This is a genomic window from Bradyrhizobium sp. 153 (genome assembly GCF_023073835.1).
Classification (GTDB): domain Bacteria; phylum Pseudomonadota; class Alphaproteobacteria; order Rhizobiales; family Xanthobacteraceae; genus Bradyrhizobium.
On record NZ_JADPKH010000033.1, the window covers coordinates 1 to 57,671 of the forward strand.

Below are 57,671 nucleotides of genomic sequence, written 5' to 3' on the forward strand. Positions count from 1 at the left end.
CCAGGGTCCACAGCCCCAACAACAGCAGGCCTGAACGAAACGAGAATTGTGTTACCCATGTCGTCGGTTTGAACTGTTACCCATGTCGCCGGTTGCTCAGCGCGAAGCGCCGGATGAGGGGTTGCTTCCGCGATCCTTGCTGCTTGAGGGTCGTGCGCGGAGAGATACCCCTCGCCCGTCTCGCCGCTACGCGGCGAGCCACCCTCTCCCACAAGGGGAGAGGGAAAGAGTGCAACCCTCGACTGAACAGTCAAGCCAACCGATACGCAGCCTTCGCATTCACACCGAACGCCTTCTCGCGCACGTGTGCGCCCAGCCTCACCAGGCACGCCTCCAGCGCATCCTTGATCTCGCCGTAGCTCCCCGCAAGCAGACACACCGGCCAGTCCGAGCCGAAGATCAGCCGATCCTCGCCAAAGCATGTCGCGGCATGCTGAACGAACGGAAACAGACGCTCCGCATTCCAATCGCTCCAGACTGCTTCCGTCGCCAAGCCCGAAATCTTGCACCAGACATTGCCGCAAGCAGCGAGCGCCGCGATGCCATCGGCCCATTCGTCGCTTGCGCCATCGGCGATCGGCGGCTTGGCGGCGTGGTCGAGCACGAAGCGCGCTTGCGGGAAGGCCTGCGCGGTCGCGATCGCAACCGGCAACTCGCGGGTGCGGACGAGGAAGTCGTAGGTGAGATCGCGGGCAAACACCGCGGTGAGGCCGCGCTGGACGTCTTCGCGGAGTAACCAATCCGGATCGGCTTCATCGTGGACCTGGTGACGAATGCCCACCAGCTTGTCCCCACCGGGCGCAGCGCGCAATCGATCGAGCGTTTCGTCAAGCGCCCCGTCCGTCAGATCAGCCCAGCCAACGACACCGATGACAGAGGGCGTCGCATGCGCGATGCGCAGGAACTCCTCGGTCTCCTCCAGCGCGGAGCGGCACTGCACCAGAATGCTCGCATCGATGCCGTTTGCCTTCAGCAATGGCGCAAGATCGCCAGGGCCGAAGGCGCGGCGGATCGGTGTGAGCTCGTCCGCGTCCATCCAGGGATAGTCGGCACGCGCCGGATCCCAGAAATGCTGGTGACCGTCGATGATCATGGCTCACGCTCCGCCCGGCAGCGGCGCCCGCGCATCGACGAGGTTTTGCGCGCGCAGCTCCTGCCAGAAGGCCTGCGGCACCGCCGCCTCCGACATCGCGATGTTCTCGGCCGCCTCCGCAGCATTGCGCGCGCCCATCACCGTGACCGTCACGGCCGGGTGGGCCATGCAGAACTGCAGCGCTGCGGCCTTTAGCTCGGTGCCGTGCTCGTGACAGAGCGCGTCGAGTTCCAGCGCACGCGCGACAAGCGCCGCGTCAGCATCCTGATAATTGAACTTCGCGCTCGTGTGCGGATTGGCCAAGATGCCGCTGTTGTAGACGCCGCCGAGCAGGATGCCGATGTTCCTGGCCTGGCAGGCCGGAAATAGCGCATCCAGCGCGCCCTGGTCGAGCAGCGTGTAGCGGCCGGCGAGCAGGAAGCAGTCAACCGGCACGGCGTCGGCAAAGCGGACCAGCATTTCCGACTGGTTCATGCCGGCGCCGATCGCCTTGACCGTGCCGTCCTCGCGCAGGCGCTGCAGCGCGCGGAAGGCACCGGTGACGGCATCGTCATAGTGGTCGTCGGCATCATGCACGAGCAGGACGTCGATGCGATCGAGCCCGAGCCTGGCGAGGCTTTCCTCCACCGAGCGCATCACGCCGTCATGGCTGAAATCGAACACCGGCCGCTCACGCGGCGTGCCCTTGTAGTGCTCGTCCTCGGCGGCGGCGCCCTCGGGCGCGCGCAAAAGACGCCCGACCTTGGTCGAGATCGCATAGGATTCACGCGGCTGCTGCCGCAGGAACGCGCCGAGCCGCCGCTCGGCCAGGCCAAAGCCGTAAAGCGGCGCGGTGTCGAAGAAGCGGATTCCGAGCGACCAGGCACGCGCGACCGTCGCTTGCGCATCGGCGTCGCTGACGGGTGCGAACAATCCGCCGAGCGGGGCGGAGCCGAGGCCGATCGAGGTGACGTCGAGAGAGCCGAGGCGCGACCGTTTCATTTCCATTGCCTTCCAGGAGTCGTCCTTCCAGCGGCGCAAATCATCTCCCCCGCTCGCGGAAACCGCAAGCGGGGGAGGCACGCAGGAGCGCGGGGCTGGCGGCGCTCCTACTTCAACATCTGTGCAACGTTGTCCTTGGTCACGAGATCGAGACCGGTGTAGACGATCTCCGGCACCTTCTCGCCCTTCTTGATGGCGAGCAGCGTGTCCATCGCCTTCTCGCCCATCTCGAACGGACGCTGGCCGACCAGCGCATTGGCATAGCCGTCGCGCAGGAGCTCAAGCTGCATCTTGAGCGTATCGGCGACCACCAGGGTGAACTTGCCGGAGTCGATGTCCTTCTTGTTCCTGGAGGCGAAGGCCTTGAAGCCTTCAGGAGCGAACATCGGCCAGCCGCCGATGGGAACGATGGCGGCGAGATCGGGCGTTGCGGTGCGCATGTCGGTCATCTGCTGGACCGCGAGCGCGGGATCGTCGTTGCAGAAGGTGGGCGAGCCCGCAACTTCGGTCCATTTCGAGCCCTTCAGCGCCTCGCGCACGCCGTCGACGCGCTCGGCGAGGTTCTTGGCGCCGGGACCGCCCGAAACCATCGCATATTTGCCGCCGTCGGGCCGCATTTTCAGCAATTGCTTGCCGAGCGCGACACCGAACTCCTTGTTGTTGGTGCCGATATAGGCAATGCGCTTGGAGCCCGGTGCATCGGCATCGAAGGTGATGACGGGGATGCCGGCCGCGGTCGCCGCCTCGATCGACTTGGTCATGGCCGCGACGTCGGCGACCGAGATGGCGAGACCGTCGACCTTCTGCGTGATGAAGTCCTGGATGATCTGGGCTTGCGTCGCCGGCTCGTGCTCGACCGGCCCCTTGTAAATGCATTCGATGTTGCCGAGCTCCTTGGCGCGCTTCAGGCAACCGTCGCGCGCGAAGTCGAAGAACGGATTGTTCATCGCCTTGGGCACGATGACGAAGCGGTAGTTCGCAGCGAACGCCGGCGTTGCCATCATGGCAACAGTGATGCCGGCAAGAAGAAGTTTCCTCATTGTCTCCTCCACCCTTCTCTTGCGCCCATCCTTTCCAGATTCGTCCGGGAAGCGGACAGGCGGCATTTTCGTTGCCTCCCCGGAACGACGTCACGTCAGATCATCCGCGATCGGATGCGATCGACCAGCACGGCCAGGATGATGATCACGCCCACCAGCGTCTGCTGCCAGTAGGAGCTGACTTGCGCCAGCACGAGGCCGTTGCGGATCACCTCCAGCAGCACGCAGCCGACGATGGCCCCCAACGGACCGCCGATGCCGCCGGCGAGATTGGCGCCACCGATCACGGCCGCCGCAATCACGTTGAGCTCGTAGGACGTCGCCATGTTGGCCGGCGCCGATCCAAGCCAGCCGGAGATGATGATGCCCTGGAGCCCCGCGGCGAGCGCGCAGATCACGTAGACCTCGATCTTCACCCGCACCACCGGAATGCCGGTGAGCTCGGCCGCCTTCTCGTTGCCACCGAGCGCGAAGACGTGGCGTCCGAACGAGGTATGGTGCAGCACCACGGCCATCGCCAGCGCGAGGATCACCAGATAGATGAAAGGCACGGGCACGCCGAGCACGTCGCCGGAGGTGAGCGCATAGAAATAATCTGCATCCGGTCCGCCCGGAAAACTGCCACGGCCGTTGGAGACGACGTAGCCGAGCCCGCGTACGATCGAGAGCATGCCGAGCGTGGTCACGAACGGCGACAGACCGAGCACGGCGATGCAGAAGCCGTTGACGAGCCCGGCGACCAGCGCGACGCCGAGGCCGGCGAGGATCGAGACCAGCAGGATCAGCCCTGGCACCTTGGCGAGCACGGTCTTGCCGTCGGCCGCCATGTGCACGAACAGCGCGCCTGCCGGCGAGCCGGGTGCCGACAATTCGGTCATCACCATCGAGGTGATCATGGCGGAGAAACACATCATCGAGCCGACCGAGAGGTCGATGCCGCCGGTGATGATCACGAAGGTCACGCCCAGCGTGGCAATGGCGATGAAGGAAAAGTTCTTCGCCACGTTCTGCATGTTGCCTTCGGTGAAGAAGTACGGGCTGGCGAAATGCATGATCACCAGCAACACCGCCAGCGCGAGCAGGACATAGCCGGTCTGTGACGCGAAGATGCCGCGCTGCCACCATCTGATCCGGCCGACATTGGTGAAGCTGATCGGAGATTCCAGGGGCATGGCCATCACGCCGCCTCCTTCGCGCCGGTGATCAGGGCGGTGACCTCCTCGGGCGAAGTCTGGTGGATCGGCTTGTCGGCGCGCTTCTCGCCGCGGCGCATGACGACCACGCGGTCGCACACCGCGAACACGTCGGGCATGCGGTGCGAGATCAGCATCACGGCGACACCCTGCTCCTTCAGCCGGTGGATCAGGCCGAGCACCTGCTCGACCTGGCGGACCGAAATCGCGGCCGTCGGCTCATCCATCATCACCAGCCGCGCATTGGAGAGCCGCGTCCGCGCGATCGCGACCGCCTGGCGCTGGCCGCCCGACATTTGCTTGACGAGATCATCGGGGCGGGTCTCCGAGCGCAATTCGCCGAACAGCTCCAGCGCCCGCGCCGCCATCGCCTTGTGGTCGAGCAACGCAATGGGTCCGAATGTGCGCTTCAGCTCGCGGCCGAGGAAGACGTTGGCAGCGGCGGTCAGATTGTCGGCGAGTGCGAGATCCTGGTAGACGACCTCGATGCCGACGGTGCGGGCATCGAGCGGTCGGCTGAAATGGACCGCATTGCCGGCAAAGCGGATCTCGCCATGGCTGGGGCGGAAATTGCCGGCGATGATCTTGACCAGCGTCGACTTACCGGCGCCGTTGTCGCCCATCAGGCCGACGACCTCGCCCGGGAACACCTGCATGTCGACCTCATGCAGCGCCCGGATCGCGCCGAACTCCTTGCCGATGCCAGTCAGCTCGAGCACCGGCGTTGCTTCAGCGCTTGTCATCAGCGGCCTTCCTCAGACATGTCGGTTGACCAGGGATTCCAGATATTCCTGCCGACCCGAGCGCGGCTGCGGGTCGAAGCCGGGGCCGAGCGCACGGTCGGCGAGATCGGCGAGCGAACGCTGGCCGCCGAGAATGGCCTGGCCCTCGGGCCCGGCCCATCCTTCGTAGCGCTTGGCAAGCGGTGTGGTGAGCACGCCGGCGTCGAGCATGTCGGCAGCGGCGAGGAAGGCGCGCGCGCAGGCATCCATCGAGCCGACATGGGCGTGGATCAGATCGTCGGGATCGATCGACTGACGTCTGATTTTGGCATCAAAATTGAGCCCGCCCGCGGTGAAGCCACCGTGGCTCAGGATCTCGTGGAACACCAAGGCGAGCTCCGGCACGTTCATCGCGAACTGGTCGGTGTCCCAGCCGAGCAGATCGTCGCCGCGGTTGACGTCGAGCGAGCCGAACACGCCGAGCGCCTCGGCGAGCGCAACCTCGTGATGGAAGGAGTGACCGGCGAGGATGGCGTGGTTCTGCTCGATGTTGAGCTTGACGTCGTTCAGGAGATCGTAGCGCTCGAGGAAGCCGTAACAGGTGGCGACGTCGAAATCGTATTGATGCTTGGTCGGCTCCTTCGGCTTGGGCTCGATCAGGATCGGTCCCTTGAAGCCTATTCTGTGCTTGTGCTCGACCACCAGCGAGACGAAGCGGCCGAGCTGGTCAAGCTCGCGCTTGAGATCGGTGTTGAGCAGCGTCTCGTAGCCCTCGCGCCCGCCCCATAGCACGTAATTCTGGCCGCCGAGCCGGTGCGTCACCTCCAGCGCGGCGCGGACCTGGCCGGCGGCATAGGTGAAGATATCGGGGTCCGGATTGGTCGCGGCGCCCGCCATGTAGCGACGATGCGTGAACAGATTGGCTGTGCCCCAGAGCAGGCGGACCTTCGCGGAAGCCATCTTCGCCTCGAACAGATCGGCAATCGCGTTGAGATTGGCGACGGACTCGCTAAGCGAGGCGCCTTCCGGCGCTGCATCGACGTCGTGGAAGGTGAAGAACGGCACGTCCAGCAGGCGGAACAGCTCGAAGGCAACATCGGCCTTGGCCCGCGCCAGCGCCATCGCATCGGTACCGTCGTGCCAGGGCCGCAGGAAGGTCTCGCCGCCGAAGGGGTCTGCGCCCGGCCAGCAGAACGAATGCCAATAGCAGACCGCAAATCGTAAGTGGTCCTCCAGCCGGCGGCCATGCACGAGGCGGTCCTTGTCGTACCAGCGGAAGGCGAGCGTGTTGTCCGCATCTTTGCCGGCAAAGGCGACAGGCGTGCTGGCCTCGAAGAATTTGGCTGACGCGTTCACTCAGGCAGTCTCCTTCAATGCAGGATAAAGCGCCCGCCAGCGCAGATAGGCCTCGTCATAGGCCGCAGTGACGGATGGGCGGGGTGTGAAGCTCGCGAGCCGCCGCGGGGGTTTGCAGACCTCTGCGGGGTCCTCGCCGGTCGCGGCGATACGGCCGAGCCGCGCAACGCCGAGCGCGGCGCCCACTTCGCCTTCCTCAACGCGATGAACGGGAATGCCGAGCACGTCGGCGCAGATCTGCGCCCACAGCGGCGAGCGCGAGCCACCGCCGACCAGATCGAGCTCAGCAAGCGGCCCACTCGCTGAGCTCAGCGCGGCCAGATTGTCGCGCGCGGCAAAGGCGACGCCTTCGAGCACGGCCTGGACGATCTGCGCCCGCCCGGTCGCACCGCGCAAGCCCACAAAGGCCCCGCTCGCGGTAGCATCGTTGTGCGGCGTACGCTCGCCATCGAGATACGGCAGGAAGGAGACGGGGCTGGGCCCGTCGACGCGCTCGCCGAGCGGTGCCAAGAGCGCTGCGGCCGGAGTCTCCATCACGCCAGACAGCCAGGCGAGCGAGGCCGCGGCCGACAGCATCACCCCCATCTGATGCCAGAGGCCGGGCAGCGCATGGCAGAAGGCATGCACGGCCGAAGCCGGCGCCGGCGCGAAGCGGTCGGTGACGCGGAAGACCACGCCCGAGGTGCCCAGCGACAGGAAAGCATTGCCCGGCGCGATCGCGCCAAGCCCGATCGCGCTCGCCGCATTGTCGCCGGCGCCGCCGGCGACCACGACATCCGCAGTCATGCCCCAGCGCTGCGCGTATTCCGACGCGAGCACCGCGCTCACCTCGCTGCCCTCGACGAGGCGCGGCATGTGATGCAGATCGAGCCCGGTGGCATGCAGCAACAGTGCCGACCAGCGGCGCAGACCAACATCCAGCCACAGCGTGCCGGCGGCGTCCGACATGTCCTCGACCATTTCGCCGGTGAGGCGATAGCGGACATAGGCCTTGGGCAGCAGCACCTTTGCGACGCGATCGAAGATCTTTGGCTCATGCCGCGCCACCCAGAGCAGCTTCGGCGCGGTGAAGCCAGGCATGGCGAGATTGCCGGCGATCGCGTGCAACGACGGACAGCGCCGCTCCAGCATGGCGCATTCGGCGTGCGAGCGGCCGTCGTTCCAGAGAATCGCGGAACGCAGCGGCCGCCCATCCTCGCCAAGCAGCGTCGCGCCATGCATCTGGCCCGACAGCCCGATGCCGGCGACCCGCGCGACCTCGCGCGGATGGCGGGCGGCGAGATCGTCCACCGCGCCGATCGCCGCATCGACCCAGGCGTCCGGATCCTGCTCGGACCACAGCGGCGCCGGGTGCGACAGCGCAAGCTCGCGCGCGGCCGTTGCGACAATCGCGCCGGCTTCGCTCACGAGCACCGCTTTCACACCGGATGTGCCGATGTCTAGTCCGAGATACACGCCATCCTCCCTTTTGCCTGTCGCGGTGCGCGAGCTTGACGTCGCATTCACCGCTGCAGACCATTTTGAAATCCAGCTGCCACTAGGGCAGATTGTCCCGCATCACGATGTCGATCCTGATCTTCTCCTGTTCGCGCAAGATCGGCTCGCCGCGGGCGAGCGCGAGCAGAACGCGCACGGCGGCACGCGCCTCATGGCCAGGGTTCTGCGAGATCGCCGCATGCATCACGCCCTGCAACAGCAGCCGCCGTGTCAACGCGGTGACGTCGTGCCCGACGAACACCACCTGCTTTTCGCGGCCGGCATCGGTCAAAGCCTTGGCTACGCCTTGCGTGCCGGCGCCGACGTTATAAAGCCCGACAATGTCAGCATGCCTGCCGAACAGCCGCGCCAATACTTGCTCCGAACGCTCGTCCTCGTCGCGCCCTTCCAGCACCGGCAGCACGCTGAGACCGGGGAATTCCGTCGCCATCACCTGGTTGAAGCCGAAGATGCGCTCGGCGTGGTCGCGCAGGCCCTGCGAGCCCGCGACGATCGCGACCTTGCCGGACCTCTGGCCGACCAGCCGCCCGACCAGCGCGCCGGCGGTGCGACCCGCAGCGATGTTGTCGATGCCGACATAATGATGGCGGCGCGAGGACGGCACGTCCGAGACCAGCGTCACCACCTTGGCGCCGGCATCGACGAGATCATTGATGGCGGCGCGAACACTCGGATGATCCAGCGCCACCACGGCGATGCCATCGTAATCGCCCGATAGCGCCTCCAGCGTGCCTGCGAGCGCGGAGGGGTCGAACACGTCGGTCGGCACCATCTCGACGCTGAGGCGGCGGGCCGACAGCCAGGCCGACATTTCGCCGAGATAGGCTTCGATCTGCTGCATGAACGGGTTCGAGCCCGACGGCATCACGAAGGCGAAGCGCCGGGCGCGGCTGCGGGCGAGCTCGGCGGCCGCAACGTGCGGCTGGAACGAATTGCGCTCGATCGCCGCCTTGACGCGCCGGACCGTGTCCGGGCGGACGCCCGGGCGGTTGTGGAGGACGCGGTCGACCGTGGCGAGGCTGACGCCGGCCTCGCGGGCGATATCCTTCAGCGTCAGCGCAGTTGGGGTGAGCGTCTCGGCCATGGCTGAAGGCTAGCAGAGGTGTTTTGAGGTGCGCAACTCATTTTGAGGAATGATGGGGTTTGGCTCCGCCCTCCCAGGAACAGGTCCTCCACTCGGCCGTTGCCGCCGCGTGCGTAACGACATCACCCATGATCCCGGCGAGGGCCTGAGCCCGACGCTCGAGCGCAACATCCAGGCGCTCGTCGCGCGTCGCCGTGGGGAGCAGCGGGCTGCCACGAACCAGGAAAAACTCGCCGACGCGATCACGGCCTTCACCGGCAGCATGCCGTTCGTTTATCTCCACCTGGCCATATTTGGTTTCTGGATCATCGCCAATCTGAATTGGCTGCCGGGGATCCCGGTCTGGGACGAAAGTTTTGTGGTGCTCGCGATGATCGCCTCGGTGGAAGCGATTTTCCTCTCCACCTTCGTGCTGATTTCGCAGAACCGCATGACCGCGGCCGCGGACAAGCGCGCCGATCTCGACCTCCAGATCAGCCTGCTCGCCGAGCATGAACTGACCAAGGTTGCCCGCCTGCTCACGCAGGTCGCCGAGCGGCTCGACGTCAAACCTGACTCGAAGCGCGATCTGGAGGAAGCGGCCCGGGACATCGCCCCCGAACGCGTGCTCGACAAGATCGAGGAGACGCGAAGAAGTTGAGGCTGCATGCACCTTGCGCCAGTCGGCTGCATGCACCTTGCGCCAGTCGGCAGGCTCAGCTGGTGGTCAGATCCAGCGTCAGGAACAGGCTGTTGGGATCCTCGACATAGCCTTCGAATGGACCGCAGGCGACGAAGCCGTGGGCCTGATAGAGGGCGTGCGCGGGTTTGAAATAACCCCAGGAGCCGGTTTCCAGGCTGAGCCGCGTCATGCCGCGCATGCGGGCTTCACTGATGATGTGGCGGAGCATCTGGCCGCCGAAGCCGCGCCGGCGTGTGGTCTGCAGCGTGTGCATCGACTTCACCTCGCCGTGGTCGGCCGAAAGCGTCTTCAGCGCGCCGGTGGCGACCAGTGTCTCGCCGTCCCAGCCGGTCCAGAATCCGATGTCGGGTGCACGAAGACCCGAGAGATCAAGTGCATGGGCGCTACCGGGCGCGGTCTGCGCCCGCGCCGCCGTGACGTGATGATCGAGCAGCGCGATGACACGGGGATCAAAGGTGTCGCCGGGGCGGATGTGCATCGTCAGGGCCTCACTCCAGGGTCTCGGATCGCATCGGTGCCCTCACATCTTGCCGTAGGAAGCGCCGCGCCGCGTGATGATGACGTAGCGCGCATCCTGCCGGGTCTCGTTCTCGAAAATCACCGCGCGCATCACGTCGAAATCCAGACAATCGCCCTCGTGCAACCGCACCGCCTTGGCGTCGATATGCACGGCGATGGCTCCCTCCAGCATCAATAATTGTTGGGTGAAGGCGTTGCGGCCCCAGGGACTGTACGGCACCCGCGCGCCGGCCGGCAGGTCGACGACGATGATCTCGATCCCGCTCGCCGCATCGGTTGGCGAGGCGTGGCGCCTTCGATAGCCGCTCTCGGGATCGCGCCAATGCGGCTGATCGGCAAGTCGCACCAGCCGCTCGGGCGGCTTCTCGGCCAGTGCGACCACATCGCTGAGCGACACGTCGAGCGCTGCGCAGAGTTTTCCGAGCAGCGCAGCCGTCGCACTGCTCTGCGCCCGCTCCACCCGCCCGATCATGGCCCGGCTGACGCCGGACCGAGTTGCCAGTTCGTTCAACGTCATGCCGGCCTGGGTCCGCAGCGTCTTCAGGCGGCGGCCGACCGCACGATCGAGTTTCTGCTGGTCCATTTTTTTAGCCCCGGCCTTCATCCAAGCGTTGCCCGGCGCAAGGACCGCATGCCGCCTCGACCAACCTAAGCCGGGCGAGAGGCGAATGCCGGGAGCGCCAGTCCAATATATTAGAATCTTTGCGCAGCCGGGACACCCGATTAGGATGCTTCCCATAAGCAGGACCGGGAGGCGACATGGGCGAGCCGACGCAGCGGACGATCAAGGCCAACGGTATCAGCCTCAACATCGCCGAGCAGGGCGAGGGGCCAATGGTGCTGCTCTGCCACGGCTTTCCGGAAGGCTGGTACTCCTGGCGCCACCAGCTCGAGGCGCTGGCAGCGGCCGGCTACCGCGCTGTTGCGCCCGACATGCGCGGCTATGGCAAGAGCGACCGGCCCGAAGCCATCGACCAGTATACGATCTTGCACATGGTCGGCGATCTCGTCGGCGTGCTCGACGCGTTCGAGGCGAAGGACGCCGTGATCGTCGGGCATGATTGGGGTGCGACAATTGCCTGGCACACGGCGCGCCTGCGTCCCGATCGCTTCCGCGCCGCTGCCATTCTCAGCGTACCCTATCGCCCGCGCAGTCCCGTGCGGCCGACCAGCGTCATGCCGCGGACAGCGGATGCGCAGTTCTATCAGTTGTACTTTCAGGAGCCCGGTGTCGCCGAAGCGGAGTTCGAACGGGATCCGCGCGCTACGCTCGGCGCCATGCTCTTCGGCGGTTCCGGCGAAGGGGCGGCGGCGATCCGCGCCAATGCCGAGCGCGCCGGCAGGACCGTCGGCATCGGGATGGTCTCGCGCAAGGATGGCATGTTGCCGAAGGTGCAGGTGCCGCTGCCCTCATGGCTGAGCGTCGCCGACCTCGATCATTACGGCGCCGAATTTGCCCGCAGCGGGTTTCGCGGGCCGCTCAACTATTACCGTAACATCGATCGCAACTGGGAGCTGATGGCGGCCTTCGAGGGGGTGAAGGTGACCGTGCCCTCACTCTTCATCGCCGGCGACCGTGACATGGTCATTGCCTTCCCCGGTGCCGCCGAGCATCTCGCCAACATGAGACAATGGGTGCCGCAGCTACGCGAGATCAAGATGCTGCCGGGCTGCGGACATTGGACGCAGCAGGAGCGGCCGGCGGAGGTGAACGCGGCGATCGTCGAATTCCTGCGAAGCCTGCCGAACTGAAGCTTGGAGCGGGCGAAGGGAATCGAACCCTCGTATGCAGCTTGGGAAGCTGCCGTTCTACCATTGAACTACGCCCGCAAGTAACTGAGATCGCTAGCCTTATCCCGAAAGCACCAAAATCCATGGCACGCTTTTGGCACGCTCGATGTCAGACCTTAGCGCACCGGCACGTGACATTCCATATCCAACGAGTCACGTTCATGCGCTCCTGACGGCGATGCTCTGAGGCTCTGCGCGCGTATGGAAGTCCAGCACCAAGTACTTCAGTCGCGACGCAACATCGAAACTGGAAATGTAGCACCGCGTGTTCAAACGAGCATTCGCAAATGAAGGTGGTACTGGTAAATTCAACCATAATTTGCCCCGCACCTCCCCTCACCCGAGCCGCCATCGCGTCCGCCGATCGCCGCGACGGATACGAGAACACTTCGAGAACATCAAGACCGAAGTCAATTTTGCAAATTGCAACGTACCGCGCGCTCTGCAAACTGCCCGATGCCGACTTCTACGGGCGCTTTAAAGGCCAATGCGCACGAAGACAGCAGCATGTACAGCAAGGAGGAGCCGCCGCAGCATATCGGTACGCGCTCGCTCCGGGGTGACGGCGGCTTGACTTCATCTCGCGTACCTCGGAAGCCGGAGCGGTCGGGATCGAATGCAAAAACGTGCAGCATTGGATGTACCCGCACGTCGATGAGATCAAAGAAACGCTCCGCAAGTGTACCGCGCTGAATGCGGCCCCGGTATTGATCGCAAGGCGCATCCCATTCGTCACGTTCAATGTACTCGGGAAGTGCGGCCTTGTGATTCACCAGACGTACGATCAGCTCTTGCCAATTGCGGACACGGCGCTCGCGGAGAAAGTACGCGACAAGATGCTTTTGGGCTATCACGACGTACGGCTCGGAATGAGCCGGATGCCCGCCTCCTCAAGTTCACTACAAAAAACCTGCCTCAAGTGGTCGCCGAGGCACGTTCAAAATTCGAGGACAATATCGGCTTCTCGATCGCTACGCCTTTGGCGACACCGGATACGAGGAGTTAGGGGGTCGAGTGCTGCGCCGTTACTGCGGAGAGGATGAGCGCGGGCCGCCACCCTCGGAGTAAAAGGAGAGGTTCAAGTTTTCCGGGGGCAACCCATTGCCCCGGTATGGACAGCGCGCCTCCCGCATCGTGGGGGTTAAGGTCCGCACGGTCCTGCTCAAGGTCGCTGGCGCTCGTTATTGGGGAGAAAAAATTCGCCGCGCGCTCCCGCACGCGGCGATCACCGGAGAAGCGAGCGATTAGAGCTTGTGAGGAGCGAGGGTCTCCAGCAGGCGTTTGTGCACGACATCTGACGTGCGCTTGGCGGAATTCACGACTTGGTCCATGCAATGCGTGAGCAAGTGCGTTCCATACGTAATGCTGCCCACGAGGCTGTAGATGGAGCCGATCGGCTTGCCTGAGGGGAACAACAACTGGCCACTCTCGAAGTCGACCAGCCCGCCGCCATCGGGGTGGGGCGTGAGCCAGCCCTTTGTGAGCAAGTACCCAAACAGCGGGTAACGCGCCTTGGTGAGGTCGGTGCCCACGCCTGAACAGTTGATCACGCAATCGAACTGGCCGTGGACCCGCGCATCTTCCTGGAGCCAAGAAAGGTGGAACTTGCCGTCGGAGTACCGTACCTCTCTCTCGAAATTACCATGGATGGAGAGGGAGCCATCGTGAAGCGCCTCCAGAATTTTCTTCGCTGGTTTTGAAGCAGAGCCATAGCTCACGTTCACATGATCTTGACGGTACTTCCGCATGTACAATGCGCGCTCCTCCGGCGGAAGGTGGTGCCAGATGAGGGGAGTCACGGTGTCGAGGGCCTTTAACACGGAGAACCAATTGCTATTCTCACCGCAGGTGGCAAGGCCGTGCGCGATCGCCTGCTCGGCGGACAACCGAGACTTCTCAAATGCTGTCTTTAGTTCCGCGCAGTCAACGCGGGCCGCCTTGTATTCCAGATGGATAAGGCTGACGACGTCGCGGACTGTCAGGTGACCATGCTCGGTCGCCAAGCTCTTGATGCGCTCGGCGGTGAGCGCCTCAGGTTCATAACGGCTGTAGTGCGGGCGAGGATACTGCACGCGTCCGCTGCGGGAGAGTGCGTGGATATTTTTAACGCCCTGTTCTCTGAGAATGTTGATGGTATCGACAGCGGTAGGACCGAGGCCGAGGATCGCGACGATCGCCGATGCGGGAGTCGACTTGATGGCGTCGAGATCCCACGGGTTGCCCAAGTAGCCTGGCAAGCCCGTAAGCTCTTTGTACGAATCCGGCGGCAGGTGCCCAAGAGCCAGCACCACCGTGTGAGCAAAGAGTCGGTCACCCGAGTTCAGTGTGATCGAGTGGCCGTTGCCCAGCGGGTCGATTGCGGCCGCTTCGCCCTGGATGCGATCGACGCGGATGCCACGTTTTTCAGCGAGTCTGATGTGCGTGTTGAGATCTCGCGAAAAGGCTTCGCCTACCTCGGCACGGCTCATGAACTCGCCATCCAGCGAGAAAATTTTTCCCTGGACGCCGAGAAGTTCGACCAACTTGTTCGGATCAGCAGGATCGTAACCGACCGAGCCGATTCGCATGTTCGTGAGCGCGAACGGCCGCTGGTTCGAAGCCCAGGCAATGCCGCGTCCCTGTTCAGAGACCGGCCGCGCATCCAGCAGGATGAAGCCGACTGAACAGGCGATATCGTCTTCAATCGCTTTCTTCACCGCTTGACGGAGGTAAGCGGCGCCGCCAGCGCCGACACCGCAGATGATCGTCCAATGCCGTGGCTCGTGGCTGTTGAGCTGATCGGCATCGTCGAGGTACGTGGAACGTGAAGTGGAAGTAACCAGCATGTGTCGTCTCCTCTGGCACAAGGCCAGTGTTGTGATTGAGACGGCACGTAAGGGGGCCGAGGTTGTTTCCCCGGTCCCCGCCTTCTTGATTGATCACTGGAAGAGGTCCTTACGGAGGCCTTTCAATCTGCGTGAACGGATTTCGACGAGTGGAAGTCGCCGGCAGTCACCTGCGGCTACACCATTCCATGACTTCGTTGGGTGTTCAAGGCGCCCTTTGCGCAATGCTCAGGGGGCATACTGCCGAATTGGCTATTCTCGAAAAAAGAAAACCGCCGGGGTCTTCCACACCCCGGCGGCCTTTGCTTTGCACCGTTCACGCAAATGAGACGACGCAAGCTAACTAGGAAAACACCAAAACTCTGACTAAGCCTTCAACAAATATGTCAGCATAGCTGACATAAGTCAACTGGGCGAATTCGTAGATTCTGAGCGGGCGCAAGCTTGAGCGAGCGGGGAAATTCCACGCTGACGCGCTCGAGGTCGCAGAGGTTACGTGCAGAACGAAGCATCAGACAGCCCGTCTGTTTTCGGCTAGGCATCAAGCGCGCGGGGCGATCGATGTCGGAAGGGCGCCGAACGATACGGACGCTCACTGGGAACGCCTTACATGTGGTTAGCAAACTGCCGTGAGAATCGGATGTCAAGGGCCCGTCCCTATTTTGTCTCGCCCCCGCAGAACGAGAATCAATGAGAGGTTGAACACTCGGGATTCCCCGCATCCACCCAAAGCACAATATGTTTATGTGCCTACCACACGATATTGATTCGTGAAAGGCCGGGCGCGAGAGGCTGGCGGCACCCCACTATTCAACTGGTCCTCGGCCTGGGCTAGCCCGACAGTCCGTCCGACGTCGGTGGAGCGCAGGATGACAATGCAGCGCGCAGGTAAAGTCGTCGGACGTACTTTGCAAACTGACGGATGATGGCATAAAAGATTCCGGACATAGCAAGCCGAAAGGTCGCCGAAGCTTCACGGATTTTGTAATCGTGCACGAACTGTTGCACTGTTCAGTACCCAATCATGGCAAACTGCGGAAGAGCCGCATGTTGGCGCACCTGGGTGACCACGAACGGCTGGCGGAACGGCTGCGGCACGTGGCCAGCCGACGCTGAGTAGGTTGGGACGCGCTCTCTCCTCACACGCTCCGGACGCATAAAAGACGCGCGAGTTGAACACTCACCGGCCGGCGATCAAACACGGCCCAAATCGCTGTTCAAATGCTGTGCGTCTCGTTAGACAATCTTGCTTTGTCTTATCCTTTTGTTGGACCGGAGATCATGCTTCCGCCGCGACCTGCATGCGCTTGCCGTCAGCGCAGCGGCAGTCACGATAGCCGCCCTTGCGGCCAGCGCGAGAGCAGCGCAAACCGTTCTTGACGGCCGCGAGCAGGCCGGCATGCTTGACCGTTCGGGGCTTCGTTTTCTGCTTTGATATTCCTGTTACGCGCCGGAGGACCACCTTCCCGTGTTGTCGCACCGCGTGAGCATTGCGCTTCGTGGGCGGCCACTATCAATATCATTAGTCTTGTACTTCGTGTCGGAGATGCCGCGACGGCGGAAGCGTAATCGCGCTAAAGGGCGTGGATGAGGATCCATCGATCATGAGCTTCAGATAGATGTGGTAGTTGGGCAGCTGCAACAGATCAATCTCTTCAAACTTCTCATGGAATTCGCGGACTAGGTACTGTGCGTCTTCCGCGCCAACACGGAAGGAAATGATCGAACCGGCATTTCCAAAGATCGCGTGACGGACCTCCGGTATCAATTGATGCAAATATTGGTGCGCGACTGTAAAGCCAACCCGATACTTACGGAGCTCCGAGAACATGTTTGCCATCGCGAGCGTCGTAAAGTTCTGGAATTCGTCAACGTAGACGTAGAAATCTCTCCGTTCATGCTCTGGCAATTCCGCTCGGCTGAAGGCAGCCAGTCCAAGCGTTGTGACAAGCAAGCCGCCCAGAAGCGAAGAGCTATCTTCGCCGATTTGTCCCTTAGCTAGGTTCACGAGCAATACTCCGCCCTCGTCCATGATCTGCCGGATGTGGAGGTCGCGCTCAGGCGCGGTGAGTAACCGGTTGAGGAGTGGGTCCGAAAGAAAGGCCCCAACTTTGTTTTGAATAGGGGCTGTACCGTCTGCCCGGTAGCCGAATGAAAAACGATCGAACTCTTTCAATAAGAACGTGCGGACGGTCTCATTCTTTAACTTTCGCGCAATCTCCATACGGAACTTCTGGTCAGACAAAATGCGCAGGACGTCGTGCATGGTCGCGTGCGGCTGCTCCAGGAGGGCCATAAGCACGTTCCGCAAGATGTGCTCCATGCGCACGCCCCATGCGTCCGGCCACATCTTCTTGAAGACCTCGATGAAGCCGGAAGCGGCAAGAGCGATCCGATCTTCTCGAACATGGCGTAGGGGATTGTACCCGTACGGCTGCGTTGGATCACAGGCATTCAAATAGATAACGTCCGACTTGCGTGTCTCCGACACTTGAGCCGCGACACGCTCTACCAGATCGCCATGGGGGTCGATAAGCGCAAGCCCGCGTCCGTCTTCAATGTCCTGGAGCGCCATCGTCTCGATCAAGGTCGACTTGCCGGTACCTGTCTTACCGATGATGTAGATGTGCGAAAACCGATCCTCATCCTTGATCCCAAAGGTGTAGTCAACGTTGCGATGGTCGGCGCGAGCAAAGCGCGTAAGTCCTAGCGGCATACGCTCCATACTCGCGCCTCAGACATATCCTCCGAGAGGGTGTGTCAGGTATTTCGATGTCACGTTCGCTCAGTGACGAAGTGGCACGATCTCTCGCCTCCACTCGTTTCGACTTAGCCGCGACAATCACCTCAGAGTTTTGATCTTTATACGTTCCGCCCCGCGATCCGGGACCTGCATGCATGTCCGGGTCTCGGTGGCGAGGCGGAGGCATCGCGACGAGCGTCCATACGGTCGATTGGGTATTTATTCTAATCCGGCTCAGTGACGGACGCTCGGCCTCCTCCTCGCGATCGAGTCCCCGAATGGGTCGGGTGCTCGTAGCGAGGAGGACACGATGTCCAACATTGCTCTTTCCCAAAAAGCTCAGAAACTGATGAGGCTTTGCGATCTTAGCGGCTTCGATAGAGTCGACGATCTTCTGTTAGCGATGGTCCTTAAGGATACTTCGTGTCCGGCCATCTGTACGACGGAGGGATGTGACCACACAGCAGATATGGAGCCAGACCAGGATCAAGGCTTCTGCGAGGTGTGTGGCGGCAACACCCTCTTATCGGTCCTCGTGCTCGCCGACCTGATCTAGGAGGCCGACGATGCTGGTTCGAACGTACTACCACTGCGCAGAATGCGGTCGCGAGTGGACGGATATCTGGTCCGCACAGTGTGACGATGATTGTCCGCACTGCGGGGCCCGGCATGTGTCCCCGTACAAAAAGCGAACACCCGGAGGAGCGCGATCATGAATAAGATCGCACTTCTCAACGACGCGTTCCGGAACACGTTTCGCGGCGGCAAGGTCATGATGACAATCGGCGTTGCGGAACTAGCGGACTGCGTGAAGGCCGAGGCACTTCGTCAGGTAGCGGATTTCTCGGAATTTACGCCGGAGAACGACCCGCACGGCGAGCACGACTTCGGAAGCTTCGATCTGGTCGGTCGCAAGTTCTTTTGGAAGATCGACTACTACGACAAGGATATGCGCCACGGCTCCGAAGATCCCGGCAATCCCGAGCGGACACTACGCGTGCTCACGCTCATGCTCGCGACCGAGTACTGAATAAAGCAAGAAGTGACCGCCCCCCATCTAGACGCAGCGGATGGACGCTCCAGCAGGAGGAGTACCGTTGTGGGGACCTTCGGAAGGCCTGACGGACAGCGTGATGCTGTCATGCGCCCGAACAGAGCGGATGTACCTTGGATGTTCTTTTTGTCCACACCCTCGCTTCAATGCGGGGGTGCTTTTTACGGCTCCAAGTTCAATATCGCCCTTGCGGCGCACTCCCTCCGCGAGGACGGGTTTGCGCTCATCCAGCCGCATGAGGTTCGGGCAGCGCGAGTTGACTCGCGTAATGAGAGCGAATCGCGCACATTGCAACAACATGAAGGAATGATTGGTAGGACGATTTGATGACAGGAAGTGGCGAGATAAGAGAGCGATGCTTCGTCGCCAGCCCCTCCCGTTCGGGAGAGTTGCTGGCGTGCCTTTCTGACGCGATAGCCGCGGCCCACGCGAAAGACTCTCCGTTCGAGTATCAACTCTGGACGGAAAATGACATTGCTGGCCGTGAACTGGTTGCGCCTATTCTGCAGAACATCACCAGTTCGCCTTTGCTCGTGGCTGACATAACGTTTTTGAACCTGAATGTGACCTACGAGGTCGGATATGCCATCGGGCAATCAAAGCGCGCACTGCTGATTCGAAATACAGGCCTAAAGGGAGACATTGATCTTTCTAACGAAATCGGAATTTTTGACACGCTCGGTCGCCACGAATATCGGACTGCTGAAGATCTTGCGAACTACTTAGCTCTGCCTCTCGACACGCGTGCCACGAGTGTTGACTATCGGCTCGATACGGTAAAGCGGCTCTTCTTTCTAGATATTCCAGGCTCTTCAGAAGCTATTCGACAGATGGTGTCGGCCATAAAGCGTGAGTTCCGGCTTTATCGGAGCTTTTCGGATGAAGAATCGATTCGGCTGTCGGCAGCTTTCGCTATCGAAAGTGTTGCTGCGTCAAGCGGCGTGATTGTACCATTCTTGTCTGACCAGTATGTTGGTTCAGAGATTCACAATTATCGCGCGATGTTCGTGGCCGGGTTGGCGCACGGATTGGAGCGTCCCGTGCTCATTCTCAAACAGTCCAAAGTTTTCGCGCCGTTGGATATCAGGGATGAGACCTCGGACTATGAGAACCCGAATGACATTGACAGACTGATTGGCAAATTTCGCATCGAGGTAGAAAGTTCGTTCGAGAGACTAAATTCGCGGGCGCCAGTCGAGCCGGGAGTCTTGCAAAAACTCTCCATCGGAGATCCGGCCGCGGAGAACGAATTCACAACGCTCAAGTCCTATTTCATTCCGACCGATGCGTTCGGAAGAACCCTGCAGGGGCAAGTGGATTTGGTTACCGGCCGAAAGGGGTCCGGGAAGACTGCACTGTTCTTCCAAGTGCGTGACAGACTTCGCTCCAATAAAGACAACATCGTTGTCGATCTTAAGCCGGAGGGTTATCAGCTTACGCAGCTCAAAGATCTCGTTCTCCGGTTCTTAAAGGCCGGATCTCAGGCTTACTTGATCACTTCATTCTGGCACTACGTAATTCTATTAGAGATCGTGCATCGGATAGTTGAGACCGATAAAACACGTCACAAGTTTGATCACCGGATCACGTCAAAATATCAGGAGCTAGTCGCGATCTATCGAGCATCCGACCTTGATGTAGGCGGAGACTTCTCTCAGCGGCTGCTTGTACTGACCCGCAGCATTGCAGAGCGCTTCACGGATGCCCAGATCGAGTTGGATGAAACTCTCACAAGTGGACATATCACGCAGATCGTTTACACGCATGATATACGCAAGCTTGAAGGCGTCCTGTCTGAATATCTAAAGCACAAGGATGAAGTGTGGGTACTGTTTGACAATCTAGACAAAGGTTGGTCAACAGGTGGCGTGGCCTCGGAGGATATTACAATCCTTCGCTGTCTTGTTGATGCCGCCAAGAAGTTAAAGCGAGAACTGGTACAGAAAGGAGCGAACTTCCGGGCAGTGGTATTCATTCGGAATGACGTCTACGAATTGCTCATTGCTGGCACAGCCGACTATGGCAAAGATATGCAAGTCAATTTGGACTGGACAGATCGGAGGCAGCTTGTCGAGCTGCTGCGTCGCCGGTTGGAGTTCGGAGACAACAATTTCAAGGGTAAACCGATCACGGAGATCTGGGCGCGAATTTTTGAACAGTCGGGCAGCGCTCAGATAGAATCCTTCCTAGACTGTTGCCTTCTGCGTCCAAGGAATTTGATTCAACTCTTTCAGCACTGCAAAGGCTTTGCGGTAAACGTCGGCCATGAGCAAATCAGCGCAGAAGACGTGGTGAACGCGCTTGACGCCTACTCGCGAGACCTTGTTACTGAGATCAACAGAGAGATAAGTGACGTGTTTCCCAAGGCAAACAAGTTGCTCTACGAATTTGCTGGCGAGCCGTCAGAGGTCTCTCACGAAGATCTGATGGTTCTTGCAGAAATACGACAGCTCGATTCCTCGGCAGGCGACCAACTGGTTGACTTGCTCTTGTACTATGGATTCCTCGGCCTGCCGAATGCCGATGGCAACGGGGGCGGAAGGGTGACCTACATCTACGATACTCATTACGACATGGAGATCTTGAAGGCGTTGGCGAGGAAGCGAGGTCGGACACCAGTTTACCGCATCCACCCTGCATTTTGGCCTGCACTGCGCATCCAGGGAAAAGATGCAACTAAACAGCCTCAGCTAATCTGAAGATCGAGTTGCTGCGCCCGGCTCCGTTGCCGCTTTTCGACGCTTTTCTCCCGGCAGTTCTTTTGGACGGAAGCGCCAAGACTACAATTTCTCTACAGGGCAGTCCTCCAAAACGTGGGTCGATGCATGCCGCTCCATAATCGTAGATCCGCTTATGACTCTAGAATCTTTTTAACCTCCAACTTCGGAGGTTTTTCTTTTTAGTAATCTGGTGCTCGTGCAAACCGTTGCCAACCGATTTATGATCGGAGGTCTATCCGCACCTTCAGAAATCTTGCCAATCGTATGGAGGAGGCAGTCGGCGACCTGCACTGCAGAACTGCCGTCTTGCCGATTATTCCGTCGACGAGGTCGAGTCTTGCGAGACGCCTGCGACTGGTTGGCTCTTCTCTAGTTCCTGCAAAACGTTGGTGAGTACTTGCTGCTTCTGCTCGTCAAGGTCTGGCTCAGCTTTCTCAAGGCCTGCGCGCTTTTCATCCTCGCGTTTTTGCGCTTCCTTCTCCCAATACGTCCGCAGTCCGTCGAATCGTTCTTGGTGGTGCTCAGGGACTCTGTTGAACGCGGGATCAGGGTTCCCCACGATGTAAGGTGTAAAGCAGTATGTTGCGTTTTTCTTTTATGAACTCTTGGCAGAATGCGAGCACGTCGTCGGTGTTGAGTGGATCTCTCTTATTGAGTGCGTCTTTGTTCGTCTGGTCGAGAATTTCTATAACATGTCGCCGTGAACGACCTTGGCACGATATGGAGTGTCCGAAAACCGGCATTCATCCAAAGATGTCTCGCCCCGTACGATCTGCGTAATTACTGGAAAGAATTTGCTGAACCAAAGTATGTCTAAGTCCACGTGTATCGTTCGGGTAGCTCCGCTTTCGCGCTCAATCCTAGAAGTCCTTGTGTGGTTCTGCATCGCATTTACAAACATTTTTGCTTGCTCAAGCACACCTTTGCTTTCGAGCCAGAAATGACGCGCACGTCCTATAGTCAACCAACCTCTCGAAGCCTCAATAAGCCACTCGGGGACCTGATCCACTTCTTGGAAGAAATTACGCTGTATGCAGGCAAGCGAAGGAGCATTGTCTTCGGCAACGCTTGCTAAAAGACAAATCCCGCCCAAGTACGGCTCGTAGTTGACGACCTGAAGATATCTCCTGACCAATTCCGGCTCATTGCAAAGGTTTCCCTGTCCACCATCAGTCGCTGGCGTTCAGGCGATGCAGAACCTCATCTGATGATGCGTGGATACATTGGCGAGTCCCTGGCGAAATATATTCGCGAAGAAGGGGCATGATGTGCCTGAGAGAAACAAATCCCCAGTGAACAACTGTTCACTGGGGATCAATTCTTTTATCGCATGTTGCAGAGCGTGTCTTGGCGAGCACTGATAACGCAATTCGGCTTTACCCATGTTGATGAGTTCGACGCAGTGATTCTTCAGGGGGTTGAACAAGGCCGGTTCGACGCCGTCGCGCTCAAGGCAGCTGCTGAAGAACGAGAGCGGGAGTTCAAGCTATCTGATAAGGGTAGATCATTTAACCGTGCGTGAGATGCCTATCACGACTCATTAGACAATAATGTTGATGCTGTTCTTGATGGCATGGAAGTTGCGATTCCTAAATGCGCACAGGCGATCACGCCTATGAATTTGTCGAGCGCGATTGATTTTTTGAAGGAAATGGGTCGACGCGAGAATGCCGCTAAGCTCATACAGCAATACATAGATGGACGCGAGGAAGCGCCTGAATTCTGAGATCTGAGCAACCATTCATTCAGGCATGACATGAAAGACCCCGATCTCATCAAGGCATTCAAACAAACGTTCGATGCCGCTGCGGAACGGCCTGATCCTGATGCCGTCCTGGAGCGTCTCCGGTCAGAAGGGTTGGAATCCCGAGGACGCCGAATTTCTCTCTAATGTAGTCTGAGCGTCGATGGCTTCGGCGAGCAATTTATGGAGCTCTCATGTTTCGAGACATTGGCAATGCGGACGAAAAGATGAAAGCAGTAACAAAGACTGCGGAAGAAGCCCTGCGCAGGATCAGAAACGAATCTCCGATTAACGCTCGCCGCGTTAAAAGCTACGGTATTTCCGTTGGTACCGACGAGGCCGGCGAGCCACAGAGAGCGGCAACTGAATATTCAACCACTCGAACGCCACCTCCAATGCAAACGCCGCCATATGGCGGCGCTTTGCGGTATCCTTCATCACCTTTGCCGTATCGCTCTTTCTAATAATGTTGCATGGTTGCCCACGGGTTGCCCAAAAGGTGATGAAATGTGACTAACGCTGATCGCTTCTGAGTACGACGGTGTGTCGGAAAATGCTTGATCTTCCTGCTAAGAAACGCTCGCTCGCCGCAAGCAACTTTGCTCCCCGGGTAGGACTCGAACCTACGAGGGCGAACCATTTTCAAGGTGGGGCAGAAGACGATATCAATTTCATCCTTACGAAGCTATCACGGCGGGCTGTTCTTGGATGAGATTTGTAGGGCTCTGTGCTTCGCCAGGGCGGATAAGAGCGCTCTATCATCCGCCGAGCACGGGAGGGCACGGGAACATTGCGCATAGAGGGAGCGAGCCGCATCGCGACTGAGCTCCTTTTCGCTTATCGCTGATGCCCGAGGCCTATCCCTATGGTCCGCGCCTTCTGTCTTAGTGAGCCTTCCGATCGTTTCATCAGCTTCGATAGTTTGGGAACAGGGGTTCTCGCTTTTGAGTGCGCTCTCAGCAATTTAACGTCGGATGAGGTGTATTCTCTCCGACCGATCTTCTTTGCTGTTTTCTTGGCCATCTACAGTCTCCAGTGATTCAGGTGTCTTTGATAGCAGGATCGGGCTGATCAGCAAGCGAACGGATGCGAACGTTATTGACCGAGAAAGCATCAATAAATGCGAACGGGATATGTGCCGCTGTGGCATAGTCGCGCGTCTATAAAGCGTAATTGGCTTGGATACGATACCGGCATGCAACCAACCGGTCATAAGGTCTCGTCCGAAAGTCTCGAAGACCTTCGTCGCATCTACAAGGAATTATCGGGAGATGAACTCGCTACAGAAGAGGCGACAGAAATGGCGCATCGTCTCCTCGCGCTCTATCGATTAATTTCGCGGCCTTTACCTGGCGAGAAACCGCCTCCTTCGCCGGACTCTCCGGCTCAAAGCGCGCCCGAAGAAGTTTGATATTGTGTGAGATGCGCTGGCCATCTTCGGTTTGCAGCTCGCGCCATACTTCTTGTGACCATGCAGCACATTTACCATTCAAAGTTCTAACGTCCTCGTCGACTCCCAGCAAAGTTGCCGAGCTGGCACAATTACACGTCACCCATGGGAAGCACTTAAGTCACAAGCTGGCGCGAATTCTCGCTGCAGCGGCTCGAGCGTGATTGAGTTCGACAATGCGCTTGGTGTGGTAAGGTTTGCAGATGGTCAAGTTCGCGAAAAAACACCCGCTCTTTTGTATCGCCGCAACATCATGGGCGATTACCTGCGTCTATGTCTTTGCGCTCATTCTGTTCTTTCGCGTCATCTACGCTGATGGTCTTTATTGGTTTGACACTGATCCTCCGCGCGCGATTCCAGTTTGGTTCTATATTCCCCAGCATATCCTCTTTTATTCGCCGCTCCTTATAGCCGCAGTTCTACCATTTATATTGAAATGTCGTTCCTTCAAGCATAAGGAGTAGAAATAACAATCCATGGGAGGTAAACGTCATGCGCATTGTCATAGCGACTGGCATGCTTGCTCCACTTGTGGTGCTGATGCAATCTGTTGAGGTGAAGGCACAGGGCATGTGTTATGCACCTGCAACAGGCACGGTTCAGGCCTGTGGGACAGCAGCTGGCTATTTTCGACCGCAGCCGTACACTCTCAACCGCCATTTTATCCCGATGCGTACGCCACCAGGATCGTACTACGCACCGATCGGACCGACCGGAGCGAACTGGCAACAATTCAGCGTACGGAATGGTTATGGTCGCGTAGAGCCGAATCCGTATAGTCGAGGTGGACTGCTAGGAGGTCCACGTACAATCAACCATCTTTATCAGACGCGAATAAGGGGAAGATACTAATTACTCGGTTTGGCAAACTTACATCTCATTTACTTGCGGTCCAAATGGCTTCGGCCTCGCCCCGTAAGGCGCAAAGAGTGAAAGCCGTCAAAGCAGGTCTTTGGCGGCTTTTCGCATAGTCTCGAACATTTCCTTATCGATCCGGACACGCGGTCTCACCCGAAACACCTCGAAGAGTTTCGTCGAGTATATAAGGAAGTCTACGGGGAAGAGATCACGGAAGGAGAGGCCTCGGAAATGTCGCATCATCTCCTCGCGCTCTATAAGCTCCTTTCGCGGCCTTTGACCGGCGAGATCGAGAACCCTCCTCCACCATCACCTCCGGCTCAAAGCGCTGCCGAACAAGCCTGATGTTGTGTAAGATGCGCTGGCCATCTTCGGTTTGCAGCTCGCGCCATACTTCTTGTGACCACGCGGCACATTTACCTTTCAAAGTTCGATCGTCCTCGTCGACCCTCAGCAGAGTTGCTGAGTTGGCACATTTACCGTCCAAAGTTCTAACGTCGTCGTCGACTCCCAGCAGTGTGTGTAAGTTCGATGTTTTGTGAACCGACGTGAACGGTTTTTTGGCTTCTAGCCTAAGTATTTTTCGTGTGAGGATCGGGTTCGAACCGACTGTTTCAAGAATGAGCCGTTTTGACTGGTCGTCCCCCGCTAAGAACCAATCCGCGGCTCTATTGCTGAACGAAATCAATTCGGATACGGGTTCGAACGTATTGCCTCCGTGATCTTTCGAAGCAATCTGTTCCCGGAGCGCGATGCACTCTTTCTGAAGTGCGGCTCGCTGCTGGAGATACTCTTGATCGATCAGTAAATTCCGGATGCGGAGGCCAGTCAGCTCCGCGAGCTGTTCTTCAACGCTTCTGATCGAGTTCTCTAGCGACCGCCGTCGTACCTCATGCTCCTCCAGCAACTTCGTAGCGTCGTGCGTCATCTCCTTACGAATCCACGCCTCGATCGCGGGATCGATCGCCAGTGACCGAATGAACCGACCCACCTGCTCTTCAAGGGTTCGCGCTTCTACGGAAGGCTCAACGCATCGAGGACCCAGGCGTCGCTTTGTGCAGTGGTAATAGATATAGTGGCGCCCGGATGGCTTGTGTTTATGCTCTGCCGTGACAGCTAAGCCACAGGAGCCACACCGGATCATGCCTGTAAACGCAAACGCATGTCTTTGCGGTCGAGGCCGACCTGGTCGTTGCAATAGCGCACGTATGCGCCCGAGCTCGTCAATCGTGATGACCGGTTCGTGCTTGCCGGGATACGTCTGTCCACCCCAGACTATGAGGCCGGCGTAGAATGGGTTGGTCAAAATGCGGTAGATTGAGCTGAGTGCGAGCGGCGTACCACCTGTCCGCTTCTTCTTCGGCGTTCGAAAGTGCCAGTCGTCGCGTGCTATAACCGCAATCTGCCTCGCCGTGTACGAGCCCGTGAGCATCAACTCAAACATTGATCGGATCAAAGGAAAGTGTGTCGGGTCTTTGACGATCGTCTTCGTGTTGGGATCGTTGAGGTATCCAAGAGGCGCCTGGTTGGGTCGCCAGCCCTTATCAATTTTCGTTCTGTTGCCTCGCTTTACGTTGTCCGAGAGTGCGTCGGAATAATACTTGGATTGGCCGAACATGATCTGGAGCATGAACTTACCCTGCGAGTTGTTCTCGAAGGTGTACGTTGCAAATTTGAGATCCCGGATCACTCCGCAATCGAGCATGTAGATGAGGCGCCCGCCATCGATCGAATTTCGCGCAAGACGATCCGGCGCCCACGCGATAATCCCGTGAGCCGCCCCCTTCTCTATCCCAGCGAGCATCTCACCGAATTGTGGGCGACCAGGCGCTTTTGCGCTGAACGACTCTTCGTAAACTCCAACGACCTCGATGTCCGACCTGTCGCCGAATGTTCGCTTCAACGTCGTCAATTGGGATTCAATTGAAGCGACCTGCCGATCTTCAGCTTCCGATGATTTTCTGCAATAGATGAAATACCGCATAAGTGACTTAGACTCGCGATTCTATGATTGGAATCGATTTCGCGCGAATCGAATATCAACAGATCGTGCCAAGTTGTCGTGAATATGCGAGAGGGTACGATATGCCGCATCGGCACGAATTCCCCGCCTACGAAGATTCGCTACGTCGATGAGCGCCGAGAGTCGCGACTCGACTCGGATACGCATCGATTGGAGTCCATCGGCGGGGCTTAATTTCCCCCTGGCATCACCACATAGTGTGCATGGCCCACTGGCAGACATCTATCACGCGACAACCACCGAAGACTAAGGTTGAGCTACGCCAGATGCTGACCGAGGCGGTCCGGAACACGCAACCCAGCGCGCACCAGGGCGTCAAGCCTGCACCGAGGGCTAAAAAGATCGTGGCTCGAGGCCGCCGACGTCGATTAATCCTGCCGGGCCACTGCACCTATCCACCGGCCAAGTTTACCCGAGATAGGATCAATTCCATTCGCGACAGCGTCAATTCGTAAAGGTTCAGTTTATGCGAAAACTTCCCAAGCCCACGGAACAAGAGATCAGCGAGGGACCTCAAACGGTATCGTTTCAGATTGCGAATGGGAACGCACGGCAGGGCTGCATTCTGCAAACCAAATTCCCAACGAAACTTCAGGCGCAGAAGTACCTTCTCACAAATTGGCTGACCATCGAAAAGATGGCTCGCGACGCTCTGGCGGCGGGAACCCTTGAAGGTGGCAAGATCAAACTCGCGCTGATCTAAACAGCTTATTCAACATAAACCTCAGCGTTTCTGCGTTTGCGGGGAGCAGCCATGCTGAATGATCGAGAGAATATCCAAAACGCGCTCCGCGAGAAGCCGCTCAAACTCTACGAGGTCATGAAACGCGCCAACATCGTGAATGACGAAGTGGGCCAATCTCTTCTATTGAAAATGAGAGACGAAGGCTTGGTGAAATTCGATATTCACAAGGGGCGATGGCTCATCGGATGATCCGCGAATTGATAGGAGCAACTTGTGCTGCTTCTACAGCGGTCTCTACCCTTGCGCTCCTCCTTTAAAGGTGAAGCAATAACATTCACGGCAGCTGCCGACCAGCCTGAGCGACTAACGGCGGCGACCTGGAAAAGGAATTATGATGAAAGCACCCGTTTTCGCAATTGACGAGCCAGAGCCGAAGAAACCGGTACGAGCCGATCGACCTCCTACCGATGGGTTCGCGACGATCATCGACGGCCATTTCAAGTCGGAGTTTGACACTGTCGACGCCGCTGAAGCATCAGGTCGAAAACTAAAGCCGGTTTATCCGATGCTTCAGATCGAGATCTATGACGCCGCCATGAAGGTCCGTACTTTGTTGAGCTAGCGAGCCTGACTATCGCATCGCCAATGGTAGCAGTTCGCTCGGCCGGATCCACGCCGAATATTTCTGGATTCAGTCCGGATTATCACGCTATTTCTGAGAACTGGCGTCCTTTCTGGTGTTGCCCCACGTTGCCCCCTGAGAGCGGTCAGCTTCATACGACTAGGGTCGGCGGGATAGAAAGGCCGGCATCGCTGCCGGACCTTTCTTTAACTTTTTGAGCGCTAAGCGGTTGGACTTAGAAGTCCATGCCGCCCATGCTGCCGCCCGGAGGCATCGCCGGACCGGCGCCGCCCTTCTTGGGCAGCTCGGCGACCATGGCTTCGGTGGTGATCAGCAGCGCCGCGACCGAGGCTGCGTTCTGGATCGCCACGCGAACCACCTTGGTCGGATCGATGATGCCCTTGGAGATCAGGTTGCCGTACTCGCCGGTCTGCGAGTCGAAACCGTAGGCGTACTGATCCTTTTCCAGAATCTTGCCGACGATGACCGAGCCGTCCTCGCCTGCGTTGATCGCGATCTGGCGGGCCGGGTAGGACAACGCTTTGCGCACAATCTCGACGCCGGTCTTCTGGTCGTCGTTCTTGGTGCGAATACCCTTGAGGTGCTCGGCGGCACGCAGCAGCGCGACGCCGCCGCCCGGGACGATGCCTTCCTCGACCGCGGCGCGGGTCGCATGCATCGCGTCATCCACGCGATCCTTGCGCTCCTTCACCTCGACCTCGGTCGCGCCGCCGACGCGGATCACCGCGACGCCGCCGGCGAGCTTGGCCAGACGCTCCTGGAGCTTCTCACGGTCGTAGTCCGAGGTGGTCTCCTCGATCTGCGCCTTGATCTGGGATACGCGCGCCTCGATGTCGGCCTTCTTGCCGGCGCCGCTCACGATCGTGGTGTTCTCCTTGTCGATCATCACCTTCTTGGCGCGACCGAGCATGTTGAGCGTGACGTTCTCCATTTTGATACCGAGATCTTCCGAGATCGCCTGCCCACCGGTCAGCACTGCGATGTCCTGCAGCATGGCCTTGCGGCGATCACCGAAGCCCGGCGCCTTGACGGCCGCGACCTTCAGCCCACCGCGCAGACGGTTCACCACCAGCGTGGCCAAGGCCTCGCCTTCGACGTCCTCGGCGATAATCACGAGGGGCTTGCCGCTCTGCACCACGGCTTCCAACAAGGGAAGCAATTCATTCAATTGAGATAGCTTCTTCTCGTTGATGAGAACGTAGGCATCTTCCATTTCAACGCGCATCTTGTCGGCGTTGGTGACGAAGTAGGGCGAGATGTAGCCGCGGTCGAACTGCATGCCCTCGACCACTTCGAGTTCGGTCACGAGCGACTTGGCTTCCTCCGCCGTGATGACGCCTTCGTTACCGACCTTCTTCATGGCGTCGGCGAGGAACTTGCCGATCTCCGCGTCACCGTTGGCCGAGATGGTTCCGACCTGGGCGATCTCGTCGTTCGAGGTGACCTTCTTGGAGTTCTTGACGAGGTCGGCGACCACGGCCTCGACCGCGAGGTCGATACCACGTTTGAGGTCCATCGGGTTCATGCCGGCGGCAACCGACTTGGCGCCTTCACGGACGATCGCAGCCGCGAGCACGGTTGCGGTGGTGGTGCCGTCGCCGGCCGCATCGGCGGACTTGGAGGCGACTTCGCGCACCATCTGCGCGCCCATGTTCTCGAACTTGTCCTCGAGCTCGATCTCCTTGGCGACGGTGACGCCGTCCTTGGTGATGCGGGGAGCGCCGAACGACTTGTCGAGCACGACGTTGCGGCCCTTCGGGCCGAGCGTGACCTTCACCGCATTGTGGAGAATGTCGACACCGCGCAACATGCGGTCGCGGGCGTCGACGCCGAATTTGACTTCTTTTGCTGACATGATGATCTCCGTTTTCAACTAGTCACACCCTCAGGGCCCCATGAATAAGCGGCTTTTGAGGGATGAGATTCGAATTGCGGGGCCTTATCCTTCGAGAACCCGGCGACGCAGAATCCCCAGGATAAGGAAAACTGGCTGGCGCTTACGCGGCCTTCTTCTTGGCGGCGGGCAGATTGGTGAGAACGCCCATGATATCGCCTTCCTTCATGATCAGCAGTTCCTGACTATCGAGCTTGACCTCGGTGCCGGACCACTTGCCGAACAGCACGCGGTCGCCGACCTTCAGGTCGATCGGGATCAGCTTGCCGGCTTCGTCGCGGCCACCGGGGCCGACAGCGACGATTTCGCCCTGCGAGGGCTTGTCCTTGACAGTGTCCGGAATGATGATGCCGCCAGCGGTTTTGTCTTCGGCGTCGATGCGCTTGATCACGACGCGGTCGTGAAGCGGACGGAATTTCATGCGTTCCTCCTCGGCTTTGTGATTATTTCTGGATTGGCAGTCGGATTGGGCGAGTGCTAACCGCTCTTCACATAAGCCTGCGACACGGGGGCGCAAGGGCTTCGGTCGAGGATTTAGACTTTAACTTGGTACCGATGTCGTTTCCGTTGGCTCTCGTCGACATAAGGCTGGCGGCGGACCTCGTGAAGCACGGTTCGGAGGGAAAGTGCGAACCTGCTGTACGAGCGGAGGTGATGGTCGCAAAAGGTCGAACAATTAGATCTGTTGCCGCCGGAGCCCCAGCGTCAAGGACCAGCTGACCGCGTGGACGCGCGAGTGTGCTGAACAAGATCGCGGGGGAGCTTTCGATCGGCTTACTGAGGATTTGCGACGTTCTCGTTTACGCACAGCACGTCTGCTGTGCGTGTGCCTCAACGGCTTTCTTGAGCGTTTCAACGTTGGTCTCGAGTTTCGTGAATCGTCCGTTCGCGTAGTACGCCAGCACGACCAGCGTCCCCAAGGCCGCGAGAAACTAATCCCAATTGATGTTGATAGTAAGCATTGGCGCAACCTAAAGCCTTTGCAGAACGCGTTCCAGGCGGGAGAAATTGCCAGATAGGGTGAGGGTCAGGCCAAGCGAAATTGGCCTTTTGCACGACGAGTAGACCGACAGCTCGTGTCCACTGCGCAGTCCATACTTGACTTCAAACTGCACAGGCATGGACCAGGACGCAAGCCGACGTCGCCACGTGCTCACTCGCAAGTCGACCAGTAGGCAATGAGCGGTCTAGAGATCGCGAGGCGGGGACCTGCCCGGAAGCTCGCCAAAGATGCCGGGCAATTCCCGTCAGTCCAAACACGGCGCTGCGGAACCACACATCATTTCCTGTCGCAGAAACTTTCGTTTTATTTTCGTTCGAGGCCGCATCATCGCGCACAAGCGAAGGCACGCAGGAACTCGCGCTAATTAGTTTGCCCGAAATCTCAAGAAAGTTTGCCGGCGGATGGAGCAAGCTGCCGTACGGTGTTACCCATGCGCATTTCGCAATTGTCTCGTTCCACTGCATTTCTATCTATGCGAGGACGGGGAGCAGAACAGTCGGCTAGCGCTTACTAGTAGATAGGAGTTTGGTCGTTGAGAACGAAGCCGTGTGCAGGCCGTTGAATCACGTTATACGAACACAAGCCGGACTCGAGCGTCGTAAGGGTCATCTGCAGTGACGAGCGCTGCCGGGATCGGTAACCGCCTTTTGGCAGCACTGCCGTCAGGAGACTTCGCTCTGCTCGCGCCGGATCTGGAGAGGGTCGCACTCGATCAGGACGCGCTGCTGTCGCGAATGGGGGACCAGGTCGAGCATGTCGTCTTCCCTCACAGCGGCGTCATCTCTCTCATGATCGACATGGCGGGTGGGCAGACCGTTGGTAGTGCTGTAGTCGGATGCGAGGGCGCCCTAGGCACACTTTCCGTGCTGGGCTCGTCGCCCTCCGCCATCACGGCCGTCGTTCGCGCGGCAGGCACCGCCTCGCGGATTTCCGTCTCGCGGTTTCACGCCGCTTTTAGCCGGAGCCCCGCAATCCGACGTGCGGTCCAGAGCCACATCACGGCGATGCTGGTGCAGCTTCAGCTCGGCGGAGCCTGCAACGCACTGCATCCGGTGGAAGCCCGGATGGCACGCTGGTTGCTAAGTTTTCGCGACCGTATCGACACCGATGTCCTGCCGCTGACTCAGGAAGCGCTATCGGAGATACTCGGCGTGCGACGAACAACGGTGACGCTCCTAATGCGTAATCTGCGTGCGTCAGGAGCGATTCGGTCGGATCGGCGAGGCCACATCGAGATCGACCCAATTCGACTCGCAGCAGCGGCGTGTGAATGCCACGGTACGATACGTCTCGAAGTCGAGAAGATTTTTTCGACGGTTACCGCCCCATCAGGCAACCCTGGCCTTGTTAGATCACGAACGCTCGACCAGCGGTGAGTCGGGCCCTGCCGCGCGACGGCAGCGCGCAGCCCGGCGCAGACGGACGGAAACGATTCCACTGCTCCGCCGATGCTGTGTACATCGGTGTGGTGGGGCGGATAAGCCGAACTGCTTAGCGGATCCGTCGGCGAGTCGAGCGTAGCGAAACACTTGAGCGCAGTCCGCGGCATCCTAGTCTCTTGCGCCGACTACCGGTGCGCCCGGCGAGGCACCGAGTGCCGATCCCGGCGAGAAGGAAGACCCAGCGCCGGCCACATAGGTTCTGCACAGACCCACGGAACACGTGGACAAGCCCGTGCCCAGCGATCCGTAATCCCTGCCACTTGCTAACCGCCGGGAACGAGCGAGGGGGAAGGATTCGTCCCGGCAGGAGCGATCTATATGCTGATGACGAAGGAAAGACGGCCGGCGATCTGGACCCTAGGCGGCTGCGCGATTTCCGCGCTGCAGGACGCTGGCGCCATCCGCGAGTGCGAGGAGCATGGATGGAAGCGGGACCGTGCCGACCCGCACGCCCGTGACCGAGCCCTGATATCGCGAGACAAGATCCGCCGCCCGGCCTGTCTCCCGATCAAGCCGCGGCTGAGATTGGGGACGTGTTGGATCGGCGACACTTGCCCGGAATGTCTTCCGCAAGACCACTGAGTCCCGCGCAGCGTTCCGAATTAGACCCTGCTCAACAAGTTCGAGCGTGTTCTTGATCGCCGGGGCGAGTCTCCAGTGATCAACGCTGGACGGTCGCCGCAATTTCTCGAATATCATCCGATGAGCCATCGCCCTTTGTGAATATCGAACTTCACCAACCCTTCGTCTCGCATCTTCAACAGGAGGGATTGGCAAGTTTCTTCATTCACGATGTTGGCGCGTCTCATGACTTCGTAGACTTTGAGTGGTTTTTCGCGGAGCGCGTTCAGGATATTTTCGCGATCGTTCAGCATGACTAGAATCCTACCGTCAAAAAGCGCGCCAGATCACTGAGAATACGAAAGCTGATCTTCCGTAACGACTCGCTCGATCTTCTCCGATTTGCACTTGATGCGGTATCTAATACGTCCATCTGCCTCGATGGGCATATGTTGAACGATGGTGTAAATCATTGGACGCTCAGTAGCAGCACGTCCTTGTGGCCCTTGTGGCTGGTGGCGAACGTCTTCATTCAGCTTGTAGGCGTATGACATGGATCTATCTCTAAACCTACAGCTGCTCTAACGCGGGCCGTACTGTGATGCAATGCAATACATCCTGTTGCCGTTCCGCTTCTGAGCCCTTCACGGACATCCGGGTAGCGCCGACGGATGCCGCTTTCTGGAAGCATGACTCTTCTATTTCGAAACCAGATGAGAGCCGCTCCGCCGTTCACGTTGCACCGATCATTTACTGATCCGCGGTTCTCATTTGGCCATTTGCAATCTCTGCTTTTACAACAAAATATCGTTCATTCCATGGCGTTCATCAGACTGGCGATGTTGATCGTCGCGAAGTTTGAGAATGTATCCGAGACGGCGTAGGGGAAAATGATCTTGTCGTGATGTCGCAACGCGCCGCATGTGTACACGACGTTTGGGACATATCCCTCACGTTCGGGCGGGTCGGGTCGAAGCAAGGGTTCATGCAGGCGCGCAAGTACTTTCGAGGGATCGTTCTTATCCAGCAACGCTGCCCCGATCGAATATTTCCGAACCGGCCCGACACCGTGGGTTAGCAGCAGCCATCCCGCATCCAGTTCGATGGGCGATCCGCAATTGCCGATCTGCACGAACTCCCACGGGAATTCGGGTTTCAGAAGCGCGTGGCCGCCATCGTCCCATGTATAGAGGTCGTCGGAATAGATGAGATAGAGATTTTCATTGTCTTGCCGGGCGATCATGGCATACCGGCCGCCGATCCTCTGCGGGAAGAGCGCCATGCCCTTGTTGCGAGCGGCGCTGCCCTTCAGAGTGGACAGCCTGAACGACACGAAATCGGACGTCTCAATTAGCTCCGACCTGATCGCCCTACCGCTATAGGCGGTGTAGGTCGCGTAGTAGATCTGTCGTTCGCCATCGTTGAACTGCACGAAGCGTGCATCCTCAATGCCATTCGACTGAGATGCGGTAATGGGAAAGATGACCCGTTCGCTGATATCTTCGCCGCTTTGGAAAGCAACCTCGACATCGTATCCGGCGGGCCCCTGCGTCTGCACGAGAATGGTAGGGCTCGAGGCCAGGCGCGTCGTTGGATCGACGCTGACCGCGCCGTCTGCCGCGATCATTCCGGACCGAAAGGTCAGCGACGAGATGTGGCCTTCGCCGACGGCACGAAGGCTCAGGATGAAGCGTAACGCACCGGGAGGAGCGCCGGACTGATCGGGATGCGCTACGATACTCGGGTTGAACAAGGCAGACGCTTCGAACGAATACTCGTTGAGAAAATAGGCACCGACCAATTGACGTTGCGTTTGCGTGAACGAGGCGTGGACGACCAACGCATCTTCCATTTCGTCGGCGCGTGCCTCGAAGGCCCGCAGCAAATTGCGGTGCCGGCCGAGGAAATTCTCAAGAACATCTTCGAGTTGGCGGGCTGCCGCATCGGCGCCGAGTGCCAGAACCCGATCGACGATGTGGTTCGCACGGGTCTTGTCCGTCGGGTTGAGATCGCGCGGCTCGGTCGCCGGCTTGAAAGGGCGCACGATGACCCGTGTCGGATCGGGCCGCAAATAAAGCGCCTGACGGTTCAGGAATGGAGATTGCGACAAAGCATCCTCGGATTGTTTTCAAGGAGAGGGAAAATGATCGAACGCCGTCAGGCAACCAGCGGCGCGGGCTGCACGCGGCTTTCACTCAGGCGGGCGAGTTGCCTGATTTCGCAGAGGCCGAGCAGATACGACACGACTGATTCCCCGCCGCAGTTCTCATTCGCACGGTCCGGATGCAGGCCGTCGCGGCAACTGCCGGTTTCCAGATCGACCAAGGAAGTCGAAAGATCGTTGCTGCCGAGGAACCATGCGAACACACGCGCGGCTTCGGCTTTCCACTCGACATCATGCTCGGCTCGCCACGCCGCGAGACAGGCGGCGATGGTGGCCGTAGCCTCGAGCGGCTGTTGATCGAACGGCCTCGGTTTCCGGCGCGTCTCGCCAAAACCTGCGGTGCCGACGGGCCGGAATTGACCGCTCGCGGCAGTCTGCTGCTTCACCAGCCAGCGCAGCGATCTCAAGCCGGCGTCCAGATAGACGGCACTCTTGGTCGCCATGCCGGTCAGGATGAGGGCTTGCGGCAAACGGGCGTTATCGTAGGCAAGGCCTTCTTCGAACCAAACCCAGTCCTGTGTCTCGACCGCATTGAAGATCGCAATCAACCGATCCGCCAGGCGAAGCCGGAGATCGGCGGCGCCCGCGTCGCCAGGGACGGCGGCACAATAGGCGTCGAGCCCGAGCAGGACGAAAGCCCAGGCACGCGGCGAGCGAAAGGCTTCCACACTCCGAGCAGCCTCGGCGAACAGCGCCGCAGCCCATTTCCGCCGTGACAGATTCGCGTCGGTCAACGCGCACACACCGAGAGCCCATAAGGTCCGGGCATGGCTGTCTTCCGAGCCGCTTTTCTCCAGCCAGCAGCGGTTAAAGCCCATGAAATTGCGAAACCGCTTTGTGTCGGGATTCCACGCGTGCTGGACAAAGCCGGCAAACCGGGCCGTCAACACTTCCGCCAATCGTTCCTCGCCGGGAATGTTGAGCGCACACGCCAGCAGCAGCGCGCGAGCGTTATCGTCGACACAATAGCCATGGGAGCGATCCGGCACGCAATGTACGGCGTGTTGGAACAATCCGGTGTCGTCGCACATCGACAGAAAATGACCGATGCGCATTTCCGGTGGCGCGCGGCTATCGCGCAGCAGCGTGCTGGTGTCCGAGCGCACGATTGCCTTTAAACGATGCCTGCGACCGGCATTGTCGAACGTCGACACGTAACATTCGGCTGTCCGTTCCCACGTCATGGGACGGCTGCTCGAATAGGCGCGCTTACGCATGGCCTGCCGCAACACCGCGTTGGTCAGCAGCTTCGCGATTTCATGGCCAGTGGCCGCCGTATCTCCAAACGGAACCAGAATACCACGGCCGTCGGCCAGCAGCTCGCGCGCATGCCAGTATGGCGTGGAGACGACCGCCTTTCCCAAGCCAAAACTGTAAGCCAGCGTGCCCGACGTCATCTGAGCTTCGTTTAGATACGGCGTCACATAGACATCGCACATCGAAATAAAATCGAGCAGCGTCGGCTGGTCGACGAACTGGTCAAGAAACACGACGTGCTTGTCGATACCGAGCTTACGGACACGCGCCACGAGGCTGTCGCGATAGGCCTCGCCTTGGTCGCGTATCAGGTTCGGATGGGTCGCGCCGAGCACGACATAGACCGCATCCGGACGGCTTTTCAGGATCGCCGGCATGGCGTCGATCATGACTTCGATGCCCTTGTTGTGCGACAGAAGGCCGAAAGTAAGAATGACCGACCGGCCGCTGAAACCTCGCCTGGCCTTGGCCTCGTCCGGTTCAACGAACGCGAATTCCGGAATTCCGTGCGCGATGACCTCGATCTTTTCGTCGGCCACCTGATAAACGGTTCTCAGCAATTCGCGGCCCTTTTCGGCCATCACCACGATCTTGGACGATATGTCGGAAATCCGGACGATGACTTCGCGTTGCACCTTGGTCGGCTCGGCAAGCACGGTATGGAGTGTGGTCACGACTGGCATATTCAGGCGCGACAGCAGGGCCAGGATGTGACTGCCGGAGTCGCCGCCGAAAATGCCAAACTCATGCTGAAGCGAAACAACGTCGAACCGGCTGCGGTTCAAGAACTCTGCCGCACGAATATAGTCCTCCGGCCGGTCGTCGTTGATCTGAAATCCAACTGCAGAAGGATAGTCATAGGCCTGGCCGTGGTCGGTCATCGCGACGACGACCGTTTCCAGATCAGGCCGCGAGGCAGCGACAGCGTGTTGAAGATCGGTAGTGAACGTGGCTATGCCACATCGGCGAGGCAGCGAATTGCCGATGAATGCGACCCGATTTAGCGCGACCACGTTTGCAGTTCCTCCGTTTTCGGCCGGGGATGCCCGGGCATGTCTGGGTAGTGCTCAACGAGTGCAACTGAATCTGCATCTGGGCCTGGATAGGCGAGAAGCGCCGTCAGGCCGTCGGGGCCGGCCTCGATCCTAAGCTGATCCGCCTCGATAAAGACGGCCTGACCGGCGGACATTGTCGCTGCTGCGATCTGGCCTTGCCCTTTAATCAAGACAATCCACGCCTCGTTTCGGGCATCGAGAGTCCAGACCGAGCCGGCGACAAGATCGATCTTTTCAAGGAAGAAATGGGCACTGGTGACGAGGGCCGTTCGCGTCTCATTTAGTTTTCGCGAAGGCCATTGACGCGGTGCTGGCGCCGCCTTGGCCGCGGCAACGGCATTGTCGGGATGCAGCTCACGCTGCCGCCCATAGTCGAAAAGGCGGAAAGTGGCGTCGCTGTGCTGCTGGATTTCGGCAAGAACGATGCCCGCGCCGATCGCATGAATAGTGCCGGCGGGAACAAAAATAGCGTCGCCGCAGCGAACCGGACGCCACTGCACGAGGTCACCGATCGAGCCATCAGTAGTGGCGGTTCGCAGCTCCGCCGATGACAGCCAACGCTTCAATCCGATGGCAACCCGGGCACCGGGCGCGGCCGAAAGAATGTACCACGCCTCGGTCTTGCCATTGGCCAGACCGATCGATCGGGCGAACGTATCGTCGGGATGAACCTGAATGGACAGCGGCTCGGTCGTGAAGAGCAGTTTGAGCAGCAGCACGCTTTCCGGAGAAGTCGCGCCCGCGCGCCGAAACCATAATTCGCCGATTGGATCGTCACTGGCGGCGATGTCGCTCCAGGGAAGCAAGTTGCGGCTCCCCCACGGCTTGCGTCGGGCCTCTACAATGGCGCGCTCGATCGACACTCGGTCTCCCTGGCCTATGCGGCGCAAGCCGTACCACTCGCATTCAGGCGCCGCTCTCTCTTCGAGAAGGAGGGCCGCGTGGGCTTGGCCTCGGTGATGTGGTTGCGCTAATGGCGTTCGCTGCCAACGCCGTTTACGGCGGCTCGCATGGCAGCTCAGTTCCGCAAGCCAGTTCTGCGAAGGATGACGTCCAGATTGGCATCATCGTTCGACGGGCGACGAAATCGTCACCGACTGTGCACTCTTTCCTGCTGGATAGATATGACTATCTTCGGTCATTGAGGTGACCAATACCTTCACATCCATGTTCAGAAAGCTGTCAGTGCTGCCAAAGAAGCTCCCTGACACCGGCGTGCACTGGCTGATATCGCGAGCGACCGCAACGGGGATCAGATTGCGGCCTCCGACGCTGCGGTTGGTCGGGTCGAAGGTGATCCAGCCCGCTCCGGGGACAAAAACCTCGGCCCAGGCGTGAGTTGAGCCTGCTTCGGCCGAACCCAGCAGGTCCTGGTTCGGATCGTGCAGATAACCCGACACGACGCGCGTACCGAAGCCGAGCTTGCGTGCGGCTTCTGCGAACAACACCGCTAAGTCGCGGCACGAGCCCCAGCCACGATCGAGCGTCTCGTTGGGCGATTGGGTGCCCTCGACTTCACGGCTTTGATACTGGATGCGTTGCGCGACACCGGCATTCAGGTCCTTGAGCAGGGCAAGGGTATCGGTCGGACTGCTGCGGATGAAACCTCTCGCCCAGTTTTGCAACCGCTCGGTTGGATCAGGATATTGAGCGATAGTCAGTGCTCCGAGGTCGGTCCATTCGTCAGCGGAGTAGCGGAATGGGTAGGAGATCGCCGAAACGGCGATGGCGACAATGGGCCAATCAGCCGTGTTGAGCGAGATATTCACTACGCTATCGATAACGAGCGTATCGGTCATGGTCGTGAACGTGGCCACAGCGACTGCATTACCGAAGACGTCATGTGCCCATTCCGGAACCGCTACCGGCGTTATCGTCAAGTTCTGCGATGCGAGACGAAGGTCGCGACTTTCGCGTGGACGAAGCATCAAGCGGTGTGGTGCAAGGCTCACCAACCCACGGAAGCGATAGATAGTCTTATGTTGAATTCGAAGCGCAACCAACAGGTGCTCCATATTTCATGCCTGCAAGCAGCTCGAGACAGACTATGCGATCTCGGCGCACGGCGCACTTGTAACTGCGGAATTCAGGTTCATATTGCTGTTATGGCCAAATCCCCAGTTCGCCTGCTTGACGTAGCCGTGTCGCAATCCGGTCAGGGACGTTGGAAGTGGAACGTTTCAGACGGTACAACAGAGATCGCGGCGGGTTTTGAGACTACGCGGGAGGCTGCTCAAACTCAGGGTGATTCTGCCTTGTTCGCGCTGCTGTCCATCAACCGGCAATAAAACGGCTGAGTTTGGCAAACAGCAGTCTCCTGCGCACGATTGCCTCCCGCCAACGGTCGACGCGGAGGTGCGGTAGTCTTTCTACCTGCATTGATCGGCGTTCAAGAGCGCAGAGATTTCGGCCGGACCTCGACGGTGCTCCGGCCTCCGGGTCGCGCGGCGCGCGTCTTGCGCGCCGACGCTCCGAGCCGAGGCCGTTCATTGGCGACAATGTACTCTCAAGTTCCGGCGCGCCACGACGGGCGCATCGATTGCAGGAATCCGCCGACGGCGGCCGCGTTTTAGAGCTCGCTATTCCCACTGGGGAAGCGTAGGGTTGCGACATCACCGCCCTTCCCACGGCTTCGACCGGTGACTGAGGGTCACGAGCGCTCCCGCCGAAGAGGAGGAGTGCGCATGTCGCGTTTTCGTCTGGTCGACTGGATCGTGCCGCCGGTGATCGTTCCGCTCTTTCTTTTGTTCCTGGTGTTCGTGGCGGCCGTCCTGCATGGATAGGGCGAGGGGAGCTCGACTGCCGCACGATCGAGAACACCAGCGGACGTCTCGCCTGTTATGACGCCGCTTTTCCTCCGAAAATCAAGGCGCCTGTGACGGTCGAGAGCGACGCATCGCGAGCGGCATACAAGGACCCGTTCGCCGCGGAAGAGGCCCTAACCGCAGCGAAGCTGAAGAATATCTGTCGCGGCTGCTGAGATTTGCGACACCGCAGTAGTGGGAGTGCGAGACAGGGAGGGCGGCGAAGCGAGCCGGCGCGGTCGTTGGCGTCATCCCGCGTTTGTCAGCAGTCAAAGGAGCCTTTGTGGCCCGCGAAACAATCTATATCGTGCAGGCATTCAACGCCGGCAAGGGCGGACATCTGAAGCCGGACTCTCCGATAGCCTGCAAAACAGAAAGTGCCGCGCTCCGAACGGCGGAGCGGCTCGCGTTGAGCAAGCTTGCTGTCGTTGCGTTCTCGTCAAATGGCGATCCCGAAATGGGCGACTATGACGATGAGCCTACAGTCATCTTTCGCAAGGGTGAGCTACCGGCGGCCTTCAATTGAAGGCTTCGGTTCGGATCAAAGCGACAAGAAGGCGAATATTGATGAGCGCTCGACTTGAAACACTGAAGACAGCCCGTAGTCGCATGATCGAGGATAGGGACGCGCATGCGACCGTGCTGGCCGCTCCCTTCGATCGCGACAAGGCCGAGCGTGCACGCAACAAATTCGTCGAGCTACAAACACTCATCGACGCCTTGGACCGCGCGATAAGCGGAGAGATGTCCAGCCCGTCAGGAAGTTAAGCCACGCCCAGGTCTCGTCGCGGGCGTTCGACTCGTCCGCCCTAGAACTGATACCGCCGCAAACCGCCATTCACCGGAATCACCGTGCCCGTTATGTACCGCGCCACCGGTGACGCCAGACACATCGCAAGCGCGGCGAGATCTTCCGGCTCGCCCCAATGATGGGAATGGTTCGCGATCGGAAGTGAAGCGCGTCCATTGCGGTCATTGTCGGCTCATTGGCCCTCAGCCGAACTGACTACGAGGGGCCGCATAGGCCGCTCTCAGAGGAGAACCGGACCTGACAAACAGAACGACCGGACTGCCGCTTGTGACCGCAAGCGAACATTCTCGGAGCGGGCACCGATGTACGCTATCGGAAGCAAGCCGATGGGTCGCCGCCTGCGTAGCCTTCCAGACAAACGAGGCGGCGGATTCACTTGCCGGCGTGGACGTGCCCGTGTGGTTCCCAATGAAAAACCGCGCGAGGCGTCAACGATTGAGTGTCAGAGTCGGGGCCACGGTTGCGGAATTGTCGTTTTGAAAGCCAATGAGCAGCACATAACCGCCGAATAGGATGACGGCCAACAAGCCATATACAAGGTAGGAAGGCCGTCCGGACCCGAGAGCGCTCATTTCGCTGGACCCTTTCTTGGCGAAGCGACCGCTCAGCTCTTTGTGGCCGTCTTTGAGAGTTCAGCTTCTACGCCGACTGCGCACGCCCTGGCGATTGAATAGTCCATACTCGTGGAGGCAACGGTCTTCACAAATTCGCCGATGACGTTGTCCCTTGAATAGGAGCCCGCCGCCTTGAACTTGGCGACGGCGCCGTCGGCCGCTGTGAACTGAGCGACGCATATCGGGACCAGGACAGACATCCGACCGTTGGTCTCCGCCATTGTGGTCATGGTTTGGGCGGTACCGCCGGTGACCCAGCCGCCCCAGGAAAATCCGATCGTTATCGCCGCAACAGCGCCGAAAGCGATTCCCTGGAGGAAGCGAGTCCGCGCCTCACCTTGCAAAATGTCGGGCATTCTCATGATGGTCTCCTTTTTTTGCGCACAAGCGGGTTCGCAGCCGTAAACGCCGCTTGCGTCCGCGCTTGGCAAAACATCCAGCTGTGTGAGATTGCGCCTTCCGATGGCACGCTAGCTGCCGCTACGACGACGAACAGCGACTTCGGAAGTCACCGCTTCATGGACAGCTTCAAGGCGAACACCTGCCACCTTGCCATTCAACGATAGTCTGTTGGCCTGATGCTGTACAGCACCTTCTTAGTTCCAGTCCAAAGGTAGCAGTGCCGTCGTCTCTGAGCGCGGTCTCAGGCCGTGATTGCAGCTCTCAGCGGCTTGGTCCCGACGACGTTCATGACCGCCTCCAGATTATGGGCCAGGCAGAGAGCTGTCTCGGCGATCACCATTGTGGCAGGGTCTTAAGGACTGACTCTGGCGGAGAATAGCTTGTCAGTGGAACGATCGAGCCGCTTATCGGAGCCTTGCGTCCCGTTCAGATGGCCGACCAACTCGCCGGAAAGTCGATAGATATTGATCCCTTTTAGATGATAAAGTTCTTGGCCGTTAAGGCTGAAGATGGTCGCGCCATCCACCACCCCAACGCGGGTGCCATTGCTATTAAAAATATTGCCGCTCATGACTGACCTCCCAGAGGCCCCGGAACCAAGTTGCACTTGTTGTAACCAGATAGCGAGACAATTCGGACGCCACACCGGGCACTTGGGAAAATCCAGACGACCATCGCCATAGCCAACGGAGGCAATTTAGCTCGGGATGCTAATTCGACCGTGAGAAGCTGTGTGACACCGGCAATTTAAGGAGACCTGTTACATCGCAATCGACGCAGCGGAATTTGCGTCCTCCCGTTTTCACGAGCACAAATCGCATAGGCCTGCTGCACTTCGGGCAGATGGGAGGCGGGGTATTCTTGGGCATAGGATCTCCCTTTCACCAAGGCGGGAGCTCAACACTGTCAGTCACCGACAACAGCCAAAAGCGCGAAACGGTGATAAAGCACCCTGCGCCTTTTGACGGTCCAGTAACGAGTCAATTCCGAGCAATCGACACGGTATTCCAAGCACTCCGCCATTTTTTAGATCGGCGCAATCACGGTTTCGATCCGCAGGATCAGAATTGCGCGGCTGGCTGCTTCTCACACGAACGATCAACATTGATTGGCATCGACAGTAGCGCAGCGATATTCGATCTCATCTTTACCGATATCCATCATTGGCACCAAAGCGGACACGGCGGTTATGGTGATGCTGCTGATAGCGTTCGTCGAGATTGGCATCTGTATCGGCTAACTACGCTTTACGGACCTTCTTGGCGCGCTCGGGCAACGTCCCTTGTCTCAAACAATAGCAAGAGGCGATCAACGGCCTTTCACTTCCCTAGCGCCGTTCAGCATAAAAAACAGCAGGCCCATCTGTTCGTCCTCATATCCCCGGATGTTGCCGCGCGCGAGCATCAAACCTTTCTCCTGAAACAGAGCGGACTTAGGTCTTCTTTTTCGCTGTCGGCGGATTGATTTCAGCGATCCTGCGCAAGCAGTCGGCTTCGGAAGAATGCGGGCCCGAGACGAAGGTTCCACTGACTTTGGTCGAGTACCAGCCGGATTCCACACCGAGACGAAGCGATTCTTCTGTCATGACGTGACGAGGCGAGAGTTTTTGCATCATGGTGCTTTCGGTTAGGCCGTTCCATCGTGGCAGGAACGGGCAGGATGAAGTGCTCACTTGAGCCAAACACTGGTTTGTTCAGGTTTCTTCCCCGAAAGTCGGGTAAGGTCCGCAAGCACCGCGGACACCAGGTCGCGGTGATGGGTGTCGGCCGCCGGCAGGCCGGCGGAATACAGGTTGAGCACGTAACGCGCCTTGGCCACCGCCTCGAGCCACGAGGTGGCCGGTGCGGCGAGGATCTCGATTTGACAACGCCCCGCTTGTCACGCAGCAGCTTCGCATCGGCCTCGAGTTCGGCGATTACGCGACGGATATCGGTGGCTTTCTGCGCCGCCATGCCGCGATGTTTGTCGAACTCGATCGGGCTCTCAGTCACGCGGCGCACTCGCATCGATGCGTTGCGCGTCGGACAGATCGATCGAACTGATCGAGATCATCTCCATCGCGGATCGTTGCGGCGGCGCGCCGGGCACCATGATCATGGTGGCGACCCGCCGGAAGCACGGAAACGAAAGGCCTTCGATCATCTCCTCGTCGGTGATGATTTCGTAAGCTCCCGATGCGAGCTGCCGGTCGATACCCTTGATGCGGAAGGGATGCCTGAAATGAACCGTTTCCCGTCGCGTGCGCGTGGTCATGCCGGCAGCCCGGCGAATCTGCGCGCGAAGTCATGAGGTTTTGCGGACATCGTCGCAGCGTGCGCGCTTTTGCGGCAATTAGCTATCGTTTTTTCCGCTGCCGGCCGCATTTGACCGAATAACCCGGCCGAAGCCTTGTACTGGTTCGTTTCGTAGCCATTTCAATTGTAAGGAGCCTGAAAGGCATTTCGAATGAAGATTCGCGTCGGATTCGAAATGCTCTACGATTTTCCGCAACCGACGCCGATGATCATGGTGCTGGGCACACACTTCACGCGCGCGTCCGATGTGATCGTGCCGGACTTCCTCACTACCGACCCCGCCATCGAGATCGGACCCTATCGCGACATGTTCGGCAACTGGTGCAGCCGCATGGTTGCGCCCGCCGGTCGTGTGCGTCTTGCGGCCGATGGCGTCGTTCGCGACAGCGGCCTGCCCGATCCGGTGTTTGCTTCTGCAGTTCAGCATGCGGTCGAGCACCTGCCCGCGGATACCCTGGTCTATCTGCTCGGCAGCCGCTATTGCGAAACCGAGCGGCTTTCGGAAATCGCTTGGCAATTGTTCGAGAAAACACCGCCGGGCTGGGCACGGGTCCAGGCGATCTGCGATTTCGTGCACCGTCACATCGCGTTCGGATACGAGCATGCGCGCGCCAGCAAGACGGCGTGGGAGGCTTACGCGGAAGGCAAGGGCGTCTGCCGCGATTACGCCCATCTCGCCGTCGCGTTCTGCCGCTGCATGAACATTCCGGCGCGCTATTGCACGGGCTATCTCAGCGACATCGGCACGCCAAAGCCTTGGGCCGCGGGCGATTTCGCCGGCTGGTTCGAAGCCTATCTCGGCGGCCACTGGCGCACCTTCGATCCGCGCAACAACGTGCCGAGGATCGGCCGCATCCTGATCGCGCAGGGCCGCGACGCCTCCGATGTGCCGATCACCCAGACGTTCGGGCCAAACACACTGGTCAGCTTCAAGGTCTGGACCGAAGAGATCGTGTGACGAAGGAGTGATCTCACTTCCGAGATTGTGAAGGGTTTCGGATGCCGGCCGCTTGAGAGACGGCGCGGCAAGTTCGGCGGCCGGCGTCCGAAAGCCTCCAAGGGAGGAAACCGCGCTTTGGGAACGTAGAGCAGTGCGGCAGGCGCTATGGTGATTTGAGTGCCGCGGGCGAGCTGTCTGATTTGGATCGAGCCGATGCAACGAGTCGTACGACGGTGAAGCGGCTGACTAATAAGCGGCGGGTGGTATCGAACGCGGTAGATTGTCGGACGATTTGCGGCGGGTGGAGGATATCTGGGTGCGCTCTGCCGTGGCCGTTCGAGAGCCGGCGAGCGCGAGGGGCAGATCTGCGGGATTGTGACGCGGTCATGAGGTGTCGATCCTGATGACGCTGGTTGGGGCTGTCGGCCGATGCCGCGGCGTTGCACCGCGGGCGAAGACCTCGATGATGATCATGTGACCGCCGCAGCATGGACAAGTCGGCTTGCTTGGATCGGCGGCCGCGGTGGGCTGGGCTTCAGGTTTTGCAACGGCGAGCAGCTCCCGCGCGCGTGCGACGTTGGCGGCGCACGCGCTTTTGGCGAACAGGCCGTAGTGGCGGATGCGGTGCAAGCCTTTTGGCAGCACATGGATGAGGAAGCGGCGGATGAACTCGAAGGTCCCGAGCGTCATGCGCTTGTGCCGATTGTGGCCCTCGATCCGGTAATCCTTCCACTTGAAGGTGACGCCCTGCTCGTCGACGGCGATCAAGCGGCTGTTGGCGATTGCGACGCGATGGGTGTAGCGCGACAGATAGGCCAGCACCGCCTCGGGTCCGCCGAACGGGCGCTTGCTATAGACCACCCATTCGCTTCTGCGCAGCGGCGCCAGATGGGTCGCGAAGGCCTGCGTGTCGGCAAGCAGGGCATGATCGCCGAAGAAGTTGAGGCGGCCGGCGGCGTACGCCGCCATGAGCTTCTCCAGGAACAGCCGGCGGAACAGGCGGGAGAGCACGCGCACGGGGAGAAAGAATCCCGGCCGGCAGGACACCCAGCGCTCGCCGTCGGGCGAGATGCCGCCGCCCGGCACGATCATGTGCACATGGGGATGATGGGTGAGCGCCGAGCCCCAGGTATGCAGCACGGAGGTGACGCGGCGGCTACTTGCTAGTTCTTCAGCAAGTCTTTGAGCCGCACGGAAGGCATCTATTTCGTGCTCAAAGACGAGGCCGCCGGGATCATTGACGTTTTCTGTACCGCAAAGGCCGAAGAAGAATCGCGCCATCTGAGCACCAAGCTAGCCGAAGGGTTCGTCTGGTGCTTTGGGACTCAAGCAGCCGTTGAGGAGGTGGGAAACTGCCGTCACGAGCTGCACGGGCGCGAACGGTTTCTGAAGCATTATGCTGTTCGGGACGCCCTGAACCAGCCATTCGTCAGCGGCCACGCCGGACATATAGACCACGGGGAAGCTCGGATTGACCTCACGTGCTGCGCGCGCTACCTCCCAGCCGTTGAACCTTCCCAGCAGATTGATGTCAGTCACGAGGCCGCGGTATGTAACGAGCCCCCCTTTAAGGAGGGTCACGGCTTCCTCGCCGGTACTTGCGACAGAGGGAATCAGTCAGAGAGCTGGCCATGCAAGACCAAGACAACGACCGCCGCGAATTCCTGAAGACCTGCGGAAAATTCGCGGCCGTGACGCCGCCGACCATCACCCTGCTACTGTCGACCTCTCTCACCTCGAATGCGATCGCGAAGTCTGGAGCCGGGGCGGTGCACCACCACCATCACGGCAACAATGGTTGGAGCAATGGCAGCAGCGACGGCAGCCCCAACGGCAAGGATGATAGGGGTCGCTGAGCCGTCTCGACGCACGACCTCAAAAGGAGGCGAGGATGCAGTCCAGGCACCGGGACGTAGATTGGCATTTCGCCTCCTTTGTCGTTTCGCTGATCTGGCTAGCGATCGTTGCTGCCGGGCTTCTCGCGGTGCTTTTCGGACGGCACTCCTGAAGGTCTCGCTTCCAAGTTGATGCTCAGACAAACGCTAAGCGACCATTCATTGAACCTGCCCTATCAGGCCGCCAATGCGCAGAAACTACCGATAAACAAGGATTCCGGAAAAGCCCTGTCGCGATTTGTGACCACCGCTGTGTACCACCGATTCGGCTCGTCGGACCGTCAATCTCATTTCGAGCAGTTTCACGACGAACGCACTGGCGTGTCCATTGGTTGCTGCGCGGAAACAATATGTTCCGTTCAGCCGCTCATTCGGTCAGATCACAAAGCACGCCATTGAGGCTCACTTGCAGGCCGGCCGAATCACGCCTCATCTGCTGGATCGAGGCACCGGTCAGGTGAGCATCGAATGCCTCGCTCGATGCATACACTTCATCGAGCATGACAGTGTCGGGTTCCGCTTGCGGCAGGAGTATCTCAAAAACCAGAGTGTCAGGCTCTGTGGCCCTGCAACGCTGTGCGTGAGCATTCAGGTGCTTGACGTATTCCGCCCGCTTGCCGGCGGCGGTCTTGATCGTTGCGATGACTGCTAGCTTGGCCACGTGCTCATCTCCCGGTTTGGTCAAGTCTGCGATTTGGCTGCCGCCATGCGGCGAGTTGCTTCCTCGCCCAGCTTCGTCACCACGCTGGCCGGGCGCAACATGACAACGAGATCGGTCATCTTGCCGGCCTCGTTGAACCGGACCAGGTCCGCGCCGAACAATCGGTCCTCGCCAACACGGGCACTGAATTCGAGGGCGTAGCCGTCTTCGCGGCCAAAAGTGCGATGGTAGTCAAAGTCTGCGAAAATAATCCGAGAATTCCAACGAGCGCGTCCGTCGCCCTGTACGGCTCGAACCGTGCCGGATTGTGATAAGAGTCACGTCGTCGACCAGCAAGGCGGGGAGATGGTCGCAATCTCGCTCCGTTACGATGCGGTGTCACTCTTCCAGGCCGGCTTGCGCTGCGGCGCTTGTGCGAAGGTTTGAGTTCTCGTGACCCATATCAGTCTCCGTCAGGCGAAGGGGTTTTGCAGGATGAGCGGGCAAATCGTTGGACGATGGCGACCAACTTCGCCGTCAGGCCCGATAGCGTGCGGCGGGCTTGGAGTTGCCGAACCCTGCCGCCAGGACCCCCCGTGCCTTCTCAAAGACGTCCCACGCCGCCACATCTGGCACCGGCGGAATCGTCACCAGTTCCCTGCGATCGAAACCGACCAGGGCTGCATCCACGAGATCTTCGACCTCCATGACATTGGGCACCTTGCTGGCGTCACCGCCAGCGCGTTCATAGATTTCGGTGCGCGTGGCCGCTGGCAGCACGGCCTGCACATAGACGCCCTTCGGCCCGACTTCGGCAGCGAGGCCTTGCGACAGCGTCATCAGGTATGACTTGGTCGCCGGGTAGATGCCCCGGGAATATTCCGGGAGCAGAGCCAGTACCGACGCGATGTTGATAATCGCGCCGTTGCCGCGTTCAACCATGCGGCCGACGACGGCGGACGCGAGCAATGTCGGCGCGACCACGTTCAGCCGTACCAGCTCGTCCATCTTGACAGGATCGGCGCTCGCGAAATCGCCGATCAACGCCGCGCCTGCATTGTTGACGAGGATGTCGATGGGCGGGTCGGAGCGGAGGCGCCGGAGGACCGGTTCGAGTTGCGAGCCGTCGACCAGGTCGGCCGTGATGACTTCGACGGCAATGCCACGCGCATTGCGCAGTTCGGTGGCGAGGGTGTTGAGCCGGTCGGTGGCGCGAGCGACGAGCACGAGATCGTGGCCGCGTGCGGCCAGGCGGCGTGCGTAAACTGCGCCGATGCCGCTCGAAGCGCCGGTAACGAGTGCGACTGTCATGGATGTTGTCCTGATTGAGTTTCGAGCATTGGGATGCTCTGCCGGGGATCGGTGGTGAGAAATCGTCGGAGCGGCATGGTTAGCCGCGCACCTTCAGATGAAGCATCGGATGATGCTCATAGTGACCGGCGCCGTTCTTCACGATGGGGTCTTCCGAGGTGATCGCCTTGATATCCTGGTCATCGGCGATCTGATAGAGCGACACGCCATAACCGCCACTCGGGTCCATGACGGGGCCGTGCGCGACGACCTGTCCCTTTGCGAGCAGATCATCCAGGAACGCACCATGCTGCCTCATCCATGCTTTCTCATCGGCCGTCATGGTCGCGAGAAAATCGGCGCGCGGGGGGATGTACTTGCACAAATAGTACTTCATAGCAGGCTCCTCGGTGAACGAGACATTTCAGCTTGTTTGGATATCCCTCGGATGGAGGGATCAATCGGCCACGCCCATCTGTTTGCGAAAACTCTTCTCGAAGATCTTTTCGGGAACGAAGCGCCGCATCAGGCGCAGACGGCCCGCCATCTTTCCGGGCGTGTAGCGAATGCTCGGCTCTTGTTCGGTGGCAGCCTGGACCACCTTGTCCGCCACGGCTTCCACGGGATCGCCGGCCGCAATCCCGTTGCGCCAGGTCGCGTTCATGGCCGCGCGTCCCTTGTCGTAGGCGCTCAGGATCCGATCCGGCTTGTCGCCATTCTCTTCCAGCGCGGTGCGGGTGAAGACCGGCTCGACCAGCGAGACACGAATGCCGAAGGTTCGCAGTTCGTGGTCGAGCGACTCGGAATAGCCTTCGACGGCGTGCTTGGTGGCGTTGTAGAGCGATGTATAGGGTCCGGGCAGGAAGCCGGCCACCGAACTGATGTTGATGATGCGCCCCTGGCCCTGCTTGCGCATGATGGGCAGCACTTCAGTGGTGGTTCGAAGGATGCCGAAGACGTTGATGTCGAACAGGCTCCGGGCTTGAACGATCGACGATTCCTCGGCGGCGCCGATCAAGCTGCGGCCAGCGTTGTTCACGAGCACGTCGATCCGGCCTGCAAGCCCGACGACGTCCTTGATCAGCTGGTTGACTGACCCATTATCGGTGACGTCGCAGCGGAGCATATGAATGCCCTGTCGTACCTCGTTGGGGGCGGCATGACGGCTGGTGCCGAACACCCGATATCCCGCGCGGATCAGGGCAACGCCGGCTGCAAGCCCGATGCCTCCGGAAGCGCCCGTGACCAGGGCGACCTTTCCGCCCGCTGCCCGTGATTGTGCCTGTGCCATCTCAAACTCCTCGTCGGCGCGTTCAATGATTATGCTCGTAATCATAGCCTATTTATGATTATGTATGTAATCATTGTCAAGAGGGCTTTTTGGGCCGCGGCCCAGGCCCCCATGAAAGAGGCCACACCGGCGTTGTGTCGGCCGACGCCATCGGAAGGACGGGGTTCGTGAAGGTCAGCAAGGAAACGGTCGAGCAGAATCGCGAGCGGGTGATCGCGACCGCCGCAAGGCTGTTCCGGGAACGTGGGATCGACGGTATCGGGCTTGTCGACTTGATGAGGGCTGCCGGGCTCACTCCCGGAGGCTTCTATCGGCAGTTCAAGTCAAAGGACGACCTCATCGTCCAGGCGGTCCAGCGGGCCTACGAGGATATGAGCGAGGATATCGCGGGCCGAATTGCAGCGAGCGATGATCCGCTGGAAACCCTCGTGCGGTATTATGTGTCGGGCTATCACCGCGACAATCCGGGGCAAGGGTGCGGCCTGGCGACAATGGCTGCCGACGGGGCACGTCACGACGATCCGGCGCTGCGGGAGTGCTTCGGCGGCATCGTCACCAACTATATCGGGCTTCTCACCAAGCTCGTGCCAGGAAGTAGCGCAAAAACGAAGCGGAGCGCGGCGATAGCGGCGCTCGCCGAGATGATCGGATCGGTTGTGCTCTCCCGCGTGGTGCCAGATCCCGCGCTATCCGGTGAGATCATCGACACGGTCTCGAACGATCTAGTGAAACGCCATGGGAAATCTGCTCGAATGGCTTGATGAGCCTCTCGCACATTGGCGGAGATTGCAGAAACCTAGCTAGAGTGAATCGAAACGTTCGTGGCCTTCCGGCCATCTGGACATCGGGATATCCGGGGCGAGGTCGGCGGCCTCTAGTCCCGAGCCGAAGGCCCGGTCCTTTGAACCAAACACGGCAAGCTTACACCTAGCTGAGTTGAGCATGCGTGAAGTGTGCGGCCTGTTGACACGCGAAGCCCAACCGCGAAGCGCGTTCGACCGGTCCTCTGATGGGAGTGAAACGGGCGAACCGCATTTGGCCCATCGACGAAGTGTGGGCGCACCTCACTGAGGTCCGCGTCGTTTCGAGGCTTGCCCCGAGCTCAGAAATGTTGAGGCGTATACGTGGGCTATCGCTCAGCGAGACCGACGTAGATGGATGTCTCGTTTGGCTCTTAGCCAAACAAGGCTGAGGCCGTCCCGCCGACCGCACCGCGGAGCCAGTGCGCGGTCGGATCAGACGCGCGCACGACCAAAATCTGAAGCGCAGCTTGGCGCCAGCCCATAAGTGAGAACCTGCAGCCGCGTCTATTAATTGTCCGGTGATGCGGATCCTGCCAGCTGCCTTTCGAACGCTCCCTTCGAGCACGTAACGCACGCCCAACTCACGTCCCACCTGCTTGATGTCGACGGATCTGCCTTTGTAAATGAATGTCGAGTTGCGGGCGATGACGAAGAGCGATTTGAACCGAGAGAGCGCAGTGATGATGTCCTCGACCATACCATCCGTGAAGTATTCCTGGCCGGGATCGCCAACATATTCTCGAAAGGTAAGACGGCAATGGAGGGCTTGTCGGGCAGTGGTGGAGAGGCAGCAATGTCTAAGGGCTTCTCGATTGCAGCGGTGGCGCTGATTAGTACAGCGCAACTGGATCAGTACTTAACCAACGGTCGATACGTCGACGCAGCCATGGCTATGCTGCGGCAAATCAGGCACGCGTTCGGGTTTTGATAGCTCGCACGGGAAAGCCGCCTCAGGCGCGCCTTACCAAAGCGTTTGTTGTTTGAGCGGTTCGGGGGCTTTGGCTCTATCCCCAGTCGAGTCGCCGCGGGCTTTTGCGCTTGCATCATCAATCGACTTCTTCAAATCCAGTAGCGCATTCTTGACCCAGTCCATCGATGTTTCCAGGGCTGTAAATCGGCCGTTCGAATACCACGCGATTGCTACAAGCGCGCCTAGGAGCCCTAGGAAGTACTCCCAGCCGATATGAACTGTTATTCCCTCCATATGCCCATAGGCTAGGCGTCGCAGGCTTTCCGGCCAAGGCTCGTGAATGTGCCAAACGAAGCACAGCTCCGGGCCTCGCCGCGCCCGCCATGATCTGCGATCGTCGGGGCATGAACGATGCCACTGCAGGCCGCAATGATCGTGGACGCGCCGTGCCGACGGTTTCCGATGTGCTCCAAGATGGTACCCTGATTGAGCTCGTGTACCGACCAGAGGAGCGGACTACGCTCCTCGGTACGTATTCTGCAGGGCGTTGGACGCTTGGGAGGTCCGTCGACGTGGCGGGACAACGGCTGGTCCCATTCTCCCCAAATAATAATCTCATCAAGAATGAGGTGGTTCTGCTTCCTTCGGAGCCCCGGATTTACGAAAGCGAGCAGAGCCTCATCTCCGAGATCGCCGGTTTTATCCACCTCTATGCAGACCTCACTCCGATTTTCGAGCAGGTTGCCTGCCACTATGTGCTCCTGAGCTGGCTGTACGAGGCCTTCAACGAACTGCCCTACCTCCGGCTTCGTGGGGACTTCGGTACTGGGAAGACGCGATCACTCCTGACAATCGGTTCGCTCTGTTACAAGCCATTCTTTGCGAGCGGAGCCTCGACCGTCTCGCCGATCTTCCACACGCTCGACGCGTTTCGAGGGACGTTGATATTTGACGAGGCGGATTTTCGCTTTAGCGATGAACGATCAGAGATCGTCAAGATTCTCAACAATGGCAACATGCGTGGCTTTCCGGTGTTGCGCACCGTGATGAATGGCCAGCGCGAGTTCAATCCGCGGGCATTCCATGTGTTCGGCCCAAAGATCGTAGCGACACGAGGGCGGTACGAGGACAGGGCACTGGAAAGCCGCTTCATTACCGAGGAGACAGGCGGGCGGCCGCTACGCGCCGACATCCCCATCAACCTGCCTGAGACGTTCAAGGAGGAAGCGCGCGAGCTGCGTAACAAGCTGCTGCTGTATCGCTTCCATAGAAGACACGAGGTCAAGCTCGATCCTAGTCTTGTAGATCCAAAACTGGAACCGCGCATCAATCAGATCATGCTGCCACTGCTCAGCGTCGTCGGTGATGCCGCCCTTCGCGACGAGCTTAAGAAGGCCGCACAGCGTACCCAGCTCTCGTTGATTGCTGAGCGCGGTCTTCTGATGGAGGCCCAAGTGCTGGAAATTGTTACTGAACTGATGTGGATTTCCAGGCGGCCCGTTCTAGCCGTCGGAGAGATTACGATGAGTTTCATCAATCGGTACGGCGCCGAATATGAGCGGCCAATCACGAACCGGTGGATAGGAAGCGTCCTGCGCAACAAGCTGAATCTTCAGACTTACAAATCCCACGGGGTGTATGTCGTTCCGCTAAGCGAAAGGGAGAAGGTCGAGCTTCTATGCGAACGGTACGGCGTGAATGTTTTCGCCGATAACGTGATGATGGATACAGAAGGGGACGTGGGGACTTCGGGGACGTAGCAGGCGCGCGATAGAGCGGCGCCGGTTACGGGAAGATTCCCATTATCGAGCTCACGGTCACGCCATGCGAACTCCCCACGTCCCCTTGTCCCGCTCCACACTCCTTTCATCGAAGCGTGGCACTATCGACTGAGCCACAATGGGGTACGGCGTTCTATCTCGGTGACGAGTTGGCACTTTTTCGCGTCTCGAACTGAGGTGTTCTCAGGCGAATAATTGCGTGTGTGCCTGTCATAAGGCCACGACGCTATGCATCACGACCTCAAATCATACATTCGACCTCTTCGCCGCCGCTTTGGCTTCACGCAAAAGGAGATTGCCTTCCTTATCGGAGCCAAGTGCCGCACCGCGATTTCGCGCCTTGAAGGCGGGACGCGCAAACCCAGCCTTGAGGCTGCATTTATATTCGCGCTGCTGTTTGACACAACTCCCTCGGAACTATTTCCCGGGCTGGTGTTGGAGCTTCGTGAGATCACCGTTCGGCGCGCCAATGATCTTTACGAAGAGCTTCAAGGAAACCCGTCCAATACGACGCAATTCAAGTTGGACTTCCTGGAGAGATTACTGGCACTAGCTGAGACGCGAACACTTCGCTCCATATGAAGCAAGCCGGTCGACATGGGCTCACTCTCTCAATCTACTTAAACACGCGCGGCTTCGCATTTGTCGTGTTCGACGGCCGCTTGTCGCCGTTCGATTGGGGAATACGCGAGATACGCAGACCTCGCAAATGCAGCAGATGCCTCCTGCGTATCAAGCAAATTGTCGATCGCTATGCGCCCAATATTATCGTTATTCAGGACACCTCCGAGCACGGCACGCAACGAGCGCGGTGGATCACGACTCTGAACGTCTCGATCAATGTACTTGCCAGAGACCGCGCCATTCCTGTTTTTGCATATTCGCGCGATCAGGTTCGCGGTGTGTTCGAGCGCCGCGAATGTCCGAACAAGCATAGCCTGGCTGAGCTGATTGCGAAGCACATTCCCGCGTTCGAGCGATACGTTCCGCCGCCTCGCAAACCGTGGATGAGTGAGGACCGCCGGATGGGTCTCTTCGATGCAGCGGCCTTGGGACTCGTGTTCTTTCAGTCGATCGACAAACAGGCGGCATAGACGCGTGCAGAGAGCCGCGCCAATTCTCCGCACTGAGTGTCCTTTTTGGGCAACCCGTTGAACGTACATCGGTCTCGACTGCGATCCTGGGTCTACCTAGTTGGCTGGAAAACAAAACGAGAATTAAATGAAAGGCCGTTAATTGTAACAATACTCTTGCAATTCAGATAAAAACGTTCAATAGATACCGCATTAAATAGAGGCGCAGCTGAGCGCCTGACAGCTGCCCACAAAACGGCGAAGCACACCGAAGCCGCCGTTCCCTCAATTGGCAGCATCGATGCCATCGGTAGGCACCGCGGAAGCGACGCCGGATTTTATCCTCCTGCGGCAGAAAACAAGGCTTGGATATGCCGTTCCTAACAATGGCAATGACCGTGCCCATCGCGATGATTGTCATTGCGCGTAGCGATTAGAGTTCCAAACGGCCAGCCCGAAAGGCGAACATCTCAACGAATGTGTGAGCCTGGGCGTAAGCCTAGGAAACGCAATGATGTTCTGGAGGGTATGGCGGTGACCGTGTCGCCAATTGACTCCCCTGATCCTGGGCAGGATCTCTGGATCACAAAGGCGTTCGGCTTGAATGCCGATCTTGTTGCGATGCTTCACGCGGGCCGCTTGAACAGGCTCTCAGAGGCGGCGGTCCCACGTGTTATGATTTGGCTATATGACCGTCCGCATCGTTGGGGTGTTCCTTGTTCTAATATGTATTGCGGTGTTTGCGGCGAACCGAGGAATTATTTCCACGCCCGAGGAGCAACAGCTCTCGTTGCCAACCACTTCAGTGCAACGTCTCGCGAATCTGCCGAACACTGCCATTGGCCAGCGACCGAGTCTGGTCGAAGCCACAGCGACAATTGATCCGATTTCCCTAACTACGACGTCTGCAAATCCGATCATTACTGGTACAGCGTCAAATATCTCCGAAATCAGCATCATCATTTCAAAAGGAAAGACAACGCCCGCGGCTTTGTATGGTGGGCCTGGCTCGGTTCCGGCCCCAGTGTGGGGAGACTTCAGCGGCAACCCAGGCTTCTCTCTCTCGAATGGCCACTGGTCTGCGACCGTAGACTATCGTGTCCACGCTCCAGTACTTCGGCCTGGCATCTATACCGTAGCAATTTATGGTTATAGCCATCTCCTTACATATGGCCCTCTCATGGTTCACTAACCGGCAGGTGCAGCGCTCAAAACTTAACTTCACCAAGTGCAGCGGAGAGTATGATGTCGACGCAGGTAGCTGGCACACTAAGCGCTAGGAACATTGGGCTCGGGGTAACACCGCAGGAAATTATCGACATTGCTTTAGCTAATCGTGGTGATGCGTGGGTTGCGGACGGATGTGCGGCCTTCGTCTGGGGTGTCACCAATTTAGCCGGTTTGCCGTTCTTCGACTTGGAAAACAAGACCGCTAACGACGATCCGACGTCACCACAACACACCGACTACATTGTCCCGCATTCCACGGGCGTTAAATCGGGCACCGCCGACGTGCCCGGCGACGGTTGGTATCTGGCGTCTAGCTCATCTTCCGTCGCTGACCTGACCGGTACCTTGCAGCCTGGCGATGTTGTCCGCGTATACAAGGCCGGAAATACGAACGAGGATTCTGTCAACGCAAGCGGACAAGCCATCGCGCATTCATTTATCGTCGTCAGCAATTCCGGCGGGAACGTCCAAGTTGTCGACAACTGGACCGGAGTAATTTCAGAGCATTCGCTCTCGGATATTACAAACAGCTGGGCACCGGGTGGTCAGTTTGCCGCTGCCTTCGTATCGCGCATCGACAGCACGTGGGTTGCAAGTAACGTTTCTCAAAATACAATCGTGGGCGACGCTTATGGCGACTGGAGTAGTCTTGTCGCGCAGCCGCCCGCCTATACCTACACAACCATCGACCTCGGAACGAGCACAGCCGCTTTCGACATCAACAACCTTGGTCAGATCGTTGGTGATTTTACCGACCCGAAAGCTCATGCATTTATCTACAGCATCAACGCCGCCCCTCTTATCATCAAAGACG

Annotated in this window: 50 protein-coding genes, 1 tRNA gene and 6 pseudogenes (1 of these 57 running past the window's edge); 19 read left to right on the forward strand and 38 right to left on the reverse strand. The window is 59.1% G+C overall.

What is annotated here, in order from left to right; genetic code table 11:
* Positions 1–250: 250 nt before the first annotated feature.
* The 8 genes from IVA91_RS09290 to IVA91_RS09325 form a co-directional block, all read right to left on the reverse strand.
* Positions 251–1,093 carry an amidohydrolase family protein gene (locus IVA91_RS09290; RefSeq protein WP_247281803.1) on the reverse strand — a complete coding sequence of 281 codons (843 nt, stop codon included), beginning with the start codon at positions 1,091–1,093 and terminating at the stop codon, positions 251–253.
* 3 nt (positions 1,094–1,096) lie between these two features.
* Complete coding sequence (locus IVA91_RS09295) at positions 1,097–2,074, reverse strand: aldo/keto reductase (RefSeq protein ID WP_247281804.1); 978 nt, start codon at positions 2,072–2,074, stop codon at positions 1,097–1,099.
* 107 nt (positions 2,075–2,181) lie between these two features.
* Positions 2,182–3,114 (reverse strand): sugar-binding protein, encoded by a 933-nt coding sequence (locus tag IVA91_RS09300; RefSeq protein WP_247281805.1) that lies wholly within the window; start codon positions 3,112–3,114, stop codon positions 2,182–2,184.
* A 95-nt stretch (positions 3,115–3,209) separates the two neighbouring features.
* Positions 3,210–4,292, reverse strand: a complete 1,083-nt coding sequence (locus IVA91_RS09305) for an ABC transporter permease (RefSeq protein ID WP_247281806.1) — start codon at positions 4,290–4,292, stop codon at positions 3,210–3,212.
* Positions 4,292–5,050: an ATP-binding cassette domain-containing protein gene (locus IVA91_RS09310; RefSeq protein ID WP_247281807.1), complete on the reverse strand. Its 759-nt coding sequence runs from the start codon at positions 5,048–5,050 to the stop codon at positions 4,292–4,294. Before IVA91_RS09310 ends, IVA91_RS09305 begins: the two co-directional genes overlap by 1 nt.
* 12 nt (positions 5,051–5,062) lie before the next feature.
* The gene (xylA, locus tag IVA91_RS09315) at positions 5,063–6,385 is read right to left on the reverse strand and encodes a xylose isomerase (protein ID WP_247281808.1); all 1,323 of its coding nucleotides are present in this window, start codon (positions 6,383–6,385) and stop codon (positions 5,063–5,065) included.
* Entirely contained in the window at positions 6,386–7,840 is a 1,455-nt protein-coding gene (xylB, locus tag IVA91_RS09320) for a xylulokinase (protein ID WP_247281809.1), read from the reverse strand.
* Positions 7,841–7,922: 82 nt separating this feature from the next.
* Positions 7,923–8,966 (reverse strand): LacI family DNA-binding transcriptional regulator, encoded by a 1,044-nt coding sequence (locus IVA91_RS09325; protein WP_247281810.1) that lies wholly within the window; start codon positions 8,964–8,966, stop codon positions 7,923–7,925.
* A gap of 109 nt (positions 8,967–9,075) precedes the next feature.
* On the opposite strand from IVA91_RS09325, the gene IVA91_RS09330 reads away from it, so the two are divergent.
* A complete protein-coding gene (locus IVA91_RS09330) occupies positions 9,076–9,606 on the forward strand; it encodes a DUF1003 domain-containing protein (protein ID WP_247281811.1) in 531 nt (176 codons plus the stop codon).
* A 55-nt stretch (positions 9,607–9,661) separates the two neighbouring features.
* Here the strand turns inward: IVA91_RS09330 and IVA91_RS09335 are convergent, their stop codons facing one another.
* Both IVA91_RS09335 and IVA91_RS09340 read right to left on the reverse strand, forming a co-directional pair.
* The gene (locus tag IVA91_RS09335; protein ID WP_247281812.1) at positions 9,662–10,126 is read right to left on the reverse strand and encodes a GNAT family N-acetyltransferase; all 465 of its coding nucleotides are present in this window, start codon (positions 10,124–10,126) and stop codon (positions 9,662–9,664) included.
* A gap of 42 nt (positions 10,127–10,168) precedes the next feature.
* A complete protein-coding gene (locus IVA91_RS09340) occupies positions 10,169–10,750 on the reverse strand; it encodes an XRE family transcriptional regulator (RefSeq protein WP_247281813.1) in 582 nt (193 codons plus the stop codon).
* Positions 10,751–10,926: 176 nt separating this feature from the next.
* Between IVA91_RS09340 and IVA91_RS09345 the strand changes: the two genes are divergently transcribed.
* Entirely contained in the window at positions 10,927–11,919 is a 993-nt protein-coding gene (locus IVA91_RS09345) for an alpha/beta hydrolase (RefSeq protein ID WP_247281814.1), read from the forward strand.
* A gap of 4 nt (positions 11,920–11,923) precedes the next feature.
* Here the strand turns inward: IVA91_RS09345 and IVA91_RS09350 are convergent.
* From IVA91_RS09350 to IVA91_RS09365, 4 genes are all read right to left on the reverse strand, one after another.
* A tRNA-Gly gene (locus tag IVA91_RS09350) sits at positions 11,924–11,997 on the reverse strand.
* A 371-nt stretch (positions 11,998–12,368) separates the two neighbouring features.
* The gene (locus IVA91_RS09355) at positions 12,369–12,812 is read right to left on the reverse strand and encodes a hypothetical protein (RefSeq protein ID WP_247458567.1); all 444 of its coding nucleotides are present in this window, start codon (positions 12,810–12,812) and stop codon (positions 12,369–12,371) included.
* Positions 12,813–13,202: 390 nt separating this feature from the next.
* A complete protein-coding gene (locus IVA91_RS09360; protein WP_247458568.1) occupies positions 13,203–14,783 on the reverse strand; it encodes an FAD/NAD(P)-binding protein in 1,581 nt (526 codons plus the stop codon).
* Positions 14,784–16,305: 1,522 nt separating this feature from the next.
* On the reverse strand, positions 16,306–17,508 hold the full coding sequence (locus IVA91_RS09365; protein WP_247458570.1) for a type IV secretion system DNA-binding domain-containing protein: 1,203 nt from the start codon (positions 17,506–17,508) through the stop codon (positions 16,306–16,308).
* Between the two features lie 328 nt (positions 17,509–17,836).
* On the opposite strand from IVA91_RS09365, the gene IVA91_RS09370 reads away from it, so the two are divergent.
* The 3 genes from IVA91_RS09370 (at position 17,837) to IVA91_RS09380 (ending at position 21,279) form a co-directional block, all read left to right on the forward strand.
* Positions 17,837–18,082 carry a hypothetical protein gene (locus IVA91_RS09370; protein WP_247458572.1) on the forward strand — a complete coding sequence of 82 codons (246 nt, stop codon included), beginning with the start codon at positions 17,837–17,839 and terminating at the stop codon, positions 18,080–18,082.
* A gap of 156 nt (positions 18,083–18,238) precedes the next feature.
* Positions 18,239–18,556, forward strand: a complete 318-nt coding sequence (locus IVA91_RS09375) for a DUF3768 domain-containing protein (RefSeq protein ID WP_247458574.1) — start codon at positions 18,239–18,241, stop codon at positions 18,554–18,556.
* A 350-nt stretch (positions 18,557–18,906) separates the two neighbouring features.
* Positions 18,907–21,279, forward strand: coding sequence for a hypothetical protein (locus IVA91_RS09380; RefSeq protein ID WP_247458576.1), 2,373 nt, complete (start codon positions 18,907–18,909; stop codon positions 21,277–21,279).
* A 2,602-nt stretch (positions 21,280–23,881) separates the two neighbouring features.
* Here IVA91_RS09380 and IVA91_RS09385 read toward each other — a convergent pair.
* Both IVA91_RS09385 and IVA91_RS09390 read right to left on the reverse strand, forming a co-directional pair.
* Positions 23,882–24,067 carry a hypothetical protein gene (locus tag IVA91_RS09385; RefSeq protein ID WP_247458578.1) on the reverse strand — a complete coding sequence of 62 codons (186 nt, stop codon included), beginning with the start codon at positions 24,065–24,067 and terminating at the stop codon, positions 23,882–23,884.
* A 1,493-nt stretch (positions 24,068–25,560) separates the two neighbouring features.
* A complete protein-coding gene (locus IVA91_RS09390; protein ID WP_247458580.1) occupies positions 25,561–27,336 on the reverse strand; it encodes a recombinase family protein in 1,776 nt (591 codons plus the stop codon).
* Positions 27,337–27,841: 505 nt separating this feature from the next.
* Here IVA91_RS09390 and IVA91_RS09395 point away from each other — a divergent pair.
* The 3 genes from IVA91_RS09395 (at position 27,842) to IVA91_RS09405 (ending at position 28,682) form a co-directional block, all read left to right on the forward strand.
* Positions 27,842–28,078, forward strand: a complete 237-nt coding sequence (locus IVA91_RS09395; RefSeq protein WP_247458582.1) for a hypothetical protein — start codon at positions 27,842–27,844, stop codon at positions 28,076–28,078.
* A 51-nt stretch (positions 28,079–28,129) separates the two neighbouring features.
* The gene (locus IVA91_RS09400; RefSeq protein ID WP_247458584.1) at positions 28,130–28,309 is read left to right on the forward strand and encodes a hypothetical protein; all 180 of its coding nucleotides are present in this window, start codon (positions 28,130–28,132) and stop codon (positions 28,307–28,309) included.
* Positions 28,310–28,451: 142 nt separating this feature from the next.
* Positions 28,452–28,682 (forward strand): hypothetical protein, encoded by a 231-nt coding sequence (locus IVA91_RS09405; RefSeq protein ID WP_247458586.1) that lies wholly within the window; start codon positions 28,452–28,454, stop codon positions 28,680–28,682.
* A 235-nt stretch (positions 28,683–28,917) separates the two neighbouring features.
* Here IVA91_RS09405 and groL read toward each other — a convergent pair whose 3' ends face one another.
* Both groL and IVA91_RS09415 read right to left on the reverse strand, forming a co-directional pair.
* Positions 28,918–30,558, reverse strand: a complete 1,641-nt coding sequence (gene groL, locus IVA91_RS09410; RefSeq protein WP_247458587.1) for a chaperonin GroEL — start codon at positions 30,556–30,558, stop codon at positions 28,918–28,920.
* Between the two features lie 142 nt (positions 30,559–30,700).
* Positions 30,701–31,018 carry a co-chaperone GroES gene (locus IVA91_RS09415; protein ID WP_247458589.1) on the reverse strand — a complete coding sequence of 106 codons (318 nt, stop codon included), beginning with the start codon at positions 31,016–31,018 and terminating at the stop codon, positions 30,701–30,703.
* Positions 31,019–32,214: 1,196 nt separating this feature from the next.
* Here IVA91_RS09415 and IVA91_RS09420 point away from each other — a divergent pair.
* Both IVA91_RS09420 and IVA91_RS09425 read left to right on the forward strand, forming a co-directional pair.
* Complete coding sequence (locus tag IVA91_RS09420; protein ID WP_247458591.1) at positions 32,215–32,976, forward strand: Crp/Fnr family transcriptional regulator; 762 nt, start codon at positions 32,215–32,217, stop codon at positions 32,974–32,976.
* Positions 32,977–33,360: 384 nt separating this feature from the next.
* A pseudogene (locus IVA91_RS09425) lies at positions 33,361–33,624 on the forward strand (hypothetical protein).
* A 113-nt stretch (positions 33,625–33,737) separates the two neighbouring features.
* Here the strand turns inward: IVA91_RS09425 and IVA91_RS09430 are convergent.
* The 5 genes from IVA91_RS09430 to IVA91_RS09450 form a co-directional block, all read right to left on the reverse strand.
* Positions 33,738–33,917: a hypothetical protein gene (locus tag IVA91_RS09430; protein WP_195790443.1), complete on the reverse strand. Its 180-nt coding sequence runs from the start codon at positions 33,915–33,917 to the stop codon at positions 33,738–33,740.
* Positions 33,918–34,414: 497 nt separating this feature from the next.
* Positions 34,415–35,713 (reverse strand): glycoside hydrolase family 130 protein, encoded by a 1,299-nt coding sequence (locus tag IVA91_RS09435; protein WP_247458593.1) that lies wholly within the window; start codon positions 35,711–35,713, stop codon positions 34,415–34,417.
* 47 nt (positions 35,714–35,760) lie between these two features.
* Positions 35,761–38,037: a glycosyltransferase family 4 protein gene (locus tag IVA91_RS09440; protein ID WP_247458594.1), complete on the reverse strand. Its 2,277-nt coding sequence runs from the start codon at positions 38,035–38,037 to the stop codon at positions 35,761–35,763.
* A complete protein-coding gene (locus IVA91_RS09445) occupies positions 38,025–38,942 on the reverse strand; it encodes a class I mannose-6-phosphate isomerase (protein ID WP_247458595.1) in 918 nt (305 codons plus the stop codon). Before IVA91_RS09445 ends, IVA91_RS09440 begins: the two co-directional genes overlap by 13 nt.
* 201 nt (positions 38,943–39,143) lie before the next feature.
* Positions 39,144–40,082, reverse strand: a complete 939-nt coding sequence (locus tag IVA91_RS09450) for a transglutaminase family protein (protein ID WP_247458631.1) — start codon at positions 40,080–40,082, stop codon at positions 39,144–39,146.
* A 1,084-nt stretch (positions 40,083–41,166) separates the two neighbouring features.
* Between IVA91_RS09450 and IVA91_RS09455 the strand changes: the two genes are divergently transcribed.
* Complete coding sequence (locus IVA91_RS09455; protein ID WP_247298287.1) at positions 41,167–41,409, forward strand: hypothetical protein; 243 nt, start codon at positions 41,167–41,169, stop codon at positions 41,407–41,409.
* Positions 41,410–41,450: 41 nt separating this feature from the next.
* Positions 41,451–41,651: a hypothetical protein gene (locus IVA91_RS09460; RefSeq protein WP_247279110.1), complete on the forward strand. Its 201-nt coding sequence runs from the start codon at positions 41,451–41,453 to the stop codon at positions 41,649–41,651.
* A gap of 41 nt (positions 41,652–41,692) precedes the next feature.
* On the opposite strand, the pseudogene IVA91_RS09465 reads toward IVA91_RS09460, so the two are convergent.
* The 6 genes and pseudogenes from IVA91_RS09465 to IVA91_RS09490 form a co-directional block, all read right to left on the reverse strand.
* Positions 41,693–41,812: pseudogene (locus tag IVA91_RS09465) on the reverse strand (SDR family oxidoreductase); the annotation flags it as partial.
* Positions 41,813–42,298: 486 nt separating this feature from the next.
* The gene (locus IVA91_RS09470) at positions 42,299–42,670 is read right to left on the reverse strand and encodes a hypothetical protein (RefSeq protein WP_247279111.1); all 372 of its coding nucleotides are present in this window, start codon (positions 42,668–42,670) and stop codon (positions 42,299–42,301) included.
* A gap of 392 nt (positions 42,671–43,062) precedes the next feature.
* Positions 43,063–43,281 (reverse strand): 4-fold beta flower protein, encoded by a 219-nt coding sequence (locus IVA91_RS09475; protein ID WP_195785838.1) that lies wholly within the window; start codon positions 43,279–43,281, stop codon positions 43,063–43,065.
* An 861-nt stretch (positions 43,282–44,142) separates the two neighbouring features.
* The gene (locus IVA91_RS09480) at positions 44,143–44,322 is read right to left on the reverse strand and encodes a hypothetical protein (RefSeq protein ID WP_247279123.1); all 180 of its coding nucleotides are present in this window, start codon (positions 44,320–44,322) and stop codon (positions 44,143–44,145) included.
* 56 nt (positions 44,323–44,378) lie between these two features.
* Positions 44,379–44,701: pseudogene (locus IVA91_RS09485) on the reverse strand (hypothetical protein).
* Positions 44,694–44,963: a hypothetical protein gene (locus IVA91_RS09490; protein ID WP_247279112.1), complete on the reverse strand. Its 270-nt coding sequence runs from the start codon at positions 44,961–44,963 to the stop codon at positions 44,694–44,696. The pseudogene IVA91_RS09485 and the gene IVA91_RS09490 overlap by 8 nt, the downstream one beginning before the upstream one ends.
* A gap of 192 nt (positions 44,964–45,155) precedes the next feature.
* On the opposite strand from IVA91_RS09490, the gene IVA91_RS09495 reads away from it, so the two are divergent.
* The gene (locus tag IVA91_RS09495; RefSeq protein WP_247298278.1) at positions 45,156–45,962 is read left to right on the forward strand and encodes a transglutaminase family protein; all 807 of its coding nucleotides are present in this window, start codon (positions 45,156–45,158) and stop codon (positions 45,960–45,962) included.
* Between the two features lie 366 nt (positions 45,963–46,328).
* Here the strand turns inward: IVA91_RS09495 and IVA91_RS09500 are convergent.
* Both IVA91_RS09500 and IVA91_RS09505 read right to left on the reverse strand, forming a co-directional pair.
* A pseudogene (locus IVA91_RS09500) lies at positions 46,329–47,093 on the reverse strand (transposase); the annotation flags it as partial.
* Positions 47,094–47,237: 144 nt separating this feature from the next.
* A pseudogene (locus IVA91_RS09505) lies at positions 47,238–47,552 on the reverse strand (response regulator); the annotation flags it as partial.
* 23 nt (positions 47,553–47,575) lie between these two features.
* On the opposite strand from IVA91_RS09505, the gene IVA91_RS09510 reads away from it, so the two are divergent.
* Positions 47,576–47,800 (forward strand): hypothetical protein, encoded by a 225-nt coding sequence (locus IVA91_RS09510; RefSeq protein ID WP_247458596.1) that lies wholly within the window; start codon positions 47,576–47,578, stop codon positions 47,798–47,800.
* A gap of 406 nt (positions 47,801–48,206) precedes the next feature.
* On the opposite strand, the gene IVA91_RS09515 is transcribed toward IVA91_RS09510, so the two are convergent.
* The 5 genes from IVA91_RS09515 to IVA91_RS09535 all read right to left on the reverse strand — a co-directional run bounded on the left by IVA91_RS09515 (position 48,207) and on the right by IVA91_RS09535 (position 51,060).
* On the reverse strand, positions 48,207–48,500 hold the full coding sequence (locus tag IVA91_RS09515; RefSeq protein ID WP_247458597.1) for an antibiotic biosynthesis monooxygenase: 294 nt from the start codon (positions 48,498–48,500) through the stop codon (positions 48,207–48,209).
* Positions 48,501–48,520: 20 nt separating this feature from the next.
* On the reverse strand, positions 48,521–48,661 hold the full coding sequence (locus tag IVA91_RS09520; RefSeq protein ID WP_247458599.1) for a hypothetical protein: 141 nt from the start codon (positions 48,659–48,661) through the stop codon (positions 48,521–48,523).
* Between the two features lie 355 nt (positions 48,662–49,016).
* The gene (locus tag IVA91_RS09525) at positions 49,017–49,790 is read right to left on the reverse strand and encodes an SDR family oxidoreductase (protein WP_247458602.1); all 774 of its coding nucleotides are present in this window, start codon (positions 49,788–49,790) and stop codon (positions 49,017–49,019) included.
* A gap of 79 nt (positions 49,791–49,869) precedes the next feature.
* A complete protein-coding gene (locus tag IVA91_RS09530) occupies positions 49,870–50,166 on the reverse strand; it encodes a YciI family protein (RefSeq protein WP_247458604.1) in 297 nt (98 codons plus the stop codon).
* 60 nt (positions 50,167–50,226) lie between these two features.
* Positions 50,227–51,060 (reverse strand): oxidoreductase, encoded by an 834-nt coding sequence (locus tag IVA91_RS09535; protein WP_247458606.1) that lies wholly within the window; start codon positions 51,058–51,060, stop codon positions 50,227–50,229.
* 167 nt (positions 51,061–51,227) lie between these two features.
* Between IVA91_RS09535 and IVA91_RS09540 the strand changes: the two genes are divergently transcribed.
* On the forward strand, positions 51,228–51,821 hold the full coding sequence (locus IVA91_RS09540) for a TetR/AcrR family transcriptional regulator (protein WP_247458608.1): 594 nt from the start codon (positions 51,228–51,230) through the stop codon (positions 51,819–51,821).
* A 517-nt stretch (positions 51,822–52,338) separates the two neighbouring features.
* On the opposite strand, the pseudogene IVA91_RS09545 reads toward IVA91_RS09540, so the two are convergent.
* Positions 52,339–52,655, reverse strand: a pseudogene (locus IVA91_RS09545) (adenylate cyclase); the annotation flags it as partial.
* Between the two features lie 169 nt (positions 52,656–52,824).
* On the reverse strand, positions 52,825–52,956 hold the full coding sequence (locus tag IVA91_RS36780; protein WP_256466400.1) for a hypothetical protein: 132 nt from the start codon (positions 52,954–52,956) through the stop codon (positions 52,825–52,827).
* A gap of 221 nt (positions 52,957–53,177) precedes the next feature.
* Between IVA91_RS36780 and IVA91_RS09550 the strand changes: the two genes are divergently transcribed.
* The 4 genes from IVA91_RS09550 to IVA91_RS09565 all read left to right on the forward strand — a co-directional run.
* On the forward strand, positions 53,178–54,533 hold the full coding sequence (locus IVA91_RS09550; RefSeq protein WP_247458610.1) for a hypothetical protein: 1,356 nt from the start codon (positions 53,178–53,180) through the stop codon (positions 54,531–54,533).
* Between the two features lie 249 nt (positions 54,534–54,782).
* On the forward strand, positions 54,783–55,136 hold the full coding sequence (locus tag IVA91_RS09555; RefSeq protein ID WP_247458612.1) for a helix-turn-helix transcriptional regulator: 354 nt from the start codon (positions 54,783–54,785) through the stop codon (positions 55,134–55,136).
* Complete coding sequence (locus IVA91_RS09560) at positions 55,133–55,648, forward strand: hypothetical protein (RefSeq protein ID WP_247458613.1); 516 nt, start codon at positions 55,133–55,135, stop codon at positions 55,646–55,648. The genes IVA91_RS09555 and IVA91_RS09560 overlap by 4 nt, the downstream gene beginning before the upstream one ends.
* 1,221 nt (positions 55,649–56,869) lie before the next feature.
* Positions 56,870–57,671, forward strand: the start of a protein-coding gene (locus IVA91_RS09565) for an Ig-like domain-containing protein (RefSeq protein ID WP_247458615.1). The gene runs 2,993 nt beyond the window's last position; the window shows 802 of its 3,795 coding nt (coding positions 1–802); it begins with the start codon at positions 56,870–56,872; its stop codon lies beyond the right edge, outside the window.

What these genes read in the sequence shown, in the direction of transcription:
- IVA91_RS09385 (WP_247458578.1), bottom strand. Translation starts at nt 24,067, where the DNA reads ATGGCCAAGAAAACAGCAAAGAAGATCGGTCGGAGAGAATACACCTCA.
- IVA91_RS09405 (WP_247458586.1), top strand. Translation starts at nt 28,452, where the DNA reads ATGATGAAAGCACCCGTTTTCGCAATTGACGAGCCAGAGCCGAAGAAA.
- IVA91_RS09370 (WP_247458572.1), top strand. Translation starts at nt 17,837, where the DNA reads ATGTCCAACATTGCTCTTTCCCAAAAAGCTCAGAAACTGATGAGGCTT.
- IVA91_RS09395 (WP_247458582.1), top strand. Translation starts at nt 27,842, where the DNA reads ATGCGAAAACTTCCCAAGCCCACGGAACAAGAGATCAGCGAGGGACCT.
- IVA91_RS09400 (WP_247458584.1), top strand. Translation starts at nt 28,130, where the DNA reads ATGCTGAATGATCGAGAGAATATCCAAAACGCGCTCCGCGAGAAGCCG.
- IVA91_RS09535 (WP_247458606.1), bottom strand. Translation starts at nt 51,060, where the DNA reads ATGGCACAGGCACAATCACGGGCAGCGGGCGGAAAGGTCGCCCTGGTC.
- IVA91_RS09300 (WP_247281805.1), bottom strand. Translation starts at nt 3,114, where the DNA reads ATGAGGAAACTTCTTCTTGCCGGCATCACTGTTGCCATGATGGCAACG.
- IVA91_RS09430 (WP_195790443.1), bottom strand. Translation starts at nt 33,917, where the DNA reads ATGCTGAACGATCGCGAAAATATCCTGAACGCGCTCCGCGAAAAACCA.
- IVA91_RS09560 (WP_247458613.1), top strand. Translation starts at nt 55,133, where the DNA reads ATGAAGCAAGCCGGTCGACATGGGCTCACTCTCTCAATCTACTTAAAC.
- IVA91_RS09345 (WP_247281814.1), top strand. Translation starts at nt 10,927, where the DNA reads ATGGGCGAGCCGACGCAGCGGACGATCAAGGCCAACGGTATCAGCCTC.
- IVA91_RS09470 (WP_247279111.1), bottom strand. Translation starts at nt 42,670, where the DNA reads ATGAGAATGCCCGACATTTTGCAAGGTGAGGCGCGGACTCGCTTCCTC.
- IVA91_RS09290 (WP_247281803.1), bottom strand. Translation starts at nt 1,093, where the DNA reads ATGATCATCGACGGTCACCAGCATTTCTGGGATCCGGCGCGTGCCGAC.
- groL (WP_247458587.1), bottom strand. Translation starts at nt 30,558, where the DNA reads ATGTCAGCAAAAGAAGTCAAATTCGGCGTCGACGCCCGCGACCGCATG.
- IVA91_RS09460 (WP_247279110.1), top strand. Translation starts at nt 41,451, where the DNA reads ATGAGCGCTCGACTTGAAACACTGAAGACAGCCCGTAGTCGCATGATC.
- IVA91_RS09480 (WP_247279123.1), bottom strand. Translation starts at nt 44,322, where the DNA reads ATGCAAAAACTCTCGCCTCGTCACGTCATGACAGAAGAATCGCTTCGT.
- IVA91_RS09495 (WP_247298278.1), top strand. Translation starts at nt 45,156, where the DNA reads ATGAAGATTCGCGTCGGATTCGAAATGCTCTACGATTTTCCGCAACCG.
- IVA91_RS09390 (WP_247458580.1), bottom strand. Translation starts at nt 27,336, where the DNA reads ATGCGGTATTTCATCTATTGCAGAAAATCATCGGAAGCTGAAGATCGG.
- IVA91_RS09305 (WP_247281806.1), bottom strand. Translation starts at nt 4,292, where the DNA reads ATGGCCATGCCCCTGGAATCTCCGATCAGCTTCACCAATGTCGGCCGG.
- IVA91_RS09555 (WP_247458612.1), top strand. Translation starts at nt 54,783, where the DNA reads ATGCATCACGACCTCAAATCATACATTCGACCTCTTCGCCGCCGCTTT.
- IVA91_RS09550 (WP_247458610.1), top strand. Translation starts at nt 53,178, where the DNA reads ATGAACGATGCCACTGCAGGCCGCAATGATCGTGGACGCGCCGTGCCG.
- IVA91_RS09490 (WP_247279112.1), bottom strand. Translation starts at nt 44,963, where the DNA reads ATGACCACGCGCACGCGACGGGAAACGGTTCATTTCAGGCATCCCTTC.
- IVA91_RS09365 (WP_247458570.1), bottom strand. Translation starts at nt 17,508, where the DNA reads ATGGAGCGTATGCCGCTAGGACTTACGCGCTTTGCTCGCGCCGACCAT.
- IVA91_RS09335 (WP_247281812.1), bottom strand. Translation starts at nt 10,126, where the DNA reads ATGCACATCCGCCCCGGCGACACCTTTGATCCCCGTGTCATCGCGCTG.
- IVA91_RS09415 (WP_247458589.1), bottom strand. Translation starts at nt 31,018, where the DNA reads ATGAAATTCCGTCCGCTTCACGACCGCGTCGTGATCAAGCGCATCGAC.
- IVA91_RS09530 (WP_247458604.1), bottom strand. Translation starts at nt 50,166, where the DNA reads ATGAAGTACTATTTGTGCAAGTACATCCCCCCGCGCGCCGATTTTCTC.
- IVA91_RS09510 (WP_247458596.1), top strand. Translation starts at nt 47,576, where the DNA reads ATGCAAGACCAAGACAACGACCGCCGCGAATTCCTGAAGACCTGCGGA.
- IVA91_RS36780 (WP_256466400.1), bottom strand. Translation starts at nt 52,956, where the DNA reads ATGGACTGGGTCAAGAATGCGCTACTGGATTTGAAGAAGTCGATTGAT.
- IVA91_RS09325 (WP_247281810.1), bottom strand. Translation starts at nt 8,966, where the DNA reads ATGGCCGAGACGCTCACCCCAACTGCGCTGACGCTGAAGGATATCGCC.
- IVA91_RS09475 (WP_195785838.1), bottom strand. Translation starts at nt 43,281, where the DNA reads ATGAGCGGCAATATTTTTAATAGCAATGGCACCCGCGTTGGGGTGGTG.
- IVA91_RS09380 (WP_247458576.1), top strand. Translation starts at nt 18,907, where the DNA reads ATGACAGGAAGTGGCGAGATAAGAGAGCGATGCTTCGTCGCCAGCCCC.
- IVA91_RS09340 (WP_247281813.1), bottom strand. Translation starts at nt 10,750, where the DNA reads ATGGACCAGCAGAAACTCGATCGTGCGGTCGGCCGCCGCCTGAAGACG.
- IVA91_RS09310 (WP_247281807.1), bottom strand. Translation starts at nt 5,050, where the DNA reads ATGACAAGCGCTGAAGCAACGCCGGTGCTCGAGCTGACTGGCATCGGC.
- IVA91_RS09375 (WP_247458574.1), top strand. Translation starts at nt 18,239, where the DNA reads ATGAATAAGATCGCACTTCTCAACGACGCGTTCCGGAACACGTTTCGC.
- IVA91_RS09360 (WP_247458568.1), bottom strand. Translation starts at nt 14,783, where the DNA reads ATGCTGGTTACTTCCACTTCACGTTCCACGTACCTCGACGATGCCGAT.
- IVA91_RS09295 (WP_247281804.1), bottom strand. Translation starts at nt 2,074, where the DNA reads ATGAAACGGTCGCGCCTCGGCTCTCTCGACGTCACCTCGATCGGCCTC.
- IVA91_RS09525 (WP_247458602.1), bottom strand. Translation starts at nt 49,790, where the DNA reads ATGACAGTCGCACTCGTTACCGGCGCTTCGAGCGGCATCGGCGCAGTT.